Consider the following 56,565-nt stretch of genomic DNA (forward strand, 5'->3'; position numbering starts at 1 on the left):
ATGGTGCATCATCGCGCTCCGAGTGGAAGAAGCGGCACCTCTGTCGATGACGACACCGCGTAAGTCTACGTGTCATCCCTTCTTTGGAGCCAATTCCCTCACATTGCTCTCCGGTACGATCCCAAGCTTCGGAAAGGCCGCCCGGATGGTGTCGGCAACGTAGGACGGCGCGAGGTGGGCATAGTGCTTCTCGGTGATCCGCGTATCCGCGTGTCCGAGCTGTGCGGCGATGACCGCCATTGGCACCCCTGCCATCGCAAGGGTGCTGGCATGGGTGTGGCGGAGGACATGGAAGCCGATGGCCGGCGTGATCTTCGCCACCGTGCACGCCTCCGCCAGTGGCCGGGTCTGCTGCGCGGGTTTCCAGGGGCCGCCGTCGTCGCGCTCGAACACCAAAGCGCTCCCCTCCTTGCCGTGAACCAGGCTGCGGAAAAGCGCCGTGGCCTCCTCCGTCAGAACGACATGTCGAGGCTTGCCGCCCTTTGCTTCGCGAACCGCGACCGTGCCGGAGTCGAGGTTGATGTCTGCGATCTTCAGCCGAGCCAACTCACTGTAGCGAGCACCCGTCAGCAGCGCGCCGCGTACCAATGAACGAAGCGCCCCTGGGCACGCGTTCACCAGTCGTGCGCATTCGGCGGCAGTGAGGTAGCGGATCACGGGCGCGTCCACCGCCGCGAAGGGCTTGACCACCCGCCACGCCTCGTCGCTGCTGATGTGCCGCTCGTGCCAAGCGTGGTTCAGAGCCGCCTTGAGCACGGTGAGGATGCGGTTAGCTGTGGCGCGGCGCGAGCGCACCGCGTCCGTATCGTCCTGGTCCACCATCCGGGTAGCCCGCTCCTTGGCGGTGCTCTTGGTACGGACCATCTTGGGTGCGGTGGCGACGCCGCGATGCCAATCCCGGATGCGGCGCGTGCTCAGCTTCGCCAGCTCAACGCCCCCGAGGGACGGGCGGATATGGATCTCAATCACCCGGCGGGTGGCGTATTCGGACCGGCCGCCCTTCCCCACATAATGGGCGAGGTAGTCATCGCACGCATCGGCCACCGTGTAGGGGCCCGACGCAACGGCGAGGCCCAGCGCCCGGCGCTCCTCTTCCTGGAACCAGATGCGGGCCGCCGCCTGCGCATGGCTGAAGGACAGGTGAACCGCACCATCAGCATCCTGTACGTCGTCCGCCGAGCCGAGCGCGTGTTCCGTGTAGCGCTTGCGCTCCCCATCCCACCGCCGGGCAAGCCAGCTTCCGCCACTTTTCTTACGCCGATAGCCGAGGGCGAGCCCGCCGTCGATCTGCTTCCAATAGGGCTCCCCGCGCACGGCGAGGCGGGCTCGGGCGGTACGAGTTTCGAGGGCAGTGTCTCGGACAGTGCGGGCCATGGGAAGAATGGGAAGATTTTGGGGAGTATCTGAGGGCGAATGCGAGCGGATTTCCGCGAACGCTCTCAATCTAACATATTGGTCTAAAATGGACTAGCCTGATCCGCGCGGGTCCGCGAGCGTCCCAGATTTCCCTCTCTCACGGCGAAAACAGGGGTTCGAGTCCCCTTGGGAGCGCCAATCGCCTAACGGCGTGATTTTCCTGCATATCTATCTGCCGCCAAATGGGCTTGTACACGGAATTGTACACCCATGCCGACCCATCTTTGGCGCAGGCCATCCGGCTGGACGTTCCAACGTCGCGTCCCGTCTCACCTGGTTGACAGATTCGGCAAGCTGGTCCGACGCTCTTTAGGCTCAGGACCCATTGATTGCCAGGCGTCGCTGTGATTCAGGCTCCATAAGGAGACTGAGCATGAGCGACCTGTATTGGCTGACGGACGAGCAGATGGCGCGGCTTGCACCGTATTTTCCCAAGAGCCACGGCAAACCACGGGTCGATGACCGGCGGGTGCTGAGCGGGATCATCTTCGTCAACCGGAACGGGCTGCGCTGGCGGGATGCGCCCAGGGAATACGGGCCGCACAAGACATTGTATAATCGCTGGAAACGGTGGAGTGAGATGGGCGTGTTCGCGCGGATAATGGAAGGCCTGACCGCCCAGAGGGCCGAGCCGCAGACCGTCATGATCGATGCGACCTGTCTCAAGGCCCACCGCACAGCTTCCAGCCTTGGGGTAAAAAAGGGGGGCCCGGACGGCTGATCGGACGGACCAAGGGCGGCATGAACACCAAGCTGCACGCCGTGACGGACGCCAATGGCCGCCCCTTGAGCTTCTTCATCACGGCCGGTCAGATCAGCGATTATACCGGCGCAGCGGCCTTGCTCGACGATCTGCCCAAGGCGCAGTGGATGCTGGCCGATCAGGGTTATGACGCCGAGTGGTTTAGAGACGCGTTGGAGCAGAAGGGCATCAAGCCCTGCATTCCAGGCCGCAAATCCCGCTCCATGCCCGTCCAATACGATAAGCGCCGGTACAAGCGCCGCAACCGGATCGAGATCATGTTCGGCCGCCTCAAGGATTGGCGCCGCGTGGCAACCCGCTACGACCGATGCCCAACCGTCTTCTTCTCCGTGCTCGCCCTCGCTGCAACGGTGCTCTTCTGGCTGTGATCAACGAGTCCTGAGCCTAGCCGCGCTCCACTGTGCCCCACAGATCCAGATGGCGCACAGACTCGACATCCGCCGCACCCTTTGGCGTGACCGCATAAGCTTGCGCATGGGGCCGAAAATCACGCGAACCGCGCGCTTATCTCGACAGTATTTCTATTTACGCGCTGCGATGCCGCACGATTTCACGACCGCGACGCGGACATGACATATTATTATTTCACCACGCCATCGCTGAAACGGACTGAAACACTGTCATCGGGACAATAGAGTCGTTTGCTAGATCAGCGCCTTAGGGGGCCGCGTGCCGCGGCCCTGCAAGGAAAGGCGGGGTCAGGGCAATGAACTCGTCGGATGTCACAGTTCGCAATGTGGCGGCGCGCGCGGGATGCTCCGCCGCCACCGTCAGCAGGGTCATCACCGGCAACGGGCCGGTCAGCGAGGATATGCGCGGCCGCGTGGTGCGGGCGGCTCTGGAACTTGGTTTTCCTATCGCCCGGGCGTTTCCGGAAACCCGGCCCATCATCAGCATCCTCATTCCCAGCCTCACCAATCCGGTGTTCGCCGCAGCCGTGGATGGCATCGAGCGCCGGGCGCGCGCCCATGGGCTCTCCACCATCCTGGGCCAGTCCAAGTACGACCCCGCCCAGGAAGAGGCGGTGGTCGCCGCGCTGATCGGCGAGAGGCCCATCGGCATGGTGATGACGGTGTGCGACCCCGTCACCAGCGTGGCGCTGCGGCGCGCCAGCAGCGCCGGGCTGCCGGTGGTCACCATCTATAATGAAGGCACGCCCAGGGGCATCGCCGCCGTCTGCGTGGACAATCGCGCGGCCGTGCATCGCATGGCTGATGAGCTGATCGCCATGGGGCACCGGCGCATCGTGTTCGTCGGCGGCAACTTCTTCTCATCCGACCGGTCGGCCCGTCGCTATGAGGGGTATCGCGACGCCCTGAACCTTGCGGGGCTCACGCCCCTGCCCCCGATCGAGGTGGATTTCATCGATGCGGCCAAGGATATCGACCTGACCGACGTGGTCGCGACTGTCCGCCCCACCGCCATCATCGCCTCCAACGACCTGTTGGCGGTCACCGTCATCGGCTCGCTCCGCCGCGCCGGCCTTTCGGTGCCGGAGGATATTTCCGTGGTGGGCTTCGATGGAATCGATTTCGCCCGCCACATCGCGCCGCGCCTGTCCACCATCATGCAGCCCTCGCAGGCCATGGGGGTGATGGCCGCGGCGCTGCTGCTCGACATGGCCGCCGGCCACAAGCCGCCCCAGCAGCTCCAGCCCGACGTGGTGATGCTACCGGGGGAGACCATCGCTCCTCCGCGCTCCCGCGCCGTTCTTTCCCCCTCCCCCCGTCCGTCAGCCAGAAAGATTTCCCCATGAAAGCCAAACTCGTAGCCCTCGGCTTCGCCGCCGCCATCGGGCTCATGTCCGCCACCGTGCCCCAGGCGCGCGCGGCCGATGCCATCTGCTACAATTGCCCGCCGGAATGGGCCAATTGGGGTGAGATGCTGAAGAAGATCCATGCCAAGCTCGGCATCGAGATTCCCGGCGACAACAAGAATTCCGGCCAGGCCGTCGCCCAGATCATCGCGGAACGGCAGAGCCCGGTGGCCGATATCGCCTATCTGGGCATCAATGCCGGCATTTCCGCCGCCAAGCAGGATCTGGTGGAGGCCTGGAAGCCGGCGCGCTTCGCCGAGATCCCCGCCGGCCTGAAGGATCCCGAGGGGCGTTGGTGGGCGGTCCATCAGGGCACGCTCGGCTTCTTCGTGAATGTGGACGCGCTGAACGGCGCCCCGGTGCCCGCCTGCTGGGCGGACCTGAAGAAGCCGGAATATCGCGGCCTCGTGGGCTATCTGGACCCCACTTCCGCAGCCGTGGGCTATGTCTCCGCCGTGGCCATCAACACCGCGCTCGGCGGCAGCTTCGAGAACTTCACGCCGGCGGTGGAGTATCTCAAGGCCCTCTCGGCCAATGATGCGATCACCACCAAGCAGACTTCTTATGCCCGCGTGGTCTCCGGCGAGATCCCGATCCTGCTGGATTACGACTTCAACGCCTATCGCGCCAAATATACGGAAAAGGGCAAGTTCGCGTTCGTGCTGCCGTGCGAGGGCTCCGTCTCCTTTCCTTATGTGATGACCCTGGTGAAGGGCGCGCCGCACGCGGAAAACGCGAAGAAGGTGCTGGATTATCTGCTTTCCGACGAAGGGCAGCTGTTCTGGAGCACCGCTTATCTGCGCCCGGCTCTGCCGGTGGCGATGCCGGAGCAGATCGCCGAGAAGTTCCTGCCGGCGAGCGAGTATGAGCGCGCCAAGGCCGTGGACTGGGCCGCCGCGCAGGCCGCGCAGGCCGACTTCTCCAAGCGCTACCTCAACGAAGTGCGCTGAGCCCCACCTGCATCCGCCTGCGGGGTGATGAACCACCCCGCAGGCCGCTTCCCCCAAACGCAGGAGCTATCGGTGCGCAGCAGATCCTTCGATGTCCTGCTCATCCTGCCCGCGGCCATCTTCACTTTGGCCTTCCTCATTCTCCCCCTGGCACGGCTGACCGTGGAGGCGGGCACGGGACCAAGCGGCTTTGCCGGCTTCTTCGCCATTCTCACCGAGGCGCGTTATCGCAACAGCCTTCTGGTGACCCTGGCGCTGTCCATCGTCACCACCCTCGCCACCCTCACGCTTGCCACCATCGCGGCGCAGACCCTGGCCCACCGGAAGTTCCCCGGGCGCGGCCTGCTGCTCTCGCTCATGACCTTTCCGCTGGCCTTTCCCGGCGTGGTGGTGGGCTTCATGATCATCCTGTTCGGCGGGCGGCTGGGCCTCGTGAACAGTCTCAGCATGGCGGCCTTCGGCACCCGCGTCATCTTCGCTTATTCTTTGTTCGGCCTGTTCCTGGGCTATGTCTACTTCTCGGTGCCGCGTGTGCTGCTGACGCTGTTAGCTGCGGCCGAAAAGCTCGACCCCTCGCTGGTGGAAGCCGCCCGGTCCCTGGGCGCGGGGCCGCTCGCCATTCAGCGTGATGTGGTGCTGCCCGCTTTGTTTCCGGCCATGTACACGGGCGGCGCGCTCTGTTTTGCCACCGCCATGGGCGCCTTCGGCACCGCCTTCACCCTCGCCACATCCATCGATGTGGTGCCCATGCTGATCTACACGGAATTCACCCTGGCCACCAATGCGGGCATGGCGGCTTCCATCTCCATCGCGCTCGGCGCCATCACCTGGGCCGCGCTCGCCTTGGCCCGCAGCCGCGCCATGCGCGACACCAAGGGAGGCTGACATGGGACTGCGTTGGACCACCCTCGCCGGCTTTGCCATCACCGCCCTCATCGCCCTGTTCCTGGTGGTGCCGGTGCTGCTCTCCGTCTATGCGGGCCTGAGCGTGAATTATGCGCGCGGCATCTCTGCCGGCTTCACGCTGGATTGGGTGCGCCAGGTCTGGAGTTTGTATTCGGACACGGTGTGGCGCAGCCTGATCGTCGCGCTCATCACCTTGGCGCTGACGCTGCTGATCGGCGTGCCCGGAGCCTATGCCCTGGTGCGCCGGGGCGGTCGCTTCGCCCGCATCGTCGAGGAACTGGTGACGCTGCCGGTGGCCATTCCGGGGCTGGCGCTGGCGCTGGCGCTGATCCTCACCTATGGCGGCTTCGGTGCCTTCCGCCAATCCACGTTGTTCGTGGTAGTGGGCCATGTGCTGTTCACCCTGCCGTTCATGATGCGAGCCGTGATCGCCATCCTGGAAACCATCGACTGGCGCACGCTGGATGAGGGCGCGGCGAGCCTCGGTTCGCCGGCCTGGCTGCGCTTCTTCGATGTGATCCTGCCCAATGTGCGGCCGGGCATCGTGGCCGGCGCGCTCACGGTCGTCACTCTCTCCATCGGCGAATTCAACCTGACCTGGATGCTGCACACGCCCATGACGAAGACGCTGCCGGTGGGCCTCGCCGATGCCTATGCCTCCATGCGCCTGGAAGTAGCCTCCGCCTACACGCTGGTCTTCCTCATCATGGTCATTCCGCTGCTCATCGGCCTGCAGCTGGCGGCGGACCTCACCGAGAAAAGGACGAAATCATGAATGCCCGCGCCGAGGCCTTCACCCGCTGCGGGTCGGCCATCACCACCAACGCCCTCACCAAGACCTTCCACGGCCATACCGTTCTTCAGCCAACCCATCTGGAGATCGCGTCGGGGGAGATCCTGGTTCTGCTCGGCCCCTCCGGCTGCGGCAAGACCACGCTGCTGCGCCTGATCGCCGGGCTGGAGCAGCCCGATGGCCCCAACATGATCCGCTTCGATGGCGAGGATGTCAGCGCCCTGCCCATCGAGAAGCGCAATGTGGGCATGGTGTTCCAGTCTTACGCCCTGTTTCCCAACATGACCGTGGCCGAGAATGTGGGTTATGGGCTGAAGGTAAAGGGCATCCGCCGCAAGCAACGGGAAAGTGAAACCAAGCGCCTTCTCGCCTTGGTGGGGCTTGAGGACTATGCCGATCGTCGCATCACCGCGGTTAGCGGCGGCCAACGCCAGCGCACCGCGCTCGCACGCGCGCTCGCCATCAAGCCCCGCGTGCTGCTCTTGGATGAGCCCCTCGCGGCGCTCGATGCGGTGCTGCGCGAACGGCTGCGGGTGGAAATCGGCCTGCTGTTGCGCGAATTCGGCATCACCGCCGTCTATGTCACCCACGATCAGGCGGAAGCGATGGCCATTGGCGATCGCATCGCCGTGATGCAGCGCGGGCGGATCGAGCAAATCGGCGCGCCAAAAGCCATTTATCATCGCCCTGCCAATGACTTCGTGGCTGATTTCGTCGGCACCATGAACCGCCTTGAGGGCCGCGTCAGCGACGGCATCCTTGCGGTGGATGCCGAACACACCCAGGCTCGACTGAGGGTCGGCGGCGGCGATCGCTCGGCCGTGGTCCACTTCCGGCCCGAGGTCGCGCGCCTCACCGCCGGCCCCGGCGCCATTCGCGCACGGGTGATCGCGACCACCTTTTTCGGCGCCACGCAGCGGCTGGTGGCCGAGGTGGCCCCTGGCCGCCAGCTGCAGCTGGATCTGGCCTCCAGCCTGCATTTCGCCCCCGGCCAAATCGTTGCCTTCGACGTCGACCCCCAAGCTATTATCGAATTTGAGAAAGACGCCTGAGCTATGCTCATCGCCCAGATTTCCGACCTGCACATCCGCCCCCGGGGTCAACTGGCTTATGGGGTCTCCGAGACCAACCTCTTCGCGGAACACGCCATTCACGCGTTGCTGCGGCTCGATCCCCAGCCCGATTGCGTGCTCGTGACCGGCGATGTCACCGATTGCGGGCTGGAAGAGGAATATGCCATCGCCGCTGAGCTGTTCTCGCGGCTGCCCTTTCCCGCCTATGCCGTGCCCGGCAACCACGATCTGCGCGAGCCGTTCCGGCGCGCCTTCGCGCGCGGCGATTACCTGCCTGCGAGAGGCCCACTGAACTATGCCGTGTGGTGCGGCCCCATGCGCATTATCGGCCTAGACAGCGTGGTGGCCGGCGCCAGCCATGGGGAGCTGCCGCCCGAGACCCTCGCCTGGCTCGACGCGACCCTCGCAGCGGATCGCCATGCCCCGACCCTGGTGATGCTGCACCACCCGCCGTTCGACACTGGCATCGGCCACATGGACGCCGCGCGGCTGTTCAAGGGCGCCGAGGGGCTGGAACGCGTGGTGGCCGCCCACCCGCAGATTCAGCGCGTGCTCTGCGGCCACGTCCACCGCTCCATCCAGCAATTGTTCGGCAACACGTTGTGCCAGATCGCCCCCTCGGTCGGCCATCAGGTGGCGCTCGATCTGCATGCGGACGCCGCCTCCTGCTTCGTGTTGGAAGCGCCGGAATTCCTGCTGCACCACATCAATCAGGGCCGGGTCGTCACCCATGTGGCGAAGGTGGATCGGGCTCCGGGCCCCTTCCCCTTTATCCTGCCGAAAGAATATCCCGGACGCGCCGGCGCCTCTGCCCGCGCGGCGACCGGCGAGCAGCTCGCCGTCCATTCCTGACTCCGCCGACAGACCTTTCCGCGCGCCCCTGCGGAAAGGTCGTTCCCGGAGCACTTTTCTGAAGCTCAAAAGTAATAACGTGACTGAAACACGTTTCAGCTGGCGTCGTTCGGCCGGCATCGAGACCAGAAATGATGGTTCCGCCACACCATGGCACACCCATTTCGGGGAGGATGCGCGTCATGTCCAATGAACCAACGTCCATGGCCCGCCCTCAGCGGCTCTCATCGACTGAAAAAACAGCCTATGATCGGTCATTGAAAGATGTCAGCGCACTTGAACATGTCGTCGTGATCATGTTCGAGAACCGCTCTTTCGACAATATATTCGGATACCTGCATCCCTCCGGCAACCTGCCGGAGGGACAGACATTTGAAGGCCTCACCGGCGGCACATACTGGAACCTGGGACCAGATGGCGAGAAAATCTATGCCCACATCTACCAGGGCGACTATAAGCAAGCGCTAGCAAGCCCCGACCCGGATCCGGGTGAGGAATATCAGCATGTCAATACACAGCTGTTCGGCACCATCAACCCCACTGAAAACGCCGAATTGACAGCCCAGAAGATGCATCCCCCCTACAATGTGCCGCCCCACGGCAGCATCAATATGGGCGGCTTCGTTCTTGATTATTTCCACAACATCAAGCTTACCCTCAAAGATGAGGATGCAGCGCGCGCCAAGTGCGGTCAGATCATGGGGTCATTTGACCCTGAGATGCTTCCGGTGCTCTCCACCCTTGCCCGCAATTTTGCGGTCTATGATCACTGGTTCAGCGCTGTGCCGTCGCAGACCTTCTGCAACCGCGCCTTTTTCCATGCCTCCACCTCATCCGGCTTTGTCACCAATGCCGGTGCCCCCGGCTACAAGAAGTGGTCCACCCTGAATCCAGCCCCCACGATTTTCAACCAGCTGGAAGAGGCAGGTCTGCCATGGGCCGTCTATTTTGATGAGAGCCAGCTTGTCTCCATCACCGGCCTCATCAATCACCATGCCCTCGCGCCCTTCCGGCACACGCATTTTCGGTCCATGACCGACTTCTACAACGATGTGAAAGCCGGCACGCTTCCCGCATATTCTTTCATCGAACCTCGCCAATTGTTTTGCCACAACGACATGCACCCGCCCCTCACCTTCACCATAGCAGGCACCACCATCGATCCGATTTATGACACTCGGGCTGGCGAAGTGCTGTTGCATGAGGTCTATTCAGCCATTCGCGACAGCGAGAGCCCGACAGGTTCGAATGCCATGAACACCACGCTGCTGGTGACCTTCGACGAGCATGGCGGCACTTACGATCACGTGCCCCCGCCGGCCGCCGTGCCGCCTGAGAACCTTGGCGACACCGAATGCGGCTTCGCCTTTGATCGCCTGGGTGTGCGGGTGCCGACCATCGCCATTTCGGCCTATACGCGCGCCGGAACGGTCATCAATGAAGAAATGCACCACGGGGCCGTCATCGCCACCTTGTGCCGCAAGCACGGGCTGGCGCCGCTGACGGCCCGCGATGAAGGCGCCCGGGATATCGCCAACGCCTTCAATCTCAAAGAGCCACGGCCCGCGTCCCAATGGCCGCAGACCCAGCCGGCGCCGGTGCCTGCCGAACCGCAGGCCGGCCCGTTCACCGGCGCGCTCGCCCAAACTCCGCTGACACCCCCCGGGCGCTCGATGATGGGCCTGTTGGTGGAGGCCTATGGCGCCCCCGGTGAGCAACCGCCCGAGACCTATGGCGCCGCCTATGAAACGGTTCAACGCCTGGCCAAGGGGCTGTTCGGATAGCCCGCAGCGGCAGTAGCCGGCACAATACGCGGGAAGAAGGGGAGAAAACAGCTTTTCTTCCCGCACAAAATGCCGATACATCTTGCGACGGACGCCTCTTTATACCATTTCAGGGAAAGCCGTCAGCTCAGATCGTCTTTCCATAGAAGGCGATTTTCGATCACGCAGGATGAATGAGCCTGAGAGCGGGGGCGTTCACGGGGAACGTATCATATCCCCACATCAAGAACACGATGCCCAGCATTTCCGGAGGCCATGTACAGATGGCTGTCGCTTCCCGTTCCAACGCTTCGACGAGCAACGGCAGCGCATTAACCACCAGGGCCAGCCCAATCTTCATAAAGCTCACCTTCCGCGACGAAGAGCGACAGGGTGAGGCCGAGGGGCGAGTGCTCCTGGATGACATCATGGGGGCTACCGAGGATTACTGTCTTCCACGTTTCTGCAGTTCGGTTCGCTTGCGATCAGCGCTGAGGTCTCAGGAGGCTCCATATTCAGCTCAGACGCGGATATGGAGCCTCTGTTTCGTTTTTATGTTGCGAACTGTCCAAGAAGTGAACGCTTACCAGTGCCTTGTGTGGTATCGCAGTGGCTTAAGCGCGATTTTTGGGGTGAGCGGTCTTGCCGAGGGCCAATAGGCGCGCCAACAGGGTGGGAAGGCCGCGATCTGACTCGGCGGCGGGGGCCGCCATCCCGGATGGTCGTGCCCCGGCCAGGATAGAAATTCCATTCGTCGATCTTGAGTTGGTAGGCGGTCTTGCGCTCGAAGCAGATGCAGCGGGCATTCAGGCGATTGATGGCATGCACCATCCGGGGCGGGCCATTAGGCCGCGGGCCGTCGCTGGGAAAAGCTTCTGCTCAACTTGGTTTTCTCCTCCCGCGGCCGCCGAGGTGGTGGCAGAGAGCACCAGCGCATGGGCGATCTGGGGGAGAGGAAGAAGACGGCAGGGGGATTGTCATCACAGGGGTGTATCGCGGTGAGACCGCGTGTGAATATCGATGACCAGCGTTTCGTGTGCTTCAGACCTACCCCGCCTTCCGCGATTTCTATCGCGGCACCAAGGCGGGCAATGGGGAAAGCGAAGGCGCGGGAGTTCGTCCGCCACCTCACCCAGCGCGTCATCCTCATCGAAGGCCAGCAGCTTGGCGATCTGATGATCGAGCACAACGTGGGTGTCCGCCTCGCCCGCGCGGTGGAGTTCAAGCGGCTCGACGAGGACGTCTTCGCCGACGAGGAGTGATGTCCCGCCGGCCGCAGGGTGCGCGCCGTCACGAATGGCTCAAGGGTGGCGCGCTCCATGGCCAACCACGGCCCTTTCGTTTATGGTGCCGCGCTTTCCAGCCGGATCGTCTCCCCGTGACCCCCGCCACCCGCCTGCAAGACACCCTCGATCTGTTGAATGAAATCGATAGCCTTCCGCGCCCCGCGGATGCTGTCGTTTCCGCGTGGTTTCGGGCGCACCGCTATATCGGCGATGCGGATCGCGGCGCCATTTCCGATCTGCTCTATGCGCTCCTGCGCCACCATGCGCGCCTGGGCTGGTGGCTCGCGCGGCATGGCCGGCCCGATGTGGCGCGCAACCGGCTTCTGGCCTGGCTCGCACTCGACGGCGGCATGACGGTGAAGCAGGTGCAGGGCCTGTTCACGGGCGAAAAGTTCGCGCCGGCGGTGCTGACGGATCACGAGCGCGCGCTGCTCATCAAATTGCAGGGCAGCCCCCTCACCCATTCCGCCATGCCGGACGAAGTGCGCTTTGAATGCCCGCCTTGGGCGCTGGAGCCGTTGCGGCGCCGGTTCCAGGACACTTTGGCGCACGAGATGGCGGCGCTGCTGACGCCGGCCCCGCTCGACCTGCGCGTCAATCCCATCAAGTCCACCCGCGAGGACATGCTGCGCGCCTTGCAGGACCTCGGCCTGCGGGCCGAAGCCTCGGCCATGGCGCCCCATGGCATCCGCGTGCATGAGCGCCCCTCATTGGCCGGCCTGCCCATGCTGAAAAGCGGCGAGGTGGAGATTCAGGACGAAGGCTCCCAGCTGGTCGCCATGCTGGTGGACGCCCGGCCGGGCGAGCGCGTGGTGGACTTCTGCGCCGGCGCCGGCGGCAAGACATTGGCCATCGCCGCCCAGATGGCCAATAAGGGCCACGTCATCGCCTGCGATGTTCTGGAAGGGCGGCTGAAGCGCGCCGCCGAGCGTTTCCGGCGGGCGGGCCTGCACAATATCGAAACCCGCGCCCTCGCCAGCGAAACGGATCGCTGGGTGAAACGCCACAAGGGCATGTTCGATCGGGTGCTGGTGGATGCGCCCTGCAGCGGCACCGGCACATGGCGGCGCAATCCCGATGCCCGCTGGCGCGAGCTGGGGGCGGGCCTTGAAAACCTCCTGCCCCTCCAAGCCCGCATTCTCGCGAGCGCCGCGCGGCTGGTGAAGCCGGGCGGGCGGCTGGTCTATGCCACCTGCTCCATGCTGCCCGAGGAGAACGAGGCCCAGGTGGCCGCGTTCCTGGCGGCTTCTCCCGCCTTTCATGTGGTGCCGCTGTGCGAGGCCGCGCCGCTGCTGACCTGTTCGGCCCACCCCGACTATCTTTCGCTGACGCCCGCGCGCCACGATACCGACGGCTTTTTCGCCGCGGTCATGCAGCGCGAAGCCGCGCCCGCTGCCCCGCCGCCCGTGGCAGAGGCATAGAGCGCTGGCGAGCGAGGCGGATAACGGTTCGCGCGAACGACACGCTTGAGAACAAGACAGTCCAGGATCGATCGACATTCAAGCGAGACGATCCGCAAGTGACAGGATTTGCGAGGGCTCGCTCCCTCGCCCGCTTGCTGGGGAAGTGAGGGAGGGGCCCGGACCGCCTTCGCCTGGACCGCCGCAGTGGCGCGGAAGGTGGAGATTCAAGACACTTTTGGGATTTTGGAGGTGTTGCCCTTCGCCCCACTGCCTTGGCTCCCGCTTCCAACGTTTGCCCCCGCTCCGGCAAGCGGGACAGGGCGGAGCGCCATGTGGAACAGGTTGGCGATGGAACATAAGCCCCGCCGCGTGCGCTGAATACGATTGATCCCAGCGGAGCGCGGGCGGGCCCTCACTTGCTCGGCAGGCGAACGCCCTTGGTGGTGAAGCGCTGTGTGCCGCTGGGGCGGCGCACCGGGCGCGGCGTGCCGGCAGCCTTGCCGGTGCCGGGCGGCTGGTGGGCCGGCACCAGCTGGTCGGGCCGCGAGCCGATGAGATCGGCGCGACCCATCCGCTTCAACGCTTCCCGCAACAGCGGCCAGTTGTCCGGATCGTGGTAGCGCAGGAAGGCCTTATGCAGGCGGCGCTGCCGAAGGCCCGTCACCGTCGCCACCTGCTCGCTTCCCCCATGCCGCACGGCCCGCAACGGATTGACGCCGGTATGGTACATGGCGGTCGCCGTGGCCATGGGCGAGGGCAGGAAGGTCTGCACCTGATCGGCGCGATAGCGGTTCTTCTTGAGCCAGAGCGCGAGGTTCATCATGTCCTCGTCGGTCGTGCCCGGATGCGCGGCGATGAAATAGGGGATGAGATAGTATTTCTTGCCGGCCTTCTTCACCGCCGCGTCGAACATCTCCTTGAAGCGGTCATAGGTGCCGATGCCCGGCTTCATCATCTTGTCGAGCGGGCCGCGCTCGGTGTGCTCGGGCGCGATCTTCAGGTAGCCGCCCACGTGGTGGGTCACCAGCTCCTTGATATATTCCGGGCTCTTCACCGCCAGGTCATAGCGCACGCCTGAGGCCACCATCACCTTCTTGACGCCCTCCACCTCGCGCACCTTGCGATAGAGGCGGATCAGGTCGTCGTGGGAGGTGTTCAGGTTCGGGCAGATGTCGGGGAAGACGCAGGAGGGCCGCCGGCAGGCCGCCTCGATCTTCGGATCCTTGCAGGCCATGCGGTACATGTTGGCGGTGGGCCCGCCGATGTCCGAGATCACGCCGGTGAAACCCGGCGTCTTGTCCCGGATCAGCTCGATCTCGCGCAGGATCGAGCCTTCCGAACGGTTCTGGATGATGCGCCCCTCATGTTCCGTGATGGAACAGAAGGTGCAGCCACCGAAGCAGCCGCGCATGATGGTCACCGAGAACTTGATCATGTCCCAGGCGGGGATCTTCGCATCGCCATAGGCGGGATGCGGCGCGCGGGCGTAGGGCAGATCGTAGACGGAATCCATCTCCGCGCTGGTCAGCGGAATAGGTGGCGGGTTCAGCCACAGGTCGCGGTCGCCGTGGCGCTGCACCAGCGGGCGCGCATTGCCGGGATTGCTCTCCCGGTGCAGCACCCGCGAGGCGCGGGCATAGGCCTCCCGGTCGTTCTCCACCTGCTCAAAGGAAGGCAGGCGGATCACGGTGTCGCCGGGGCGGCGCGCGGCGCCCTCATCGGCGCTGTCGAGGTCGTCGGCGTGCAGCTCCGTATAGGTGTCCGGCACCCGGCGGAACAGGGCCACGCCCCGGATGGAGTCGAGATCGCGCGGCGCCTCGCCGGCGGCCATGCGGTTGGCCACCTCGATGATGGCGCGCTCCGCATTGCCGTAGACGAGCAGATCCGCCTTGGAGTCCGCCAGGATGGAGCGGCGCACCTTGTCGGACCAGTAGTCATAATGGGCGATGCGGCGCAGCGAGGATTCGATGCCGCCGAGCACGATCGGCACATCCTTGAACGCCTCGCGGCAACGCTGGGTGTAGACGATGACCGAGCGATCCGGCCGCCGGCCGCCCTCGCCGTTGGGGGTATAGGCATCGTCGTGACGCAGCCGGCGGTCCGCCGTGTAGCGGTTGACCATGGAGTCCAGGTTGCCGCCGGTGACACCGAAGAACAGCCGGGGCTTGCCCAGCACCTTGAACGGCTCGGCCGATTGCCAATCGGGCTGCGAGATGATGCCGACCCGGAAGCCCTGGGCCTCCATCAGCCGGCCGATAATGGCCATGCCGAAGCTGGGATGGTCCACATAGGCGTCGCCCGTCACCAGCACGATGTCGCAGGCGTCCCAGCCCAGCGCTTCCATCTCGGCGCGGCTCATGGGCAGGAACGGTGCCGCCTTGCCGTCATGCGGACGGAGGCACGGCAAGGACTTCGCGGGATTTTCGGGGGCTTGGGGATCCATGCGCCCACGCATAAGGCCCCACAGCGGCGAATTCAACTCACGCTATCGCGGCTCACGGCCAAGCTCCCGCAAGCGGCCGGGGGCTTGGCCGCGATCACCCCGCCGCGCGCGCCCTGTCCGCATCGTTCGCGAACAAAGCGATCAGCGTCGCCACATCCACCGCGTCCTGCTGCTCGTCCTTCAGGTAGCGCGCGGCGTATTCGGCCCACAGGCGGCTTTCCAGGAAATAACGGAAGGCCTCCGGGTCGAGGTGCCCCTCCTTGCACATGAAGGCCATGATGCGCAGGGACTGGGACAGCGTCTTGGCGGGCTTGTAGGGGCGATCCGATGCGGTGAGCGCCTCGAAGATATCCGCCAGCGCCATCACCCGCTCTTCCGTCGAAAGGTCGGCCGCCGACAGGTGCCGTGGATAGCCCTTGCCATCCATGCGCTCATGGTGGGTGGCGGCAATCTCCGGCACCCGGGACAGGTGCGCCGGCCAGGGCAGGCTTTTCAGCATCACATAGGTCTGCACCACATGGTCGTTGATGGCGAAGCGGTCCTCCGCGGTCAGCGTGCCGCGGCCGATGGAGAGGTTGTAGAGCTCGCCCTTATTGGCGCGATGCTCGGGACAGGCCATGTCGAAGCCATAGGCGTTGGCCGGGTCGCCCTTCCCCACCGGCGGGCGACGGCGGCCCCAGGGCACCACATGCTCGGGGCGGTCCGCCAACAGCGTTTCCTGCGCCGGCAGCGGGCGCGCCGCAGCGCCATCGAGCTGCCGCAGCTCTTCCACCGAGAGGCCCAAGCGATCATCGAAATGGCGCAGCCAGGTGCGCCCCGCAATGGTCCGGATGCGCGCGATCGCCTCCTCGCTCATGAACTCGCCGCCCACATTGCTGGCGGCGACGAAGGCGAAGTCCTCCCGCAACACGGCCTGGGCCGCATCCCGCACGGCTTTCGAGCCCTCAGGCGCGGCACCGTCCAGGAGGCGCTGGAGGTGGGCGATCTCCTCATCCCGCCAGAGCACCTCGAACCGGGTGCGGACCTCATGAATGCGGTTGTGGATGGCTTCGAGCTTGGTGGCCTTGTCGATGATGTGCTCTGGGCTCGTCACCTTTCCGCAATCGTGCAGCCACGCGCCGAGATGGAACTCGTAGCGCTGCGCCTCATTGAAATGAAAATCCCTGTAGGGCCCTTCCGTCTCGCCGGACATGCGGTCGACGATCATGGTCGCAAGTTCCGGCACGCGCCGGCAATGGCCGCCCGTATAGGGGCTCTTGGCGTCGATGGCGTCGGCGATGAGGAGCACGAACCCGTCCAGCAGGTTCTTCTGTGCCTCAAAAAGCTGCCGCGTCTCGATCGCCGACGACAACGCCCCCGAAAGCCGCTCCGCGAAAGCGCGAAAATCCTCGCCAACCTGCACGTCCGCCGCCGGATGCTCAAGCAGCAGCAGGCCGACGGGCTCGTTCTGCCGGCTGCGCAGAGGCTGCGCATATGGGCGCTGCTCGGCCGACATCATGGGAGCTTCATCCCCCGCCTGATCCGCGAGAATCGCCAGCGGCAGCTCCCGCGAAAAATGCCCTTTGGTCATTTCCCTGCCGGGCCCCACGGCGACGGCAGCCCGCGCCAAGCCGTTGCCCGCCGCATTGACGAGATACACGGCGCCGGCGGTGGAGCCGGTCGCGGCGACCGTCTGCTCAAGCACCTTTTCGAGCATGCGATCAAGGCCCGGCTCGCTGCCCATCGTCTCCGCCGTGGCCAGGAACGTCTCGATGGTCCGGCAGACCCTGGCCAGAGCCGCGTCCAGCTGCCGGACTTCCGAAATCCTGCTGTCGGAAGGGGGCGATGCGCTGAAGTCGAAGCGCGTCAACCGCTCCGCCTGGTGCGTCAGGCCAGTCAGCGAGCGGCCGAGCCATCGCCCCACCAGCCAGCCGATCACCAGCAAGGCGACCATCAGGCCGAGCGCCACCCAAAGCTGGCGCGCGAGGGCGGAGCGGGCTCCGGCGAGCAAGTCGGTGTCCGGCACCGCCACGAGAAGGGCCAGGCCCCGCCCCTCGAACAGCACGAGGGGCACACGCACCCCGAACCACGATGCGCCGTCAGCCTCGAAGCTCACCGTTTGCCGGGGCGCGGCACCGCTCGCGGCCAGCGCCACCAGCGCCGTGGCATCGAGATCCGCGACCGACGTGGGGGCCGCCCCCTCCCCCGCCGGGCCAGGACTTCGGCCGGAATCCATATAGCCGTAGAGGCTGCCATCATCGCCCACCACAGCGAGTTCGGTGCGCGGGGTCAGGCGCAGGCTGGCGAGGGTGAGGGCCAGGTCCGAAAGATTCTGCTCCAGCGCCACCACGGCATCGTGCCCTGGCGTCGCGAGGCTCTGCGTGAGGCCGATTTCCCGGGTGGTGAAGAAACGGTAGGGGCTGGTGAGATATTGCCCGCTGCTCTCCATCGCTCCCTTGTACCACGGGCGCGTGCGCGGATCGTAGCCGGACGGCGCCTGCGCGCGCGTCTCCACCAAGCGCAAATCCCCGTCGAAGAAGAGCCAGCTTTCCGTCGCCTCGCCCCCGGCCTCCCGCGTGATGCTCTGGACCAGATAGGCCGCGTTGGCGGGAGCTGCGAACACCGACGCCTCCTGCGGCGAGCGAAAGGGCCGCACCAGCAAGAAATCGCCATCCGCATAACCGATGAGAACGGCGGCGGCAGCGGGCAAATTCGTCACCAGCTCCGCGAGCACCGGCAATCGCGCCAGCCGCTCCTCAAGGGAGGTGGCCGCCACGAGCGGCCCGCGCGCCAGGTGGCGCAGGCTGATGCGCCCCGGGGTGAGGCGGCGCTCGAACCTCTCTTCAATGCGTTCGCCGATGGCCAGTGTCCTGTCGTGGGCGGCGTCAACCAGCGCCGTGCGGGCGGCGGACCACCCCTGCCACATGAGGGCACCCCCCAGCGTGCTCATGGAAACAACGACGACCGCCGCAACAAGAACCGGCAGGGAGAAGCTCACTCGCATCGGAAAAACCCTGGGAGGTTAAACGGCCTGCGCACACCCAACATATCGCCGACCGGCGAATTTCCGATCCGCCGTGCTGGTGCGACGCGCGCACCCGCCACGGGAGATATAAACACGCCCCGCCCGGCGCCAAAAGTACCTTCGTTCAGCTGCCGCCCGGGGGCCGAGCCATCGCCGGCGATGGGAGGGCTGGCGCAGCATCAAAAATCAGATTACTTCCAATGGGGCGTCAATTTACTTTGGCTCCGAGGGGATAGCCATGGGTCTCGTTCTGGCGATTGCCGAGGTCAGCGTGGTGGCCTTCGGGCTTATCCTCCTCGTGGCCCAGATCATCGCCCACGGTATCGGCTTCTGGATCGGCAAGCGGGACTTGGCCCGACAGACGAACCCGGAGACGGTGGGTGTCGTGGTGGGCGGCATGCTTGGCCTGCTGGCGTTCGTGCTGGCCCTTACCCTGTCCTTCGCCAACAACCGCTTCAGCGAGCACCGGCAGGGGAGCCTCGCGGAGGCCAACGCCATCGGCACGGCCTGGCTCCGGGCCGCGGCCATCGGAGGCCCGCGCGGAGAGGCGATTGCCCGCCTGATCGAAGACTATGCGCAGGTCCGCGCCGACTTCGTCCGCGCCGGCCGCGATCAGGCGACCATAGACACTCTCAACCAGCGCACCGGCATGCTTCAGTCCCAGATATGGGGGCATGTCTCCGCCATTGTCCGCGAGCAGCCGAGCCCGGTGTCCAGCGCCGTGATGGTGGCAATGAACGAGATGTTCGATGCCGGAACAAAGGAGCGCTTCGCCTATCACATCACGTTGCCGGCACAGTTGTTCTGGCTCCTCATCGGCATGACGCTGCTGAGCATGGGCTGCCTTGGCTACCAGTTCGGCCTCAAGAAGCGCTCATCGCCTGTCCTTGTCCTCCTTCTCACCTTCATGTGGACGTGGGTGATCGTGGAAATCCTGGATCTCGCCTCCGCACGGCTCGGCACCATCCGCACCGACACCGCCGTCTATGAATGGACCATCCAGAGCTTCAAGAGCGGCGTCACGATCCCTGAGCTGCCGCAGTGATTGATGCTCCGCTCGGCCTCCGAAAGGGGACGCGCCCATGAGCTTGGCCTATCGTCCCATGGCGAGCGGGAAGGTCACGGTGGCAAATCCCGACGTTCCCTGCAGGCGATTGACCACATCAATCTCGCGATAACCCCTGACGCGGGCGTTCCCGCGAGCTGGAAATTATAGGCCAGCACCCCACCCAAAGCTGTGACACGCCCCTCGAGATCACCCAGCCGCGCGCCGCTACCCCCGTGATCTGATCGTAGTAATAGCCCACGACCCCCGGCAAGAACTCATTGGTGATTGCCTTCATTACTGCCCACACCACATGACACTCGGTGCCAGTGGTGTAATCGGTCACGTCATTGGTGCCGTTGAAGGTGGCGCCCGCGGCCGCGACTGCCACCCGCTGGCAGGATCGAGCCCGGTCACCGCCGTCGAGAGGTCCGTCGCCACGCGATGAAACGCAAGATTTGCGATCTCGCCCTCGTAGTAGTCGCCCAACGGAACCTTGAGAAGCGCGGTGACGTTCTAGGGTCGAGACCCACAAAGCGGTTGGCGTTGGGGTTGGGTTGTGATTCACGGCCTCCGAGAGGAAGTGACGATGAATCGGGACCTGTTCTGGCTGACGGATGCGCCGTTTGCGCGGATCGCGCCCCATTTGCCGACGGACACGCGCGGCAAGCCGCGTGTCGATGACCGCCGGGTGATCAGTGGGATCATCCATGTCCTGAAATCCGGCGGACGCTGGGTTGATGCACCGGCCGACTATGGCCCGCGCAAGACGCTCTATAATCGCTATGTCCGCTGGGCCGCCAAGGGTGTGTGGAGCGGGCTCTTCCAGGCGCTTGCCGGAGCCGGCGGTCCACCCGCGCAGGTGCTGATCGACAGTTCCGCCGTCAAGGCCCACCGCTCGGCCTCGGGCCGGAAAGGGGGAACGACGCCAAGCCATCGGCCGTTCCCGCGGCGGGCGCACGACCAAGATCCACGCGCTGACCGACCGCAATTGTCGGCCCATCGCCTTCCTGCTCACGGGCGGCCAGGTGGCCGACTGCACGGCCGCCGCAGCCTTGCTCCAGCAGATGCCGAAAGCCCGCATCCTGCATGGGGACAAAGGCTATGACCGCAACGCGGTCCGCCGTCAGGCGGAAAAGGCCGGCACCATGCCCAACATCCCACCCAAGGCCAACCGGCGCTGGCAACCCTGCTTCTCTCCAGTGCTGTACCGCGACCGCAACTCCATCGAGCGCATGTTCTGCCGGCTGAAGGACTTCCGTCAGGTCGCAACACGATACGACAGGCTCGCAGTCAACTTCCTCGCTGCCGTCTGCATCGCCGTGGCTGTCAGTTATTGGTTATGAGTCTGGACCCGAGATGGACACACGATGAACCTTCCATCAGTGCGAGAAGCTAAGCCGATATACTGATGACCACGCATTTTATTGCCGACGCGTGAAGATCGAGAATACGCCAGCCTACGCATCCCGCAGGGGCTCGGCCTCTTCAGCGGCGGACATGATGGCCGTGGCACATCACAGAAACATACCAGATAGACGGTATGTTTTTGGTCTGCTATGAGGGCACGCCATGTCACAGCTCCAGCATCTGAAGGTGATGAAGGTGCCCTTCCTTCCCTCCGCGGTCCGCCTGCCCCTGGCCGCCTCCGTTTTCGCCATGCTCGGGATCGCCGGCTGCGGCGAAAGCAATGACGCCACCGCCACGGCGGCTCCGCCGCCGGCGTCCGTCGCGGTGGTGACCGTCGTGCCGGAGACGCTGCCCATCACCAACGAGTTGCCCGGCCGCATCGCGCCGACGCGGATTGCCGAGGTGCGACCGCGCGTCTCCGGTATCCTCGTCGCGCGGGTGTTCGAGCAGGGCAGCGTGGTGAAGGAGGGGGACGTGCTCTACCGGATCGATCCGGCCCCGTTCCGGGTGAAGGTGGACAGTGCCAAGGCCACGCTGGCGCGGGCGGAAGCCACGCGCACCCTTGCCAAGCAGAAAGAGGACCGGCAGGCCCAATTGAAGAGCCGGCAGATCACCTCAGATCAGAGCTATGACATCGCCGTGGCGGAGCTTGCCCAAGCCGACGCCGACGTCGCCGCGGCGAAGGCCGGGCTCGACGCCGCCGAGCTGGACCTGCAATACACCGAGGTGCGCGCACCCATCGGCGGGCGGATCGGGCGGGCGCTGGTGACGGAGGGCGCACTTGTTGGCACCACCGATGCGCAGAGCCTGGCCACCATCCAGCAGCTCGACCCCATCTATGCCGACTTCACCCAGTCGGCGAACCAGTTGCTTGCGCTGAGGCGCACCGCGGAGGCGGAGGCCCGCGCCGCCGGCTCCGACGCGAGCCGCGCGCACGTCGTCCTGAATTTCGACGACGGCACGCCCTACGCCCACATGGGCCGCTTCCTGTTCTCGGAGGCGGCGGTGGATGCCAGCACCGGGCAGATCATCCTGCGCGGCGAGTTTCCCAACCCGGCTGGGGACCTCCTGCCGGGCATGTATGTGCGCGTGCAGATCGTTCAGGGCGAGCAGGCCGATGCGCTTGCCGTGCCCGAGCGCGCAGTGCAGCGCGACGCCGGCGGGGCGGCCCAGGTCTTCGTCGTCGGTCCGGACAATAAGACGGAGCTGCGCAAGGTCACGGCGGGGCGGATTGTCAACAACCGCTGGGTCATCGATCGCGGGCTGAAGCCCGGCGACAAGGTGGTGGTGGAAGGCTTCCAGACCCTCGCCCCCGGCGCGCCCGTCGATCCGCAGCCCTGGCAGCCCGGCGCTTCCGGCGCCGGCCCCGCCACCGAACGCTGAGGCGAGCCGATGCCTAATTTCTTCATCGACCGGCCGATCTTCGCCTGGGTGGTCGCCATCTTCATCATGATCGGCGGCGCCATCGCCATTCCGCTGCTGCCGGTCTCCCAATATCCCAACATCGCCCCGCCGCAGATCGCGGTCTCCACCTCCTATCCCGGCGCCTCGCCGGAGGAGCTCTATCAGGGCGTGACCCGGCTGATCGAGGAGGAACTGAACGGCGTCAACGGGCTCATGTATTTCGAGTCCACATCGGATACCTCCGGCGCGGTGCAGATCACCGCCACCTTCGCGCCCGGCACCTCGGTGGAGCAGGCCTCGGTGGATGTGCAGAACCGCATCCGGCGGGTGGAAGCGCGCCTGCCGCGGCCGGTGGTGCAGCAGGGCATCACCGTGGAGGAGGCGGCCAGCTCGTTCCTGCTTGTGGTCGCCCTCACCTCCACCGACGGCAGGACCGACGAGCTCGCGCTCGGTGACTACGCGACGCGCAACGTGCTGAGCGAGCTGCGGCGCATCGGGGGCGTCGGCAAGGCCCAGCTCTTCTCCACCCAGCGGGCGATGCGAGTGTGGGTGGACCCCGACAGGATGCTCGGCCTCAGGCTCACCGCCGACGACATCACTCAGGCGATCCAGGCGCAGAACGCCCAGGTGGCCGCCGGCCGCATCGGCGCGCTGCCCAACCCCGTCAGCCAGGAGACCTCGGCGCCGGTGCTGGTGAAGGGCCAGCTCGGCACGCCGGAGGAATTTGGCGCCATCGTGCTGCGCGCCAATCCGGATGGCTCCATGGTGCGCCTGCGCGACGTAGCGCGCATCGAAGTGGGCGGGGAGGACTACAACTTCACCAGCCGCCTGAACGGCCAGCCCAGCGCGTCGGTGGGCATCCAGCTCTCGGCCACCGGCAATGCGCTCGCCACCTCCCAGGCCGTCAAGGCGAAGATGGCGGAGCTGGAGCGCTTCTTCCCGCCGGGCATCCGGCAGTCCATCCCCTACAACACGACGCCCTTCGTCGAGATCTCCATCAAGAAGGTGCTCCAGACCCTCGCCGAAGCGGTGGCGCTGGTGTTTGTCGTGATGTTCGTGTTCCTGCAGAACGTGCGCTACACCCTCATCCCCACGGTGGTGGTGCCGGTGGCGCTGCTCGGCACCTGCGCGGTGATGCTGGCGGCGGGTTTCTCCATCAACGTGCTCACCATGTTCGCCATGGTGCTGGCCATCGGCATCCTGGTGGACGACGCCATCGTGGTGGTGGAGAATGTCGAGCGCCTGATGGCGGATGAAGGCCTTTCCCCGCGCGAGGCGACCCGAAAGGCCATGGGGCAGATCGGCGGCGCCATCGTCGGGATCACCCTGGTGCTCACCGCGGTGTTCGTTCCCATGGCGTTCTTTCCCGGCGCCACCGGCATCATCTATCGCCAGTTCAGCCTGACAATGGTGGTCTCCATCCTGTTCTCGGGCTTCCTGGCGCTCTCCCTCACGCCGGCCATGTGCGCCACCTTCCTGAAGCCCGTCCCGCAGGGCCATCACGAGAAGCGCGGCCTGTTCGGGGCGTTCAACCGCGGCTTTGCGCGCACCGCGCGCGGCTATCGCGGGCTCGTCGGCTGGGCCGTCGACCGCGCCGGGCGGATGATGCTGGTCTATCTCGCGCTGCTGATCGGCCTTGGCTGGGCGTTCATGCGCCTGCCTGCGGCCTTCCTGCCCACCGAGGACCAGGGCTACCTGATCGTCGACATCCAGACCCCGCCAGAAGCCACCGGCACCCGCACGCTGGAGACGGTGAAGAAGGTGGAGGCCATCTTCATGAAGGAGAAGGCGGTTGCCGACGTCTTTGCGATCCAGGGCTTCAGCTTTTCCGGCAACGGCCAGAACGCGGCCATCGCCTTCGTGGTGCTGAAGGACTGGAGCCAGCGCGGCCCCGAGGACAGCGCGGAGGCCATCGCCGGGCGCGCGAACATGGAGTTGTCCGGCATCCGCGATGCCATGACCTTCGCCCTTTCGCCGCCGCCCATCGAGGGGCTTGGCACCTCCGCCGGCTTCACCTTCCGGCTTCAGGACCGCTCCGGGCGCGGCCATGCCGCCCTTGACGCGGCCGGCGGCCAGCTGCTCGCCGCCGCCGGCGCGAGCCCGGTGCTGGCGGGACCGCGCATCGAGGGCCTCGCCAATGCGGCGCAGCTGCAACTCGTCATCGACCGGGAGAAGGCCAACGCCTTTGGCGTCGCGTTCGCCGACATCAACTCGACCATCTCGGCCAATCTGGGCTCATCATATGTCAACGATTTCCCCAATGCCGGGCGCATGCAGCGGGTGACCGTGCAGGCCGACGCGCCGCGCCGGATGCAGGCGGCGGACCTCCTGAAGCTCAACGTCCGCAATGCCTCCGGCGGCATGGTGCCGCTCTCGGCGGTGGCGTATCTGGAATGGTCGAAGGGGCCGACCCAGATCGTCGGCTTCAACGGCTACCCGGCGATCCGCTTGGCGGGCGAAGCCGCACCCGGCAGGTCCTCGGGCGAAGCCATCTCGCAGATGGAGCGCCTCGCGGGCCGGTTGCCGGCCGGCTTCGGCTTCGAGTGGTCCGGCCAATCGCTGCAGGAAATCCAGTCCGGCACCCAGGCGCCGTTCCTGCTCGCTCTCAGCGTGCTGTTCGTGTTCCTGCTGCTGGCCGCGCTCTACGAGAGCTGGTCCATCCCGCTTTCGGTGATGCTGGTGGTGCCGCTCGGCGTCATCGGCTCGGTGGTCGCGGTGATGCTGCGTGACATGCCCAACGACATCTATTTCAAGGTCGGGCTCATCGCCATCATCGGCCTCTCGGCGAAGAACGCCATTCTGATCGTGGAGTTCGCCAAGGATCTGCACGCGGAAGGACGATCGATCCGCGAGGCGGCGCTGGAGGCGGCATTCCTGCGTTTCCGGCCCATCGTCATGACCTCGCTTGCCTTCATCCTCGGCGTCACCCCGCTGGCGATCGCGGTGGGTGCAAGCGCTGGCAGCCAGAATGCCATCGGCACCGGCGTGCTCGGCGGCATGCTCTCGGCCACCCTGCTCGCGGTGGTGTTCGTGCCGGTGTTCTACGTGGTCGTGTCGCGCCTGTTCGCGCGGCGCCGGCCGACGCAGGACGCCGGTGCAGCGGATGCAGAGAAAGGTCCGGTATGAGTGAAGCCCATCGCCGCAAGAAACAGCCCCAGGTGGTGCGCAGCCAGCTTCTGGAAGTGGCCGCCCGGCTGTGCCTGGAAAACGGCTTGCACACGCTGACACTGGATGCGGTGGCGCGCGCGGCAGACGTCAGCAAAGGGGGGTTGCTGCATCATTTCCCAACCAAGCGGGACCTGCTGGAAGCCTTGCACGAAGAGCTTCTCGGCAGTTTCGAAAAAAGGCTGGAAGAGCTGATGGCGCAGGACGTGGACCCGTACGGCCGCTTTACCAGAGCCTACCTTCTCGCCAATCTCGACGGCCCGGACCATGAAAATGCGGAGCGCTGGAACGGCCTTGCCGTACTGCTGCTGGCTGAAGCCACCATGCGAGAGCGTTGGGCGGAGTGGATGAGCTGCCGGCTCTCAGCCCTTGGCCCGGAGGAGAAGACTGTCGCCATGCAGATCGTGCGCGCGGCCGCGGATGGCGTGTGGCTCGCCGATCTGACACATGTCGGCACCTCCTCCGAACACGATCGCGAGGAGATGATCGAAGCGCTTCTGGCCATGACACGGATCCCGCGATCCGGCGCCAACTGATGGGGCCGATCTGGCGTCCTTCAGCTGAATGGCAAAGGGGCCCAGCCGTCGAAGGCGCAGGCCTACGGATGTTGCGCGAAAGCATGGGCATTGACGGGTGAGACGTGTGACGAGCGCACAGCGCCGATCACACGTCGTCATGTCCGCAGCCAAGCCGGTTTGGTGTTTTCGGACAAGGCTGTCAGGCGGGCGCGTCAGGCGCGGTCGGGGATCGCCGCGGTAATGATGACTTCGACCTTGTAGTCCGGAGTGGCAAGTTTCACTTCGCCCGTGGCGCGGGCGGGGGCCCCGTGGCCTGCGACCCATGCGTCCCAAACGGCGTTCATTTCCGCGAAGTCCGACATGTCCGCGAGCCAGATGGTGGCGGTGAGCAGGTGGTCGCGATCGCTGCCGGCCTCCGCAAGCAGGGCATCCACCTGTGCGAGGACGGTCTGGGTCTGCGTGGTCACGCTCTCTCCCGGCGCGCCGACCTGCCCGGCGAGATAGGCGGTCTTGCCGTGCACCACGGCCTGACTCATGCGGGGACCCTGGTGAAGACGGGTGATGGTCACTATTCAGCTCCTCTACTGATAACGGAACATGTTGAGATCATCGGCGCGGATCGTCGGGCTCCTGCCGCTGACGAGATCCGCGAGCAGCGCCGCCGAGCCGCAGGCCATGTTCCAGCCCAGCGTGCCGTGGCCTGCATTGAGATAGAGATTCGAATAGCGGGTTGCACCAATAATCGGCGTGCCATCCGGCGTCCTGGGGCGCAGGCCGGTCCACAAAGAGGCCAGTGCCTCGTCGCCCGCGCCGCCGAACACATCCTCCACCGAATGACGCAGCGTGCGATAGCGCGCGTCGGGAAGGTCATGGTTGAAGCCCGCGATCTCGGCCACGCCGCCGACCCGGATCCGTGTGCCGAGACCGGTAATGGCAACCTTGTAGGTCTCGTCCATGACGGTGGATACCGGAGCGCGCGTCTTGTTCACGATAGGAAGAGTGATGGAGCAGCCTTTGACGGGCGAGATGGGCTGCCTGAGCCGAGGGGGCGAAGCCGCGCCGACGTAAAGCTGCCCAGCGCGGCGACGAACAGATCGCCCGCGATGTCGCCGCTAGAGGTCTTTATGGCGGTCACACGCCCGCGATCTTCGGCAAGGCCGGAGATGTTCACACCGTGGCGGAAGGACACGCCAAGGCGCTCGCACTGTTGTGACAGCGCGTTGGTGAATTTGTAGCGATCGCCGGTTTCGTCTCCAGGCAGGCGAAGCCCGCCGATGATCTTCTCCTGTGCAGGCGCCAGCCCCGGCTCAGCAGCAACGCAGCCTTTCCGGTCGAGCACCTCGAAGGGCATGCCGTCATCCCGGAGCACTTCGATATCCTGTGCGATGCTGTCGAGCTGCTTCTGGTGACGAAAGACCTGGAGCGTGCCCGGTGTGCGCGCGTCATAAGCTATTCACGTATCGGCGCGCAGAGCGAGGAGGCAGTCGCGGCTGTACTCGGCCACGCGCACCATTCGTCCCTTATTTTCCATAAATCGCTCGGGCGTGCAGTTGCGCAGCATGGCGAGGAGGCGGCGCGAGTCCGCGAGGGCTGCCATCGGTCGGATGACAAGCGCGGCGTTCTTCATGAACATCCACTTGAGTGCCTTCATGGGAATGCCGGGTGCAGCCCAAGGACAGGCATATCCTGATGAGATTTCTCCGGCATTGGCGAAGCTGGTGTCCAGGCAGGCGACTGCTGGCGCTCGACGACTGCGACCTGACGGCCGCTCTTGGCAAGCCACGGGTTGATGATCGCCACATGCTCAGCGGAATTATCTTCGTCAATCGTAAGGGGCTGCGCCGGCGGGATGCACCAAGGGAATATCGGCCGCCAAAAACGTTATATGGCCGCTGGTAGCGGTCGAGCGAGATGGGCGCGGGCGGTCGGACTCGAACCGACATATCCGTAAGGACGGCGGATTTTGAATGCGTTGAAGGGTGGTGCGGATGGTCGGACTCGAACCGACAAGCCCTTTCGGGCGCGGCATTTTGAGTGCCGTGCGTCTACCAATTTCGCCACATCCGCATGTGGCCGACGCTGCGAGCGACAGGCGCCGAGCGTCAGGTGCGGGCTCCTATACGACACCTGTGCGTGAACCGCCAGAGCCTTTTCGAGCGGCTCTCCCCCGGCCCGCGAGGCGAAAAGGCGGCCGCACGAGAGATGAAGGACCGGCCGGGGGAGAGCCGCGCACGGGCCCCGTCCAGCCGCTCCATCGACAGCAAGCGGGCTGAACAGCGCCAGCCCATCATCGTTCGCATCCCGCCGGAGGGCGACGCCCGAGCCTATTCGGACAGGCGATGGATGTCGTGGACCACGATCCCGATATCGTCGGGCTTCTTCAGCCATTCGCCGCGCTGCAAGGTCTTCACAGTGTCCTCGTAGCCGGTCTGCCAATGGTCGTTCATGGACGCGTACGAAAACTCGTAGTCCTTCGACTCCCGCTCATAGCTCTTTTCCTGATAGATCAGGTGACAGATATTGACGGGACCCGACGATGCGTAATCGTCAATAAGCGCCTGATCCTCGTCCGAGCGCAGCTGCTCGGGAATACGCTGCAGCGTTTCGTAGAGCTTCTGTCGCAGCTCCTGCACCCGGCGGAACACATCGGTGGTGTAGCGCGTGCGGCTGGAATAGCCGATATCCTTCTGGCGCTCGCTGACATCATACATGTCGCGCGGCAGCGGGCCGCGCGCGCTGAAGAGGTCCACCTGGAACACGAGGGCGCTGGGATGGTCCGGCTGGTCGAGCAGGAATTGCAGCGGCGTGTTGGAGACGACACCGCCGTCCCAATAGTATTCGCCATCGATCTTCACGGCCGGAAAACCGGGGGGCAGCGCGCCCGAGGCCATGATGTGCTCGGGAGCGATCACCGTTTCCTTGTTGTCGAAATAGATGAAGTTGCCGGTGCGCACGTTCACCGCGCCCACGGAGAAGCGCTTGGCGCCGGAATTGATGAGGTCGAAGTCCACCAGCCTCAGCAGCGTGTCGCGCAGGGGCGAGGTGTCATAGAAGGAGGTGGCGCCAGTGGCCCCCGCCGGCAGCAGCCAGGGATTGGGCACGCGGGGGCGGAAGAAGCCCGGCTGGCCGCGCAGGATGGTGAGCGTGGCGCTCATCTGGTTGCGCATCTGGCGGAAGATGTCGCCCTCAGGCGCCCAATACGGGGCCTTGTGGCCGGAAATGGTCTCCCAGAACTCACGCAGCCGCGGCACCCGGTTTTCCGGCGTGTTGCCGGCGATGATGGCCGAGTTGATGGCGCCGATGGACACGCCCGAAATCCAGTTGGGCTCACAGCCCACCTCGGCCAGCGCCTCATAGACGCCCGCCTGGTAGGCGCCCAGCGCGCCGCCGCCCTGGAACACGAGGGCGATGCGGTCATATTGATTGACGGTGTCACACAGATCGGGCGGCAGAATTTTCTTGGGGCGCGGGCTGTCGGTCATGGCCTTGGGTCCTGGCATCACGATTAAGCCGCGCTCCGGGCGGAGCGGCAAGCGCCGTCCGGCCCGTGCGGCATTGTCACAAAAGGGAATGCGCCGGCCCGCTCTCGAGGTGCCGGCGCCGGTTCACTTCGCCGGTTCGGCGAGATAGTCGTAGATCACCGTGCCCATGCCAAGGGTCAGGTCCGCCTTCAGGTGCACGGCGGAGAGAACCTCCAGCACCGGAAGCTGCGCCACCGTGCACAAAGCGTGCGGATAGAGGCCGAGGGCCGAAGGACCAACCCAGCATTCCTTCAGCGTCACGTCTTCCAGGAAGTAGCGCACCAGCTCGCAGACGCGCGCCGTGCCGTCCACGTGGGGAATGATCTTCAGCATGTAATTGGGCGCGAGGAGGGAGGCGAGCACCTTCTCCTTGTCGGCGGCCACATGCTTGTAGCCCATGGTGGCCTGGGCGCACAGCACGCTGCCGTAATGCAGGGTGCCGACCAGGGTATCCTTCTCCACCTTCAGCTTGGGGTGGGCATATTTCTTGGGGAAGCCCCACAGCTCGCGGCCGCCGGCGATGGGGGATTCATCGTCCAGGTACATGCCGTGGACATAGCCGCCCTCGACGCCGTTGAACTTCACCGGGATGACCTGTCCCGTCTCGGTGTAGTCGCCGAAGCCGGTGGAATCCGGCATGCGGATGAACTCATACTTGACGATGGGCTCGACGATCTCGAGCGGCTCGGGAACCACCTTGGCCAGCGCCGCGGGATCGGTGCGGTAGGTGATGGTCATGAATTCCCGGTCGATGAACCGGTAGGGCCCCTTGGGATAAGAGGGGCTGGTGAGCGGCATCGAATAGGCGGTGCGGCGGACGTCGTCGATCTTCATCGGCGGAAATCTCCGGCTGCGCGGATCTCGCGGATGCGAGAGGAGCATGACACGTTAGCGAATAAAGCTGCGCCGTGACACCCCCGCGACGGTAATTCCGTAATCCGGCCAAATCTTTCCCCAAACCTAGAATGCGAGCAATCCACCATTGCCCGCGGCCGTGCCGAACACCAGGGCACCACCGGCCGGATGCCAGGCCATGGCGCTCACGCCATCGCCGCCGGCGGTATTGGTGGGGGCCCGCAGCAGGATCTCGGCACCGTCGGTGATGCGCGCCATCATCACCATGCCATCCTCATAGCCAAGCGCCAGCACCGGGTCGCTGGGATGCGGGGCCACGACCGTGACGCGCGAGCCGGCGGAAGGGGCGAGCATGGTCGGCTGCTTGCCCATGGGCCCGTCCTTCGCCTGGAACGGCCACAGGATCGCCTCGCCCGAGCCGGAGGTGGCCAGCCACTTGCCATCGGCGGTGAAGGCGAAGGATTTCACCCGCGAGGGATAGCCGGTCATGCGCATATGGGCACCGTCCACCACGCGCCAGCCGTGCAGCGCCGGCTCCTGCATGGTGGTCACCACGAAGCGGCCATCGGGAGAAAAGGCGACGCCCAGGTGCGAGCCCTTCCAGCCCAGAACCTCGGGCTTTGCCCCCGCCGCATTGGGAAACCAAAGCGTGACGCCGCCGTAATGGGCGATGGCCAGCCGCAGCCCCTTGGGCGCGAAGGCGAGCCCGCCCACGGTGGAGGGCGCCTCAAAGGTGCGCACCTCGCCCTTGGCGTTCAGCACATAAGCGGTCTTGCCGGCGGAATAGGCCACCGCGCCGTCGGGCCCCAGGGCCACGCGGTCGATCCAGCGTCCCTTGTGTTCCGCCAGCACGCGGGTGGCGCCACCCGCGGTGGTCTCGACCACACGTCCGTCATCGCCACCGGTGACGAGCCGCGCGCCATCACCCACGGCCGCGAGGACGGCGCCATCATGGGCCTCCACCGTCGCCGGCGCGCTGCCGGCGAGCACGATGCCGCTGGTGGCGGTCACCAGGGCCGGCACCAGGCCGAGGAAGGCGGCGGCGATGACCTCACCCTCCACGCTGAAGGGCTGAACCTTGTCGGTGAGGCTGGAGGGGGCGGAGGACATGAGGCGGGACTCCCGGACGCGGACGCCTCCCTTTAGGCGCACCCCGTCACCGACCGCAAGGAGAGTTCGCATCCCCGCCCCCGCGGCGGCCCCGGCGAAGGCTTTGCCATCGCCCGGCCGTTTGGCCTATGAGCGGGGCGTGATGTTCTCCCCTCCCCTTCCCATTGATGCGGTGCTCGGCGCGCTCGCCGCCACCCTGGCCAAGTCCCCCGGCGCCGTCCTGGTGGCGCCCCCCGGCGCCGGCAAGACCACCCGGGTGCCCCTGGCGCTGCTCGAGGAACCCTGGGTGAAAAGCGGGCGCATCCTGATGCTGGAGCCCCGCCGCCTCGCCGCCCGCGCCGCCGCGGCCCGCATGGCACAGACCCTGGGGGAAAAGGTGGGGGAAACGGTGGGCTATCGCGTCCGCCTGAAGGCGGAGGTGTCCCGCCGCACCCGCATCGAAGTGGTCACCGAGGGCGTGTTCACCCGCATGGTGCTGGACGACCCGGAGCTGGCGGGCGTCGCCGCCGTGCTGTTCGACGAATTCCATGAGCGCAGCCTGGATGCGGACCTGGGGCTCGCCCTCGCCTTGGACAGCCAGCGCTCCCTGCGCGACGACCTGCGTCTTCTCGCCATGTCCGCCACCCTGGACGGCGCCCGCGTGGCAGGGCTGATGGGCGATGGCGACACCCCCGCCCCGGTGATCGAGAGCGAGGGGCGCGCCTTTCCGGTGGACACGCGCTACCTGGGCCGCGGCGCACGCACGCCCATCGACCGCCAGATGGCCGATGCGATCCTTCAGGCTCTCTCCCGCGAGCGTGGCTCGGTGCTGGCCTTCCTGCCCGGCGCCGCCGAGATCCGCCGCACCGAGGGGCTGCTGCGCGAGCGCGTGCGGGATCCGGACACGGACGTTGTCGCCCTGTTCGGCGCCCTCGACGCGGCGGAACAGGACCGCGCCGTGCTGCCGGCTCCGGCGGGCAAGCGCAAGGTGGTGCTGGCCACCTCCATCGCCGAGACGTCGCTCACCATTGAGGGGGTGCGGGTGGTGGTGGATAGCGGGCTGTCCCGCGTGCCCCGCTTCGAGCCCGATGTGGGCCTGACCCGGCTGGAGACGGTGCGCGTCTCGCGCGCCAGCGCCGACCAGAGGCGCGGCCGCGCCGGTCGCACCGAGCCCGGCATCTGCTATCGCCTGTGGGGCGAGGGTGAAACCTCCGCTTTGCCCTCTTTCGCCACGCCGGAAATCCTGGCCGCCGACCTCACGGGGCTGGTGCTCGACCTCGCCCGGGTGGGGGTGCGCGATCCGGCGAGCCTGCCCTTCCTCGATCCGCCGCCCGCCCCCGCCGTGAGCGAGGCGAAGGCCCTGCTCCGCCTGCTCGGCGCCCTCGATGAAACCGACGCGGTGACGGCGCTGGGCCGGCGCATGGCACGGCTGCCTTTGCCACCGCGCCTCGCCCACATGGTGGTGATGGGCGCCGACCGGGGCGCCGGGCAACTCGCGGCCGATATCGCCGCCTTGGTCTCCGAGCGGGGCCTTGGCGGCGACGGCGTGGACCTTCTCCACCGGCTGGAGGATTTTCACCGCGACCGCTCCCGCCGGGCGGAAGACGCCCACCGCCTCGCCGCGCGCTGGTCCGAGCTCGCCATGGCGGGCGCGGAGCGGCAGAAGGCCGAGCCCCCTTCCCCCGCCGCGCTGCTGGCCCTTGCCTATCCCGACCGGGTGGCGAAGGCGCGGGGCGACGGCACGCGCTTCCTTCTCGCCAACGGCCGCGGCGCCGTGATGGACCCCGCGACCAGCCTCGCCCGCGCGCCTTTTCTCGCCGTGGCCGAGGTGGGGGGACGGGCGGAAGCCGCCCGCATCACCCTGGCCGCCGCCCTGAGCGCGGAGGATGTGGAGGCCCAGTTCGCCGACACCATCACCGAGCAGACGGAGGTGGCTTTCGATGCCGGCTCCGGCGCCGTGCGGGCGCGGCGGGTGCGCCGGCTCGGCGCGCTGGTGCTCGCGGATGCGCCACAGCCCGTGCCGGCCGACGGCGTCACCGCCCGCATTCTGGCGGCGGGGTTGGCCGCAGACGACCTTTCACGCCTGCCCATGAGCGCGGCCCTGAAGCAATGGCGCGCCCGCATCGCCTTCCTGCGCGCGGCCGAGGGCGAGGACTGGCCGGATCTCTCCGATGCCGCCCTCGCTGCCACCGCCACCGACTGGCTCGCGCCGTTCCTCGAAGGCCGCACCGGCCGTTCCGATGTGGGGCCCGATCTGGTGTCGAACGCGCTCCACGCCCTGCTGCCTTACGGGCTGACGGCGCGCCTGGAGGCCGAGGCGCCGACCCATTTCACCGCTCCCACCGGCTCGCGCCTACCCATCGATTATGGTGCGGAAAGCGGGCCGCAGGTGGACGTGCGGGTGCAGGAATTGTTCGGCCTGAAGACACACCCGGCCATTGCCGGCGGGCGCGTGCCACTCACGCTGGCGCTGCTTTCGCCCGCCCACCGGCCGATCCAGGTGACGAAAGACCTGCCGCAATTCTGGCGCGGCTCCTGGCGCGATGTGCGCGCCGAGATGCGCGGGCGCTATCCCAAGCATCCCTGGCCCGAGGACCCGGCGGAGGCGCCCCCCACCACCCGCGCCAAGCCACGCGGCACCTGACCCGGGCACCGACGCCGGCGGCGAGGCTCGTTCCCCTCCGGGGCAAGCCCCGGCTTGCCCGGCGGCCGAGGCCGGCCGGGCCGCGATGCTCACTCCTCCGGCGGCAGCGCGCGCGGACGACCGTCCTTGTCGATGGCGACGAAGGTGAACACGGCCTCGGTGACCTTGGTGGTCTCCTCGCTCTCGCGGGCGCGGCGCCAGGCCTCCACCTCGATGCGCATGGAGGTGCGCCCCGCCTTCGCCAGGCGGCCGAACAGGCTCACCTCGTCACCCACCAGCACCGGCGAAAGAAAGCTCATGGCCTCCACCGCCACCGTCGCGGCACGGCCGCGCGAGCGACGGGCCGCCACGTTGCCGGCGGCAAGGTCCATCTGAGACATCAGCCAGCCGCCGAAGATATCCCCGCTCGGATTGGTATCGGCCGGCATGGCGATGGTGCGAATGACCGGAATGCCGTCGGGCATCTTCGACTCTTTATCGTACATCCTCGTTTCTCCAACGGCCCGGGCCGGTCATGCCGCGACCGCCCCGGCGCCCGCCCCCGCTTAGACAAAAACTGCGGTCCACACACCCAAATTTGATCCAGCTCAGAGAATCGATGCGGGATCTGTGGTTCCTTGCACTTGTCCATGTCTTTTCGGGGCAGACAGGGCATGGATCACCGGCTCCGCCCGGCTGTGTGGGCGGAGCCGGTATCTTCTCTTTTCATCATTCTCTCTCAAGCTCGATTATTGCATATCTGCGTACCGTTCCATGCCGGACCGGGGCGCTGCCCGGTCGTGCTTGCCAGGAGAGTCCCGCCATGCGGCCGTCCCCCAAAGCTCTTCATCTCCCTAAAGCTGCGCGCCGCGCTCTGGTCGCGCGCGCCCGGCACGCCACCGCGCGGGTGGCCGCCGGCATCGGCCTTTCCCTGGCGGCGCTCGGCACGCTGGCCCCAGTCGTTGCGCAGGCCTGCACGCGCGCGGTCTATCTGGGCGGCGAAGGGGTCGTGATCACCGGCCGCAACATGGACTGGTCGGAGGACATGCGCTCCAATCTGTGGGCGTTCCCGGCCGGCATTGAGCGCAATGGCGCGGCGGGCGCCAACACGCCCAAATGGGTGTCCAAATACGGCAGCATCACCGCCTCGGGCTATGATGTGGGCACTGCCGACGGCATGAACGAAAAGGGGCTTGCGGCCAATCTGCTGTATCTGGCCGAGTCCGAATACGCCAAGCCCGATGGCCGCCCGGCGCTCTCCATCAGCCTGTGGGCGCAATATGTGCTCGACAATTTCGCCACCGTGAACGAGGCGGTGGAGGCGCTTTCCAAGGAACCGTTCGTGGTGGTCACCGCGGTGCTGCCCAATGGCCGGGCCGCACAGCTCCACCTCGCCATTTCCGACGCCTCCGGCGACAGCGCCATCTTCGAGTATCTGGGCGGCAAGCTGGTGATCCACCACGGGCGCCAGTATCAGGTGATGACCAATTCACCGTCCTACGACCAGCAGCTCGCCCTCAATGCCTATTGGGAAGAGATCGGCGGCACGGTGTTCCTGCCCGGCACCTTCAGGGCCGCCGACCGCTTCGCCCGCGCGAGCTTCCTCATTAAGGCCCTGCCCACCAAGGCGGAGCCGGCCATCATCACCGCCGTGCCGGACCACTCCTATGCCAATCAGGCGGTGGGCAGCGTCGCCAGCGTGATGCGCGCGGTCAGCGTGCCGCTGGGCTTTATCGAGCCCGGCTCGCCCAACATCGCCTCAACCATCTGGCGCACGGTGGCCGATCAGAAGAATCGCGTCTATTTCTTCGATTCCGCGACCAGCCCCAACACCTTCTGGGTGCCCATCGAGGATCTGGACCTGAAGCCCGGAGCGCCCGTCCGCAAGCTGCCGCTGACCGGTGGCAGGTTCTATTCCGGCAATGCCGCCAAAGCCTTCGAGCCGGCCACCTCATTCACCTTCCTGCCGGTGGATGTGAAATAGCAGCGCCAGCGCGCGGCACCTTCAGAAAACGGCGGCGGCGCATTGACTTTCGCGCGCCGCCTCCTTATCGAAACGCCTTCGCGTGGGCGATTGCGCCCGCACTCCGAAACCGACCGAAAGAAGCCCACCCTCCGGGTTCACTGGAGAGGCGCGGCTGAACACGAAAGCGAGACAGAATGTTCGCGGTCATCAAGGCAAACGGCAAGCAGTATCGCGTTGCCGCCGCCGATGAAATCACCATCGATCACCTCGAGGCCGAGGTGGGTGCCGTCTTCACCTTCCCCGTGCTGATGCTGGGTGGCAAGGTCACCGCCGTGGGCAAGCCCCACGTGGATGGCGCCATGGTCACCGGCGAGGTGGTCGAGCACACCCGCGGTGACAAGGTCATCGCCTTCAAGAAGCGCCGCCGGCAGAACTCCCGTCGCAAGCGCGGCTTCCGCGCCGACCTGACCGTGGTGCGCATCACCGAGATTTCCGGCCTGGGCGAGAGCGTCAAGGCCGAGGCCAAAACCGCAGGCGCGCCGGCCCCCGAGGCCGCCGCTGGCGCCTGATCTGAACGAGGAGAGCAACAATGGCTCATAAAAAGGCAGGCGGCTCGTCCCGTAACGGTCGCGATTCAGAGAGCAAGCGCCTTGGCGTGAAGAAGTTCGGTGGCCAGGCGGTCATTCCGGGCAACATCATCGTGCGCCAGCGCGGCACCAAATGGCATCCCGGCACCAATGTGGGTATCGGCAAGGACCATACCCTGTTCGCCCTTGTGCCCGGCAAGGTCGAGTTCCGCACCAAAGCCAACGACCGAACCTATGTATCGGTCGTTCCCGCCGCCGCCGAGGCGGCTGAGTAAGCCGGCGAGACCGCATAAATGCAGGATCCCGCCGGTCTCGTCGAACCGGTGGGAGTCTCTGTCAGGCCCCTGAAGCGCCAAAGCTGATCGAAAGATCCGGCGCCTCACGGACTGGGCTCCGAACGAACCGGGGAGACGGGACGTCTTCCCGGTTTTCGTTTGTCCAGCCGACAGGAGCCCGTCATGACCATCGTCGAGCCGCCCCACGAGAGACCTCTCGCGGAGTCCAGTATCCCCGTCCTCGAAACCGATCGGCTGGTGCTCCGCGCGCCGCGCATCGAGGACGCATATGCCATCGCGGAGCTCGCCAACAATCGCAAGATCGCGGAAATGACCGCGAACCTGCCCTTTCCCTATCGCGCCTCCGATGCCCACGCCTTCGTCGAGAGCCTCGGCGCCACGCCCCATGCGGCCACCTTCGCACTGCTGCTGAAGCGCGAGGGACATCTGGAATTTGCCGGCATGTGCGGGTTCGGGCGCCGACCCGGCGAGACCCTTCCGGAGCTCGGCTACTGGGTCGGCGAGCCCTTCTGGGGGCTCGGCATCGCCACCGAGGCGGCACGCGCGGTCATTGACTACGTCTTCTCCCAGACTGATATCGAAGCCCTTTCCGGCGCCGCGCGCGTGGTCAACCCCGCTTCGCGGCGGGTGCTGGAGAAGTGCGGCTTTCAGTGGTGCGGGGTCGGCCTGTGCCAGGTGCGCGCGCTCGGCGCCTCCGTGCCCGTGGACCGCTTCCAGCTCGACCGGCGCACCTGGGCCTCTTTGCGGGCCTGGGGTTCCACCCTCCTGCCGCACCTGCGCGCCGCCACCCATTGAGGGCTGGAGCCCGTGAGCTTGCCTCACGGGCTTGCCTCATCGGAGCGCCTCATGGGGCTGCTTCATGGGCGTGCCTCAGGTCCGCGCGGGACTTGGCCGGCCCGGCCGTCCCCGGTCGATGACTAGGACCGCTGCTCCGGATTGAAGTGGCCGCACCGCTCCCGGAACGGCCTGCCGCGATCGTCCCCGCGGGTTCGCTGGATCGCATTCTTCCCCTACGGCAGAGCTTGCCTTGCGGCGCCGCAAGCGCCATCACACGGCGAACCGATCGCAGGGGGCCGCCGCCATGAGCAAGCACCACCATCACGACCTTCCCTATCGCCCATGCGTGGGCCTGTGCGTTTTCAACGGGGCCGGCAAGGTCTTCGTCGGCCGCCGCCTCGGCGGGCCGGAGCATGTGGACGCCACCCACTCCTGGCAGTTGCCCCAAGGTGGCATCGACAAGGGCGAAGACCCCTTCGACGCCGCCTTGCGTGAGCTCTATGAGGAAACCTCCATGCGCTCCGTGCTGAAGCTGGGCGAGGTGGAGGACTGGTTGTCCTATGACCTGCCGGGCCGCATTGCCGGTGAGGCCTGGAAAGGCAAGTATCGCGGGCAGACACAGAAGTGGTTTGCGCTGCGCTTCACGGGTGTCGATGGGGAAATCAACATCTCCACCCCCGGTGGCGGCATCCACAAGCCGGAATTCATGGACTGGCGCTGGGAGGATCTCGACCAGATCACCGATCTCGTCATCCCGTTCAAGCGGCCGGTCTATGAAGAGGTGGTGAAGAACTTCCGCCGCTTCGCGAGCCTCTAAAGCCGCCGCGCGGCGCCCCCGGCGGGGCGGCTCTAGGGCACCCCCGCCGCCTTCAGCTCCGCCACCTTTTGCGCCACGAAGTCGAGCCGGTCCTGGCCGAAATAAAGCTCGCCATCCACCACATAGGACGGCGAGCCGAACACGCCGGCCTCGATGGCGGCGGCAGTGTTGCGCTCCACCTGCTCCGCCGCTTCCACCGTATCGGACAAGGTCGCGAGCCGGGGCCCGTCGAGCCCGACTTCTTGAGCCAAGGCGATGAGATTGTCGCGTTCGGAGATCTGCATGTCACGCGCCCACACGGCCGACAGGCAGGCGCCGATGAAATCCGCCGGATCCATGCCGGCCTTCTGCGCCGCGGCGATGAAGCGGCACGCCGGCAGCGTATCCGTGGGCCAGAAGGCGGGCTCGGTGTTGATGGGAATGGCGGCGCGCTTGGCCCAGCGCACGATATCCAGCTTGCGATAGGCGTTGCGCTGGGGTGACTGCTTGGCCGGTGCGGTCGAGCCGCCGGCCGCGAACACCTTCAAAATGTCCACCGGCCGCCAGAGGATGCTGGCGCCCGCCGTCCGCGCGATGTCCCTCAGCCGCGCGTGCCCCAGATAGGCATAGCCGGATTGCGGGCTGAAATAGCAGATGATCTCGGGCACGAGCGGATTCCTTTTTGCAGCATCGGGCGCGGGCGTTCGAGCGGGCCCGAATGGACCCCGCCAGCCTCGCGCGAAATGCCGCCGCGCTCAAGAATCAGCTTCGCCCAAGACCTCTTCGGCGGCAAAGCCATAGGTGCGGCCGCAGAATTCGCAGGTCACGGTGACCCGGCCATCATCCTGCACCATGCCGCGCCGCTCCTCATCGGTGAAGGAGGCGAGCACCCCGGCCACGCGCTCGCGCGAGCAGGAGCAATGGGCGCCGATGGCCAGGGGCTCGAACACCCGCACCCCGCGCTCGTGGAACAGACGGTAGAGCAGACGCTCGGTGGAGAGCTCCTTATCGAGCAGCTCCACGTCCTCCAAGGTCCCCATCAGCGAGCGCGCCTCGACCCAGGCGTCGTCCTCGTCGAGGGTGTGTGGCGCAGTGCCCTCGGGCGCGTCACCGGGCGGCATGTCGGCCATGCGGGCGCGCGAGGCATCGTCGGGCAGGAACTGAGCCAGGAGCCCGCCCGCCCGCCAGGACGAGGCCTGGCCGCCGGGGCGCAACTCCTCGCCCACGGCCAGGCGCACCTGCGTGGGGATCTGCTCCGACTGCCGGAAATATTCGTGGGCCGCCGCCTCCAGCCCCTCGCCGTCCAGCGCCACCACGCCCTGATAGCGGTTGGCGGAGATGCCCTGATCGATGGTCATGGCCAGATGGCCGCGCCCCAGAAGGGCAGCCGGAGAGGTGTCGTTGCGCTTTTCCGCCTCGGCCAGGGCATCCTTGTCGTAGCGGGCGTAGGCGCGGATCTTATCGGGGCTGACGAAGTCGGCCACCACCATGTCCACCGGGCCGTCGGTCTGGGTCTGGAGGATGAAGCGGCCCTCGAACTTCAGGGACGAGCCCAGCAGCACCGCCAGCGCCACCGCCTCACCCACCACGCGCTTCACCGCGGCGGGGTAATCGTGGTGCACCAGCAGCGCATCAAGGGTGGAGCCCAGCCGCACGGCACGGCCGCGCAGGTCCAGCGCATCCACCTGAAAGGCGGTGACGATGTCATCCTGCGCCTCCTGGCGGGCGCTGCGCGAGCGCTCGGAACTCATGCGCTCCTCCTCATCGTGGTTCGGCGTCTTCCAGCGATACGCGATACCGGGTCGCACGAAGGCTGCATCGACGCAAGGAGCCGGCAAGCCGGGGAGCCCGGCGAGCCTTGTCGAAGACCGACGGCTTCGATACCGGCCGCGCGCACCCTATCACGGGCGCCCGACGGCCGGCCACCGGGCCGCCGAAGGCATCATCCGGCGGTGTGGAAGCACCAGGCCAGAATGCCCTTCTGGGCGTGCAGGCGATTTTCCGCCTCGTCGAACACCACGGACTGCGGGCCGTCCATCACCTCGCTGGTCACCTCCTCCCCGCGATGAGCGGGCAGGCAGTGCATGAAGATGGCGTCCTTGTGGGCGCGAGCCATCAGCGAGCCATTGACCTGGTATGGCTTCAGCAGATTGTGGCGGCGCTCAGCCTCCTTATCGCCCATGGAAACCCAGGTGTCGGTGAGCACGCAATCCGCGCCCTCCACCGCCTCTTCCGGGTCACGCATGAAGGTGACCTTGGCCTTGGTGCGCTTCACGAAGTCCTTCAGCGCCTGGCGCGGGCCCAGCTCCTTCGGCGTCGCCACCTTCATGGTGAAGTCGAAGCGCTCGGCCGCGTGGACCCAGGACGCCAGCACATTGTTGGCGTCACCGGTCCAGGCCACCTGGCTGCCCTGGATGGAGCCGCGATGCTCCTCGAAGGTCATCACGTCCGCCATCACCTGGCAGGGATGGGAAATGCGCGTGAGGCCATTGATGACCGGCACGGTGGCATAATCGGCCAGCTCCATGAGGTCATCATGATCCAGGATCCGGATCATGATGGCGTCCACGAAGCGGGAGAGCACACGCGCCGTGTCGGCGATGGTCTCGCCACGCCCGAGCTGCATCTCGTGGCCGGTGAGCATGATGGTCTCGCCGCCGAGCTGGCGCATGGCCAGGTCGAACGAGACGCGGGTGCGGGTGGAGGGCTTGTCGAACACCATGGCCAGCGACTTGCCGACGAGGGGACGATCTTCCGCCCCCGCCTTGCGCTTGGCCTTCAGGTCCTTGGACAATTCCAGCACCTTGCGCAGCTCGTCCGCCGGGATTTCCGACAAATCGAGGAAATGGCGCACACCGTTCTCCGTCATTCCGCTGCCCCCTTGGCCGGAGCGGGCGCGAGAGCCTGCTCCAGCCGCACACATGCGGCCTCGATCTTTTCCACTGCCAGGTCCGCCTCTTCCGCCGAAACGATGAGAGGCGGCAGGAGCCGCACCACATTGTCGGAGGCGCCGGGGGCCAGAAGTCCCTCTTCCCGCAGCGCCACCACCAGATCGCCGGCCGGCACCTGGGCCTTCACGCCCAGGAGCAGCCCCTTGCCACGCACCTCCGCGAGCACGCGCGGATGACGCGCCACCAACTGCCCCAGCTTCTCCTTGAGCCGGGCGGAGATGGTGTTCACATGGTCGAAGAACCCTTCGGCCAGAACAAGATCGAGCACCGCATTGCCCACCGCCATGGCGAGCGGGTTGCCGCCATAGGTGGACCCGTGGGTGCCCAGCGTCATGCCCTTGGCGGCCGCCTCGGTGGCCAGGCACGCACCCATGGGGAAGCCGCCGCCGATGCCCTTCGCCACCGCCATGATGTCCGGCGTGATGCCTTCCCACTCATGGGCGAAGAGCTTGCCGGTGCGGCCCACGCCGCACTGCACCTCATCGAGGACCAGCAGCAGGCCCTTTTCATCGCACAAGGCGCGCAGGCCCTTCAGGAAGCCTTCGGGCGGAACGCGCACGCCGCCCTCGCCCTGCACCGGTTCCAGCAGCACGGCACCGGTATAGGGGGTCACGGCCGCGCGCACGGCATCGAGGTCCCCGAACGGCACCTGATCGAAGCCCGGCAGAGCCGGCTCGAAACCTTCCAGATACTTGGCGTTGCCGCCCGCGGCGATGGTCGCCAGGGTGCGGCCATGGAACGCGCCCTGGAAGGTGATGATCCGGTTCTTCTCCGGATCGCCGTTCGCGAACTGGTATTTGCGCGCCATCTTAATGGCGCACTCCAGCGCTTCCGCACCCGAATTGGTGAAGAACATGGTGTCCGCGAAGGTCGCGGCGGAAAGGCGCGAAGCCAGCTTCTCGCCGCCGGGAATGCGGAACAGGTTCGAGGTGTGCCAGAGCTTCTTCGCCTGCCCGGCCAATGCCTCGACCAGATAGGGATGGGCGTGGCCCAGCACGTTCACCGCGATGCCGGCGGTAAAATCGAGAAAACGTCGCCCGTCCGTCGTGACGAGCCAGCAGCCCTCTCCCCGTTCGAAATCGAGGTCGATGCGCGCATAGGTCGGCAGAACGGCGGTGATCACGTGATCCTCCTGAGAACGAGCCTTGATCCGGCAACATTACCGGCCAAAGACGACGTCTCCGTTGCTGGTTGTGAGCCAAAATCCAACGCGAATGCACTTTTCGCGCGGGAGATCAGCCGGTGAATGCTCCGGAAGATGGAGCGAACGCGCGCTTGAGCCGTGGAAGCGCCGCAATGACGGACCAGAAGAACCGCCATCGCCTTCGCGGCGCAGGCCCCGGACAAGCGAGAATTAAAAAGGGCCGCCCCAGCGGGGGAGCGGCCCGACACCCGTGAATACTAATGATCGCGCGCGCGAGGTCAACATTTCTCCACGCATCTTCCGCCGGGCAGGCGCTCACGGCGCGCAGCGGCGGGCGGACGCCAAGGAACTGGGGAAAACGGCGTCAGAACGTTAACCGACTCTGTCGCTCGCGCAGGGCATATTGTAGCGTGCTGACCGTCGCCTACGAGATCTCGTGCGACTGAGCTTCCTGGGACCCATAGGTTGTTAACCTTCTGCATGCGGAGCGCATGTGGGGCCGAGGAGGGAGTCCGAGTCGTCTCTGGCAGCATGGCGGTGCTGCCGCCACGGCGGAAATACGGTGCCGCATATCCGGCGCCGAGAAGATGCGGCAGATGGAGAAGAGCGATGAGCTGGAATGACGAGCGCGTCGAACTCTTGAAGAAGCTCTGGAGCGAAGGCCTCTCCGCGAGCCAGATTGCCAATGAGCTGGGTGACATCACGCGCAATGCCGTGATCGGCAAGGTGCATCGCCTCGGCCTGTCCGGCCGCGCCAAGACGGCGACGCCGGCGGTGCGCCCGCAGCGCCCGGCGGCGCGGCCCGAGGGCCAGCGCGAGCAGCCCCGGCCCCAGCGCCCGATCACCCAGGGCAACACGGCCCTTGCGGCAGATATCGACGACATGCCGGAGGAGGCACCCGCCCCCGCGCCGGCGCCTGAAACCAACAGCAACGTCGTCCCCATGGGCCAGCGCTGCACCATCATGAACCTGACCGAGAGCACCTGCCGCTGGCCGGTGGGAGAGCCAGGCACCGACAGCTTCTATTTCTGCGGTGCCAAGAGCAATCCGGGCATGCCCTATTGCACCCATCACGCCCGCATCGCCTACCAGCCGGTGCAGGATCGTCGGCGCGATCGCCGGCTTGCCTATCTGTGAGCCTCCCATACGGCGCCTGCCCTTCGGGCGGGCGCCGCTGGTTTCGGGATCTTGAAGGCTTGGCTGCGTCCGGACTTCGCCGGGCCTAAATCCAGCAAAGCGCGGCGCCTGCCGAGGCGGCCGGCCACCAGCACCACTTTTGACGGCCAGTGAAAAGCGCAGTGTTTGTTGCCGCATGAGGCGCCGGCATTCACATCAAAGCGCCAGCGCAGCCGGCAACATCTCCGGACTTTTGCGCATTTTGGTCTTTCGACGCGCCGGATACAGTCTCGCGGGCGGAATACACTCCCGAGCGTTTCTCGGACTTGCGACACAGCTCTAAATCAATGATTTAAAGCGCACCCTCGCGCGGCGCGCACGTTTCGTCGCGCGAAACACCTCTGACGCCGTCCCCTGCCAAAGCAGGGAAGACGTGTCGCAGCGCTCAGTGGGCGCGGGCAAACATCTCGTTGAACGAGTAGCCAGCTCCGCGCACGGTTCGGATGGGGTCGGATTGGCGCCCGCGATTGATCGCCTTGCGCAGCCGCCCCACATGCACATCGACGGTCCGCTCGTCGATATAGACATCCTGTCCCCACACGCCGTCCAGAAGCTGCTCACGCGAGAACACCCGGCCGGGGCTCTGCATGAGAAATTCCAGCAGCCGGAACTCGGTGGGGCCCAGATGCACTTCCCGCCCGGCGCGGTGGACACGATGGGTTTCCCGATCGAGCTCGATGTCGCCGGCACGCAGCAGCGTCGCCACATGTTCCGGCTTCGCCCGCCGCAGCAGCGCGCGCACCCGGGCCAGCAGCTCCGGAACGGAGAAGGGCTTCACCACATAATCGTCCGCGCCGGTGGCGAGGCCACGCACGCGCTCGGTTTCCTCGCCACGGGCGGTGAGCATGATGACCGGCAGACGCTCCGTCTCCGGCCGGGTCCGCAGCCGGCGGCAGAGCTCGATGCCAGACAGGCCCGGCAGCATCCAATCCAGGATGACGAGATCGGGCACGCTTTCGCGCAGCCGCGTTTCGGCATCATCGCCGCGGCCGACATTTTCGACCGCATAGCCCTCCGACTCCAGATTATACCGGAGCAGAAGGGTGAGCGGCTCCTCATCCTCGACGATCAGAATACGCGCCGGCACAGTCTCTCACCCATGTCGAACATTCGGTCGCCGGGCGCCATTCCCGCGACACCGGACCGACGGCGGAGCCAGGGCCCCGCCGCCGAGCTCAAACTCACGCCGTGCGGCCAGGAAAGGCCACGGTGGTGTCGCTGGAGGCGTCCGCCTTCGGGCGGCTCTCCGGCAACACCTGACCGGTCACCATGTAGTAGACGACCTCGGCGATATTGGTCGCATGGTCACCCATGCGCTCGATATTCTTCGCGCAGAACAGGAGATGCGTGCACACGGAGATGTTGCGCGGATCTTCCATCATGTACGTCAGAAGCTCGCGGAACAGCGACGTGTACATGGTGTCGATGGCGTCGTCGCGGCCCCACACGTCGAGCGCCTTGCTCTCGTTGCGGCCCGCATAGGCGTCCAGCACCTCCTTGAGCTGCTCCAGCACCAGGTCAGACATGTGCTCCACGCCACGCACCAGCTTCTGGGGGTGATATTCCCCCTCGATGGCGATGACGCGCTTGCCCACGTTCTTGGCCAGGTCGCCGATGCGCTCCAGGTCGTTGGCGATGCGGATTGCGGCGACGATCTCGCGCAGGTCGCTGGCCACCGGCTGGCGCTTGGCGATGACGAGCACCGCCTTGTCCTCGATGTCGCGCTGCACCTGGTCGATGCCGGCGTCGAGGGAGACCACCTTCTGGGCGACGCTGATGTCGCGCTTGATGAGGGCGGTGACGGCGTCGGCGACCAGGCGCTCCGCCTGGCCTCCCATCTCCACGACCTTGCGGCCGATGTCCTTGAGTTCGACGTCGAACGAGGTGACGGTATGATCGGGCATCTGTACCATTCCCCTGGCCTCAGCCGAAGCGGCCGGTGATGTAGTCACGCGTCTTGATTTCCTTCGGGTTCGTGAAGATCACGTCCGAAGGCGCCACCTCGATCAGCTCGCCCAGATAGAAGAAGGCGGTGATGTCGGCGCAGCGCGCGGCCTGCTGCATGTTGTGGGTCACGATGACGATGGTGAAGTCGCGCTTCAGCTCGTCGATGAGGTCCTCGATCTTCGAGGTGGAAATGGGGTCCAGCGCCGAGGTGGGCTCGTCCAGCAGGATCACCTCGGGCCGCACCGCGATGGTGCGGGCGATGCACAGGCGCTGCTGCTGGCCGCCGGACATGCCGAGCGCGGAGGTGTTGAGGCGATCCTTCGTCTCGTCCCAGATGGCCGCCTTACGCAGGCACCATTCCACACGCTCGTCCATCTGCGACTTGTTCAGCCTCTCATGCAGGCGCACGCCGAAGGCGATGTTGTCATAGATGGACATGGGGAAGGGCGTGGGCTTCTGGAACACCATGCCGATGCGGCTGCGCACCACCGTGGAATCCAGCTCCTTGCCGACGATGTTCACGCCGTCGAACAGCACCTGGCCTTCCGCGCGCTGGCCCGGATAAAGGTCATACATCCGGTTGAACACGCGCAGCAGCGTGGACTTGCCGCAACCGGAAGGCCCGATCATGGCGGTGACGCGCTTTTCGGGAATTTCGAAGTTGATGTTCTTCAGCGCATGGCTCTGGCCATAGTAGAACTGAAGACCTTCCACCTTCAATTTCACCGGCGCGGGCGGCGCATCGGGCCGGGCCGCGACCGAGGTGGCGATGCTGATGGACGGATCGACCGCAGACGTCATCTGAGCCTCACTAGATTTGGGTCGCCCGGGGGCAGCCGGGCTTGGGTCCTGTGCGGCCCGGCACCAAGGGCGCCGGGCGGAAGAGCGGGGCGCATCGCGCAGGTGACGCGCCCGTGTTCGTTCAATGGCCGCGCGACAGCACGAGGCGCGAGACGACGTTCAGCACCAGCACGCCCACGGTGATGATGAGCGCACCCGCCCAGGCGAGAGCCACCCAATCATCGAAGGGGCTGCCGGCATATTGATAGATCGCGACCGGCAGGCTCGCCATGGGGCTGTTGAGGTCCAGCGACCAGGCATTGTTGCCGAGCGAGGTGAACAGCAGCGGCGCCGTCTCGCCGGCCGCGCGGGCGATGGCGAGCAGCAGGCCGGTGACGATGCCGGCGCGCGCCGCGCGCCAGGTGATGAACATCACCACCTTCCACTGCGGGGCACCGAGGGCGAATGCCGCCTCGCGCAGGCCAACGGGGACCAGGTTCAGCATGTCCTCGGTCGTGCGCACCACCACCGGGATCACCAGGATGGCGAGGGCAAGCGAGCCGGCCCAGCCGGAGAAGCCACCCAACGGCACCACCAGCAGGGTGTAGATGAACAGGCCGACTAGGATGGACGGCGCCGACAGCAGGATGTCGTTCACGAACCGGGCGGCCGCGGCGATCTTCGTGCCCTTGCCGTTCTCGGCGAGGAAGGTACCGGCAAAGATGCCGATGGGCGCGCCGATCAGCATGGCGATGCCCACCTGGATCAGCGACCCGACGATGGCATTGGCGAGGCCGCCATTCTGCCCGGGCGGGGCGGTGACATTGGTGAACACCGAGAAGCTGAGCGCCGGCAGACCGCGGGCGAGCAGCGTCCAGAGAATCCAGCCGAGCAGGAACAGCGCGAGAAACGCGAAGCCGGTCGAGAGCGCCTTCACGACGGCGTCCTTGGAGCGGCGAGCGGCGAGCGATGCCATGGGTGACGACTCCCGGATCAATCCATCCGGGAGCGCACGAGCGCCCGGGACAGTGCCAGCACGATGAAGGAGATGACGAACAGGATGAAGCCGAGCTGCAGCAGCGAGGTCAGCTTCAGCGAGCCGAGCTGGGCTTCCGGAAACTCGTTGGCGATGGCGGACGCAATGGTCGCGCCCGGCGCAAACAGGGAGGCCGACAGTCGCGTGGCATTGCCGATGACGAAGGTCACCGCCATGGTCTCGCCCAAGGCGCGGCCGAGGCCGAGCATGATCGCGCCCACCATGGCCGTGCGGCCGTAGGGCACCGACACGTTCTTGTAGACCTCATAGGTCGTCGCGCCGACGCCGTAGGCGGATTCCTTCAGCATGGGCGGAACCGATTCCAGCGTCTCGACGAACATGGCCGTGATGAAGGGCAGGATCATCACCGCCAGGATCAGCCCAGCCGTGAGCATGCCCGAGCCGAGGGGCGGACCCTGGAACAGCAGGCCGAGGAGCGGCAGCTGGCCGAGCGTGTCGATGAGCGGCGGCTGCACATAGGCGGCCATGAGCGGGACGATGACGAAGAAGCCCCACATGCCGTAGATGATCGAGGGCACCGCGGCGAGCAGCTGCACAGCCACGCCGATGGGCTGCTTGAGCCTCTGGGGCGCGATCTCGGTGAGGAAGAAGGCAATGCCGAACGACAGCGGCAGCGCGACCACCACGGCGATGACGGCGCTGAACAGCGTGCCATAGATCATCACCAGGGCGCCGTAATTCTCGGTCACCGGATTCCAGCTGGCGGTCCAGATGAATTCGAGGCCGAAGTGCTGCAGCGCGGGAAGGCCACCCTGAAACAGCTCGGCAATGATGAGGCCAAGCAGGATCAGGACGAAAATGCCGCTGCCCCAGAGCAGGGCCACGAAGATGGGATCGGCGATCCTGCCGGTTCCCTTGGCCTTGCTGATGGGTTCGACCGGAGCCGACCCCAAACCGTCCATCGTCGCTTCCATCTGATGCCCATCCCTGCGCCGCCTTGGGCGACCTTGAGTTGCGACCTCGCACGCGCCCGATCGAACCGGGCCGCGGACCTTGCGTGGGGACATGACTGGCACCGGGCACCCCGACGGACAGCCGCCGCGCACCTCGGACTCAACCAACGGACGAGCGCCCATTACCTGGCAGCGTCCGTCATCTGGCGAAGGGCAGCTCCCGCACGGGCCGCCCGCTCACCCGAAACCTTGCCCGCGCCGAAGCGCGAGCAAGGCGTTTTGCTCAAAGCCGGATCAGAGGACCGGCTTGCCTTCGGGGGTGAGGATTTCCTTCTTGAAGGCTTCCTCGACCCGCTTCACCACCGCTTCCGGCAGCGGGATATAGTGGAGCTTCTCCGCCATCTCACGGCCTTCCTTGCCGTAGGCCCAGGAGAAGAACTGCATGGTCACGCGAGAGGTCTCGACGTTCTTGGGGTCCTTCGGCAGCAGCACATAGGTGGGGCTGACGATGGGCCAGGCGGTCTCGGCCGGAGCGTCGATCATGGACGCGGCGAAGTCCTTGGCATTGTCCCAGTCGGCGGCGGCAGCGGCCGCCTCGAAAGCCTTGGTCTCGGGCACGACGAACTTGCCGGCCTTGTTCTGCAGCTGGGTCACCACCAGGTTGTTGGCGGCGGCGTAGATGAACTCCACGTAGCCGACGCCACCCTTGGTGTTCTTCACGTTGCCGGTCACGCCCTCATTGCCCTTGGCGCCCGCGCCAGCCGGCCACTGCACGGAGGTGGCGGAACCAACCTTGGACTTCCACTCCGGGCTCACGGCCGAGAGGTAGGACGTGAAAATGGCGGTGGTGCCGGAGGCATCCGAACGGTACACGGGCACGATGGCCTGCGAGGGCAGCTTCACGCCGGGATTGAGGTCGGCGATCGCCTTGTCGTCCCACTTGGTGATCTTGCCGAGATAGATGTCGGCGAGCACCGGGCCGGTCAGCTTGAGCTGGTTGGTGGCGATGCCCTCGACGTTCACGGTGGCGACCACGGAGCCGATCACGGTCGGGAACTGCAGCAGCTTGTTGGCGGCGAGCTTCTCGGCCGGAACGGTGGCGTCGGAGGCGCCGAAGTCCACAGTGCGGTTGATGATCTGGTTCTGACCGCCGCCGGAGCCGATGGACTGATAGTTCAGGGCGTTGCCGGTCTTCTCCTTATACTTCATGCCCCAGGCCTGGTAGACGGGGGCCGGGAAGGAGGCGCCGGCGCCGGTGAAATCAGCGGCCTGAGCGCTGCCAGCGAACAGCATGCCGGTCACGGCGAATGCGCCGAGAGCAGTGGTGAGCTTCACGATTTCTCTCCTTGCCAATGTCGTTGCTGCCCGACGACCCCGGGACCCCCAAAAACCGCACCGAATACCGCGCATCCACGATGCGCTGGAATGGCACGCTTTGGCCCCGGCCGTGACGCAACACTGGGCTACGAACTTCTAGTCCGTGCGAGGCAAGGTTCTATGACCCCGCCATGACACAGGGATGACATATCAAATTATTGCGATCCCTGCGTTATTTCTATTTCCCCGGCGAAAGATCGAGCCGAACCGCGAAATTCGCCCCCTCTCCGAGGGTGCTGTCGATGTTCAAACGGCCCCGGTGGCGGGCGACAATGTGCTTCACGATGGCCAGCCCGAGGCCGGTTCCACCCTGGTCGCGGCTGGCCGCCACGTCCACCCTGTAAAATCGTTCGGTCAGCCGTGGAAGGTGCTCCGGCGCGATGCCGGGACCGAAGTCCCGCACCGAGATCACGGCCACCGGCCCGCGCGGCCCGGGCTCCCGGCTGAGCGTGACGTTCACCTGCTTGCCGCTGGCGCCGTATTTGAGCGCGTTTTCCACCAGGTTTTCAAACAGGCGGATGAGCTCGTCGCGATCGCCGCGCACCGGCAGGGGCGCCGCATCGTCCTTCAGCTCCAGCTCTATGCCGCGGTCGGCGGCGAGGGGGGTCAGCGTATCGCACACATGAGCCAGGATGCCGGCAAGCTCCACCTCGGTTTCCGGCTGCACATGGGCATTGAGTTCGATGCGAGAGAGGGAGAGCAGGTCATCGATCAGCCGCGACATGCGCCGCGCCTGGGCCGCCATGATGGTGAGGAAGCGCTCCCGCGCCGCCGCATCGTTGCGCGCCGGGCCCTGGAGGGTCTCGATGAAGCCCGACAGCGAGGCCAGGGGCGTGCGCAGCTCGTGGCTCGCATTGGCCACAAAGTCGGCGCGCATCTGCTCCACCCGGCGCTGCTGGGTCAGATCGCGGAAAGTCAGCAACACCGCGTCAGGCGAGGCGCCCGGCCGGTTCCAGCTCTCGGCGTCCAGGTGCAGCGGCACCACATGGGCCTCGAGCCAACGGTCGAGTGGCACACGCTCGGCAAATTCCACACGGCGCGGCAGGCCGTCGGTCGCCGCCGCGCGCACCGCATCCAGCACCTCCGGCACCCGCACCAGGAATGACAGCGGATCGCCCACCCGCGCCGGGCCGATGGCCAGGGCCACCCGCGCATTGGCGGTCATGATCTCGCCTTCCGGCGTCAGCAGCAGGGCCGGCTCCGGCAGCGCGCTCACCACCGCCTCGACCTTCGCATCGTCACGCCTGCTGGCGGACGGCACGGCGGCCGCCACAGGCGCCTCGCGCGCCGGCGCCGGCCAGAAGGCCGCCACCGCCACCAGGCCCCCGAGCGCTAGGCCCAGCAATGGATGGAGCAGGCCGAACACGACCCCCAGCGCGCCCACCACCAGAGCCGCGGCCAGCAGCGCGAGGCGGGGTGCGGCCACCCGGCCCCAGCCCAAGCGGGGACGCGTGCCGACGGGGGCTGCCTGTTCCTCCACCGCGCTCCTGTCCGGCATGCTCATCGGCCCTTTCTCCCAGCCCGTTCTTGCTCTTGCCCACGTAGTCTTGCCCACGTGGTCTTGCCCATCCGGCCACGGGCGCGGCCGCTCTCCTGCCGGGACAAGGGGCAGAGCCCGCAGCCTGTGGCGCGGGCTCGAAGATCGGCGAATCACGCCCGCGAACGTGCGAGCGGCCAGGATCATCGCGCTGCACGAAGGCATTACGACAATTTTTGCTGCTCGGCGAATGCCCTGCAGGCGGGCCTGCGGAACTTCTCCGGGTGCCCTGTGTCAAATGGTGACGTAATGTGAACGCGACATGTCCCGAAGAGACCGGAGGGTCCGGACATGTCTGCTATGACGTCCCTTCGAAAAGGGAGAGATTGATGCTGGCGAAGCGAATCTTTCGGGCTTGCGGCGGTACCGCGCTGGCCGGACTGGGATTGGCCGTGGGCCTCGGCGCGGCCGGCGCAGAGCCCCTGCCCTTCCCCTCCGCCGACTTCAGCCTGAAAGCCAATCTGCCCCGCGGTACGATCATGGACATGGCCTACAGCCAGGGCAAGATGCGGATCGCGGTGAACAACCCGGACACGCCCGGCAGCATGGTGGGCATCATCGACCTCACCGCTCACCGCATGATCATGCAGAGCCCGCAAATGCCGAAGGTGGCGGTGGAAATCGCCCTGCCGCCGGAATATGTGGTGGGCGCGCTGGCCGGCACCGGCACCAAGGGCGAGCGCTCCGAGGTGGCCGGGGAGCCATGCAATCTCTGGCAGGTGGACCCGCCCGCCGACCGCAAGGTGGGCCCCACCCAGGCCTGCATCACCGACGATGGCATCGCGCTACGGACCGAGGCCGAGATCAAGGGCACCAACCGCGTGCTCTACGAAGTCACGAGCCTCACGCGCGGCCCGCAGGATCCCAGGCTGTTCCAGGTGCCGCCGGGCGTGAAGGTGATGAAGATGCCCCAGGGCAAATTCGGCTCCATCCTCGGCAAGGTCGCCCCGGCGCAGTCGCAATAGCCGCGCCATGGCGCCTCATCGCGCCAGCCGGGAGCCTTGTGGCCTGAAAGCGCCTTCGGGCAGCTCGACAGGCCGGAAAGAGGCGGGCGGCAGGTTGTGCCCGTGCACTTGGAAGACAGGCTTTGACAGCGCGTTGGCTCTTTGACGCAGCGGGGTCCGCGGGTCGGAAAGCCGCGCCCCGGCGCCTGCGGCTTCGCCAATGCGCGCAACGCAAGCGGAAGGGCAGACCAGCCCCGAGGGCAACAGCCTCATATGCCCGACGGACGCCCGCGCCCGTTGGAAGGTCAATTCGCCATTTCTGCGCACGCCCGTGGCACAAGCCGGCAGCGGCTTTTCGGGAACACGTCGAGAGTGCTTTCCGCTCGTCCAAGCTCGCGGAAAGCACTTTAACATGTTGCTTTATATGGAGTTCCTAGACCCCCGCTAGCGCGCGGCGCGGCGGGGGAGGTCAGCGGGGGTGTCTGAGACGGGCGGGGCCACCTCATCGGCGCGCTCCGCCGCCTCGGCCGCAGCCACGCAATCCTTGCGGCGACCAAAGCTGAAGGTACCCAGGCGGATTTCGCGCGCGCCCAGCAGGGTCAGCGCGAAGGCGAAGGGCACGATGTAATAGAACAGGCGGAAGATGAGCAGGGCGCCCACCATCTCCCCCATCTCGAACTGCGGCAGCGCCACCAGGAGCGCCGCGTCAAACACCCCGAGGCCACCCGGCGCATGGCTCGCGAAGCCCAGCAGCGTGGCGGTCACGAAGATCACCGCGAGCGAGATCGGGTCGATATAAGGATGCGCCGGCATCAGCATGTACATGGCCGCCGCGCACAGGCTGAGATCCAGAATGCCGATGCCCATTTGCAGCAGCGTGGAGCGGCCCGCCGGCAGCGTCACGAACCAGGAGGACCGGCCGATGGTACGCGGAGCGGCCGACACCCAGGCCACATAGCCCGCCAGCAGCAGCAGCGCGGCAATGCCGATGATGCGGTTCACATGGGGAGGCAGGTGGTCCACCGCCGTGGCGGCGTCGGGATGAATGGTGATGCCGAGGCCGAGCACCGAGAGGTTGCCCAGCCAGAAGGTCAGGCCCGCCACGAAGCAGATCTTGGCCACGTCGATGGCGCCAAGGCCCCAGGCCGAATAGATGCGATAGCGCACCGAGCCGCCGGTGAAGACGGTGAAGCCCACATTGTGGCCGACGGAATAAGAGCAGAAGCCTGCCAGCGCCGCCACCCGGTAGGGCACCTCGGTCTTGCCGATGGTTCGCAGGGCGAACCAGTCATAGAAGGTCAGCGTCAGATAGGCGCAGGCCACCAGCACGAATGCCGCCGCCACATGCAGCGGGTCCTTCGCGGACAGGGCCTTCGTGACGTCCGCGAACTTGAGATCGTGCAGCATCCGGTACAGCACCACCGCCGCAAAGGCGATGACGATGAGGCTGGCCACCAGGCCCAGACCGTGCAGACCCACTTTGTCGCGCAGAAAGGCCCAAACCTTGGAGAGACCCGATCTCACACCCATACCGACACCATCCCCCCGCCCCTGGACGACACGAAGCGCGCTCCAGGCCCGCTTCCTCCGCAACATGAACGTTTCCTGCCCCAGGCCGCGACGGCTTTTCGCCGAAGGCACGGCCTTGTGACCGCCTGTCCCGGCCGGACACGATGCGCACAAAGCACCCAAAAGCGTCAGCTTGCGGGCAGGTTCCTCGATGCGCTCATCACATCTTCACGGGGTAGCCGATCTCCACCGTGCGCGCCCGCGGCAAGCCGAAGCGGTCCACCGAGCGTTCCGCGTTGCGGGCAAGGAAGGCGAAGACATGGGCCACGATGTCGCGGACCCGCAGCACCTCGTCCGGCGGGATGATGCGTTCGTGGCCGATCACGTAGACGGCGGCGTCCGGGTCGATCCCCCGAGCGCTCAAGGCGGGGCCGAGCACAGAGGGTACGTCGATCTGCTGCATGTAGCCGAAGCGCAGATCCACCCGCACGAAATTCTCATTGAGCGTGGTGACCCGCACGCGGTCTTCCACCGAGACCCGCGGACGGGCGGCGATCCACACCGAAACGATGATGGCCTTCTCGAACCGCACCTTCAGTAGCTCCGCCATGCGCGAGAGCGCAACGGGCGTCATCGCGCCGGCACGGGACAGGAAGATGGCCGTGCGCGGACTGTCCACGTCACTGGAGCGGTCCTTTCGGCCCATGAAGGCGTCGAGCGGCTCGGTGAAGCGCACCTGCTGCGCCACCACAGCCTCGAGGCCCCGCCGCCAGCTCACCATCACCAGGATGATGATGCCGGCAATGGTCAGCGGCAGCCAGCCGCCTTCCTCAAGCTTGGTGAGATTGGCCGAGGCGAAGGAGAAATCCACCGTCAGCATCAGCACCGCCATCAGCCACACGGCCGGCGCGGGCCAGCCCCAGGAGCGGCGCACCTGGGCGATGAACAGCACCGAGGTGGTCACCATGGCGAACGCCACCGCGATACCGTAGGCCGAGGCCAGCTTCTCGGAGGCGCCGAACCCGATCACCACCGCGATGCAGGCGATCATGAGCAGCCAGTTGAGGCGCCCCACATAAATGTGCTGCTCATTGTGCTCCGAGGTGTAGCGGATGCGCATGGGCGGCAGGTAGCCGAGCTCGATCGCCTGCTTCGCCAGCGAGAACACGCCGGTGATGATGGACTGCGAGGCGATCACCGTCGCCGCCGTGGCGAGGAACAGCAACGGCACGTCGAACAGATCGGGCGAGAGATCGTAGAAGGGGTTGCGGACCGCGTTGGGGTCCACCAGCAGGATCGCGCCCTGGCCGTAATAATTGAGCAGCAGCGCCGGCATGGCCACGAACAGCCAGGCCCGGGCGATGACCTTGCGGCCGAAATGGCCGAGGTCGGCATACAGCGCCTCACCACCGGTCACGGCCAGAAAGCAGGCGCCGAGGATGACGCCCGCAAGCCCCGGATGGTTCAGCATCAGCATCACGCCATGGCGCGGGTCGAGCCCCGCCAGCACCTGCGGCGCCTGCACGATGCCATAGATGCCCATGGCCGCGAGCGCGGTGAACCACAGCAGCATGATGGGCCCGAAGAAGGAGGCGATGCGCTCCGTCCCCAGCCTTTGCGAGAGGAAGATGGCAAGCAGCACCAGCACGGTGAGTATCACCACCCAGTGCTCAAGCTCCGGCGAGATCACCTGCAGCCCCTCGATGGCGGAGAGCACCGAGATGGCCGGCGTCAGCACGCCGTCGCCGATGAGCATGGCCGAGCCGATGAGGCCCGCGGCCAGGAGATACCACCGGATTCCCAGCGCGCTGCGGTGCAGGTCCAGCAGGGTGACCAGAGCGAGGATGCCACCTTCGCCGTCATTGTCGGCCCGCAGCACCAGCATCACGTATTTCACCGTGACGGAAAGGATGATGCTCCAGGTGATGAGGGAGAGGAGGCCGAGCACGTCCTCCCCCATGAAATTTGTGCCGCCCACCGCGAGCACGCCCTGCTTGAGGGTGTAGAGGGGGCTGGTGCCGATATCGCCGAAGACGACGCCCAGGGCGCCAACTTCCGCTGCGAAAGGCATGACGCGCGTGCGGTCACGGGTGAGGCTGGTGGCCATGGGGCAGCGTCCGGCCTTCAGTGAGCACGCGCGTGGGAAAATGGAGCGATGCGGATCAAGATGTCGCCATCACTTTCGCACCAGGTCGCACCCTGTGACCCGAACGGAGCTTCGATCAAGGGAGGCCCCCGCAGCACTTGATCCCGCATCATAGCGGTCCTCTCACACCTATCCCTGTTCGCGCAGGAAGACAATGCGTGGCCGCACGGCACCCCACACGGGATTTGACCCGCGCCCGCAGATCGCCCAAACCCGGGCCGAAAGACGAAGCCGACATGACCTTCCGCGCCAGCATCCTGACCCTTTATCCCGAGATGTTTCCCGGCCCCCTGGGCCACGCCCTCGCGGGCAAGGCCCTCGCCCGCGAGCTGTGGACCCTCGAGGCGCTGCAGATCCGGGACTTCGCCCTCGACCGACACCGGTCCGTGGACGACACGCCCGCCGGCGGCGGTCCCGGCATGGTGATGCGGGCCGACGTGCTCGCTCGCGCCATCGACGCCGCCGCCCCGCCGGACGATCCCCGCCCCCGCCTGCTGATGACCCCCCGCGGCCGTCCGCTCACCCAGGCCCGGGTGCGGGAGCTGGCCGCCGGCCCCGGCGCCGTGATTCTGTGCGGCCGCTTC

General features: G+C 66.3%; 49 protein-coding genes, 1 tRNA gene and 2 pseudogenes (1 of these 52 running past the window's edge). 26 read left to right on the plus strand and 26 right to left on the minus strand.

The features are described from left to right. Positions 1-72 precede the first annotated feature (72 nt). Positions 73-1,374: a tyrosine-type recombinase/integrase gene (locus tag V5F26_RS02015; RefSeq protein ID WP_394946808.1), complete on the minus strand. Its 1,302-nt coding sequence runs from the start codon at positions 1,372-1,374 to the stop codon at positions 73-75. A gap of 252 nt (positions 1,375-1,626) precedes the next feature. On the opposite strand from V5F26_RS02015, the gene V5F26_RS02020 reads away from it, so the two are divergent. From V5F26_RS02020 to V5F26_RS02060, 9 genes are all read left to right on the plus strand, one after another. Further along, positions 1,627-1,764: a DUF6538 domain-containing protein gene (locus V5F26_RS02020; RefSeq protein ID WP_394946809.1), complete on the plus strand. Its 138-nt coding sequence runs from the start codon at positions 1,627-1,629 to the stop codon at positions 1,762-1,764. A 25-nt stretch (positions 1,765-1,789) separates the two neighbouring features. Further along, positions 1,790-2,547, plus strand: a protein-coding gene (locus V5F26_RS02025) for an IS5 family transposase (RefSeq protein WP_509210533.1) whose coding sequence is annotated in 2 segments (ribosomal slippage) — positions 1,790-2,126 and positions 2,126-2,547 — 759 coding nt in all. Because the reading frame shifts where the segments join, the coding sequence is not laid out codon by codon here. 338 nt (positions 2,548-2,885) lie between these two features. After that, positions 2,886-3,935, plus strand: coding sequence for a substrate-binding domain-containing protein (locus V5F26_RS02030; RefSeq protein ID WP_394947598.1), 1,050 nt, complete (start codon positions 2,886-2,888; stop codon positions 3,933-3,935). Continuing rightward, positions 3,932-4,945 carry an extracellular solute-binding protein gene (locus V5F26_RS02035; protein ID WP_394947599.1) on the plus strand — a complete coding sequence of 338 codons (1,014 nt, stop codon included), beginning with the start codon at positions 3,932-3,934 and terminating at the stop codon, positions 4,943-4,945. Before V5F26_RS02030 ends, V5F26_RS02035 begins: the two co-directional genes overlap by 4 nt. Positions 4,946-5,017: 72 nt before the next feature. Next, positions 5,018-5,830: an ABC transporter permease gene (locus V5F26_RS02040; RefSeq protein ID WP_394947600.1), complete on the plus strand. Its 813-nt coding sequence runs from the start codon at positions 5,018-5,020 to the stop codon at positions 5,828-5,830. Between the two features lies 1 nt (position 5,831). After that, the gene (locus V5F26_RS02045; protein ID WP_394947601.1) at positions 5,832-6,626 is read left to right on the plus strand and encodes an ABC transporter permease; all 795 of its coding nucleotides are present in this window, start codon (positions 5,832-5,834) and stop codon (positions 6,624-6,626) included. After that, positions 6,623-7,696 (plus strand): ABC transporter ATP-binding protein, encoded by a 1,074-nt coding sequence (locus V5F26_RS02050; protein ID WP_394947602.1) that lies wholly within the window; start codon positions 6,623-6,625, stop codon positions 7,694-7,696. Before V5F26_RS02045 ends, V5F26_RS02050 begins: the two co-directional genes overlap by 4 nt. Before the next feature lie 3 nt (positions 7,697-7,699). Further along, positions 7,700-8,569 carry a phosphodiesterase gene (locus V5F26_RS02055; protein ID WP_394947603.1) on the plus strand — a complete coding sequence of 290 codons (870 nt, stop codon included), beginning with the start codon at positions 7,700-7,702 and terminating at the stop codon, positions 8,567-8,569. A 182-nt stretch (positions 8,570-8,751) separates the two neighbouring features. Next, the gene (locus V5F26_RS02060; protein WP_394947604.1) at positions 8,752-10,353 is read left to right on the plus strand and encodes an alkaline phosphatase family protein; all 1,602 of its coding nucleotides are present in this window, start codon (positions 8,752-8,754) and stop codon (positions 10,351-10,353) included. Positions 10,354-10,513: 160 nt separating this feature from the next. Here V5F26_RS02060 and V5F26_RS02065 read toward each other — a convergent pair whose 3' ends face one another. Beyond that, the gene (locus tag V5F26_RS02065) at positions 10,514-10,693 is read right to left on the minus strand and encodes a hypothetical protein (protein WP_394947605.1); all 180 of its coding nucleotides are present in this window, start codon (positions 10,691-10,693) and stop codon (positions 10,514-10,516) included. Between the two features lie 730 nt (positions 10,694-11,423). Between V5F26_RS02065 and V5F26_RS02070 the strand changes: the two genes are divergently transcribed. Together V5F26_RS02070 and V5F26_RS02075 are read left to right on the plus strand one after the other, a co-directional pair. Beyond that, a complete protein-coding gene (locus V5F26_RS02070; protein ID WP_394055868.1) occupies positions 11,424-11,594 on the plus strand; it encodes a hypothetical protein in 171 nt (56 codons plus the stop codon). A gap of 116 nt (positions 11,595-11,710) precedes the next feature. Further along, complete coding sequence (locus V5F26_RS02075) at positions 11,711-13,039, plus strand: RsmB/NOP family class I SAM-dependent RNA methyltransferase (RefSeq protein ID WP_394055867.1); 1,329 nt, start codon at positions 11,711-11,713, stop codon at positions 13,037-13,039. A gap of 394 nt (positions 13,040-13,433) precedes the next feature. Here the strand turns inward: V5F26_RS02075 and V5F26_RS02080 are convergent, their stop codons facing one another. Together V5F26_RS02080 and V5F26_RS02085 are read right to left on the minus strand one after the other, a co-directional pair. After that, positions 13,434-15,380: a YgiQ family radical SAM protein gene (locus V5F26_RS02080; RefSeq protein WP_394055866.1), complete on the minus strand. Its 1,947-nt coding sequence runs from the start codon at positions 15,378-15,380 to the stop codon at positions 13,434-13,436. A 178-nt stretch (positions 15,381-15,558) separates the two neighbouring features. Beyond that, positions 15,559-18,447, minus strand: coding sequence for an HD domain-containing phosphohydrolase (locus V5F26_RS02085; protein WP_394947606.1), 2,889 nt, complete (start codon positions 18,445-18,447; stop codon positions 15,559-15,561). Between the two features lie 259 nt (positions 18,448-18,706). Between V5F26_RS02085 and V5F26_RS02090 the strand changes: the two genes are divergently transcribed. Further along, positions 18,707-19,513, plus strand: a complete 807-nt coding sequence (locus V5F26_RS02090) for a bestrophin-like domain (protein WP_394055863.1) — start codon at positions 18,707-18,709, stop codon at positions 19,511-19,513. Between the two features lie 118 nt (positions 19,514-19,631). On the opposite strand, the gene V5F26_RS02095 is transcribed toward V5F26_RS02090, so the two are convergent. Further along, the gene (locus V5F26_RS02095) at positions 19,632-20,159 is read right to left on the minus strand and encodes a transporter (RefSeq protein WP_394947607.1); all 528 of its coding nucleotides are present in this window, start codon (positions 20,157-20,159) and stop codon (positions 19,632-19,634) included. Here V5F26_RS02095 and V5F26_RS02100 point away from each other — a divergent pair. The 4 genes from V5F26_RS02100 (at position 20,103) to V5F26_RS02115 (ending at position 26,028) form a co-directional block, all read left to right on the plus strand. Beyond that, a protein-coding gene (locus tag V5F26_RS02100; protein ID WP_394947608.1) for an IS5 family transposase occupies positions 20,103-20,859 on the plus strand; the annotation gives its coding sequence in 2 pieces (ribosomal slippage) (positions 20,103-20,437 and positions 20,436-20,859; 759 coding nt in all). The two genes, V5F26_RS02095 and V5F26_RS02100, sit on opposite strands and share 57 nt — an antisense overlap. Before the next feature lie 253 nt (positions 20,860-21,112). Continuing rightward, entirely contained in the window at positions 21,113-22,306 is a 1,194-nt protein-coding gene (locus V5F26_RS02105) for an efflux RND transporter periplasmic adaptor subunit (protein WP_394059198.1), read from the plus strand. 9 nt (positions 22,307-22,315) lie between these two features. Next, positions 22,316-25,453, plus strand: coding sequence for a multidrug efflux RND transporter permease subunit (locus V5F26_RS02110; RefSeq protein ID WP_394947609.1), 3,138 nt, complete (start codon positions 22,316-22,318; stop codon positions 25,451-25,453). Next, positions 25,450-26,028, plus strand: a complete 579-nt coding sequence (locus V5F26_RS02115) for a TetR/AcrR family transcriptional regulator (protein ID WP_234051185.1) — start codon at positions 25,450-25,452, stop codon at positions 26,026-26,028. The genes V5F26_RS02110 and V5F26_RS02115 overlap by 4 nt, the downstream gene beginning before the upstream one ends. 194 nt (positions 26,029-26,222) lie before the next feature. On the opposite strand, the gene V5F26_RS02120 is transcribed toward V5F26_RS02115, so the two are convergent. The 3 genes and pseudogenes from V5F26_RS02120 to V5F26_RS02130 all read right to left on the minus strand — a co-directional run bounded on the left by V5F26_RS02120 (position 26,223) and on the right by V5F26_RS02130 (position 27,661). Continuing rightward, positions 26,223-26,546: a RidA family protein gene (locus V5F26_RS02120; protein WP_255684099.1), complete on the minus strand. Its 324-nt coding sequence runs from the start codon at positions 26,544-26,546 to the stop codon at positions 26,223-26,225. A 45-nt stretch (positions 26,547-26,591) separates the two neighbouring features. Then, positions 26,592-27,463, minus strand: a pseudogene (locus V5F26_RS02125) (FAD-dependent oxidoreductase). Then, positions 27,464-27,661, minus strand: coding sequence for a hypothetical protein (locus V5F26_RS02130; protein ID WP_394947610.1), 198 nt, complete (start codon positions 27,659-27,661; stop codon positions 27,464-27,466). A gap of 122 nt (positions 27,662-27,783) precedes the next feature. Here V5F26_RS02130 and V5F26_RS02135 point away from each other — a divergent pair. Further along, positions 27,784-27,906: pseudogene (locus V5F26_RS02135) on the plus strand (transposase); the annotation flags it as partial. Positions 27,907-27,990: 84 nt separating this feature from the next. On the opposite strand, the gene V5F26_RS02140 reads toward V5F26_RS02135, so the two are convergent. The 4 genes from V5F26_RS02140 to V5F26_RS02155 form a co-directional block, all read right to left on the minus strand. After that, a tRNA-Leu gene (locus V5F26_RS02140) sits at positions 27,991-28,077 on the minus strand. 257 nt (positions 28,078-28,334) lie between these two features. After that, positions 28,335-29,492 (minus strand): patatin-like phospholipase family protein, encoded by a 1,158-nt coding sequence (locus V5F26_RS02145; RefSeq protein ID WP_394059191.1) that lies wholly within the window; start codon positions 29,490-29,492, stop codon positions 28,335-28,337. A gap of 123 nt (positions 29,493-29,615) precedes the next feature. Next, on the minus strand, positions 29,616-30,365 hold the full coding sequence (locus V5F26_RS02150) for an acetoacetate decarboxylase (protein WP_234051188.1): 750 nt from the start codon (positions 30,363-30,365) through the stop codon (positions 29,616-29,618). A gap of 126 nt (positions 30,366-30,491) precedes the next feature. Next, positions 30,492-31,496 (minus strand): WD40 repeat domain-containing protein, encoded by a 1,005-nt coding sequence (locus tag V5F26_RS02155; RefSeq protein ID WP_394947611.1) that lies wholly within the window; start codon positions 31,494-31,496, stop codon positions 30,492-30,494. A 142-nt stretch (positions 31,497-31,638) separates the two neighbouring features. On the opposite strand from V5F26_RS02155, the gene hrpB reads away from it, so the two are divergent. After that, positions 31,639-34,119: an ATP-dependent helicase HrpB gene (gene hrpB / locus V5F26_RS02160; protein ID WP_394947612.1), complete on the plus strand. Its 2,481-nt coding sequence runs from the start codon at positions 31,639-31,641 to the stop codon at positions 34,117-34,119. Between the two features lie 89 nt (positions 34,120-34,208). Here hrpB and V5F26_RS02165 read toward each other — a convergent pair whose 3' ends face one another. Continuing rightward, on the minus strand, positions 34,209-34,604 hold the full coding sequence (locus V5F26_RS02165) for an acyl-CoA thioesterase (RefSeq protein ID WP_234051191.1): 396 nt from the start codon (positions 34,602-34,604) through the stop codon (positions 34,209-34,211). A 317-nt stretch (positions 34,605-34,921) separates the two neighbouring features. Between V5F26_RS02165 and V5F26_RS02170 the strand changes: the two genes are divergently transcribed. The 5 genes from V5F26_RS02170 to V5F26_RS02190 all read left to right on the plus strand — a co-directional run bounded on the left by V5F26_RS02170 (position 34,922) and on the right by V5F26_RS02190 (position 38,541). Continuing rightward, entirely contained in the window at positions 34,922-36,082 is a 1,161-nt protein-coding gene (locus V5F26_RS02170) for a linear amide C-N hydrolase (protein WP_394947613.1), read from the plus strand. Positions 36,083-36,258: 176 nt separating this feature from the next. Continuing rightward, on the plus strand, positions 36,259-36,633 hold the full coding sequence (gene rplU, locus V5F26_RS02175) for a 50S ribosomal protein L21 (RefSeq protein ID WP_234051193.1): 375 nt from the start codon (positions 36,259-36,261) through the stop codon (positions 36,631-36,633). Between the two features lie 20 nt (positions 36,634-36,653). Then, positions 36,654-36,926 carry a 50S ribosomal protein L27 gene (rpmA, locus tag V5F26_RS02180; protein ID WP_234051194.1) on the plus strand — a complete coding sequence of 91 codons (273 nt, stop codon included), beginning with the start codon at positions 36,654-36,656 and terminating at the stop codon, positions 36,924-36,926. Between the two features lie 183 nt (positions 36,927-37,109). Next, on the plus strand, positions 37,110-37,742 hold the full coding sequence (locus tag V5F26_RS02185) for a GNAT family N-acetyltransferase (protein WP_394947614.1): 633 nt from the start codon (positions 37,110-37,112) through the stop codon (positions 37,740-37,742). A gap of 286 nt (positions 37,743-38,028) precedes the next feature. Then, complete coding sequence (locus tag V5F26_RS02190; RefSeq protein ID WP_394059182.1) at positions 38,029-38,541, plus strand: RNA pyrophosphohydrolase; 513 nt, start codon at positions 38,029-38,031, stop codon at positions 38,539-38,541. Between the two features lie 32 nt (positions 38,542-38,573). Here V5F26_RS02190 and V5F26_RS02195 read toward each other — a convergent pair whose 3' ends face one another. The 4 genes from V5F26_RS02195 to V5F26_RS02210 all read right to left on the minus strand — a co-directional run bounded on the left by V5F26_RS02195 (position 38,574) and on the right by V5F26_RS02210 (position 42,594). Continuing rightward, entirely contained in the window at positions 38,574-39,188 is a 615-nt protein-coding gene (locus V5F26_RS02195; protein ID WP_394947615.1) for a 2-hydroxychromene-2-carboxylate isomerase, read from the minus strand. Between the two features lie 87 nt (positions 39,189-39,275). Continuing rightward, positions 39,276-40,271, minus strand: coding sequence for an Hsp33 family molecular chaperone (locus V5F26_RS02200; RefSeq protein WP_234051198.1), 996 nt, complete (start codon positions 40,269-40,271; stop codon positions 39,276-39,278). A 191-nt stretch (positions 40,272-40,462) separates the two neighbouring features. Next, on the minus strand, positions 40,463-41,389 hold the full coding sequence (argF, locus tag V5F26_RS02205; protein ID WP_234051199.1) for an ornithine carbamoyltransferase: 927 nt from the start codon (positions 41,387-41,389) through the stop codon (positions 40,463-40,465). Next, the gene (locus tag V5F26_RS02210; protein WP_394947616.1) at positions 41,386-42,594 is read right to left on the minus strand and encodes an aspartate aminotransferase family protein; all 1,209 of its coding nucleotides are present in this window, start codon (positions 42,592-42,594) and stop codon (positions 41,386-41,388) included. The genes argF and V5F26_RS02210 overlap by 4 nt, the downstream gene beginning before the upstream one ends. A 630-nt stretch (positions 42,595-43,224) precedes the next feature. Here V5F26_RS02210 and V5F26_RS02215 point away from each other — a divergent pair. Beyond that, positions 43,225-43,752: a GcrA family cell cycle regulator gene (locus tag V5F26_RS02215; protein WP_234051201.1), complete on the plus strand. Its 528-nt coding sequence runs from the start codon at positions 43,225-43,227 to the stop codon at positions 43,750-43,752. Positions 43,753-44,176: 424 nt separating this feature from the next. On the opposite strand, the gene phoB is transcribed toward V5F26_RS02215, so the two are convergent. From phoB to V5F26_RS02250, 7 genes are all read right to left on the minus strand, one after another. Next, positions 44,177-44,878: a phosphate regulon transcriptional regulator PhoB gene (phoB, locus tag V5F26_RS02220; protein WP_234051202.1), complete on the minus strand. Its 702-nt coding sequence runs from the start codon at positions 44,876-44,878 to the stop codon at positions 44,177-44,179. Between the two features lie 94 nt (positions 44,879-44,972). Further along, a complete protein-coding gene (gene phoU, locus V5F26_RS02225) occupies positions 44,973-45,695 on the minus strand; it encodes a phosphate signaling complex protein PhoU (protein ID WP_234051203.1) in 723 nt (240 codons plus the stop codon). A gap of 19 nt (positions 45,696-45,714) precedes the next feature. Then, a complete protein-coding gene (gene pstB / locus V5F26_RS02230) occupies positions 45,715-46,539 on the minus strand; it encodes a phosphate ABC transporter ATP-binding protein PstB (RefSeq protein WP_234051204.1) in 825 nt (274 codons plus the stop codon). A gap of 121 nt (positions 46,540-46,660) precedes the next feature. After that, positions 46,661-47,494, minus strand: a complete 834-nt coding sequence (pstA, locus tag V5F26_RS02235; RefSeq protein ID WP_234051205.1) for a phosphate ABC transporter permease PstA — start codon at positions 47,492-47,494, stop codon at positions 46,661-46,663. A 17-nt stretch (positions 47,495-47,511) separates the two neighbouring features. Further along, positions 47,512-48,489, minus strand: a complete 978-nt coding sequence (pstC, locus tag V5F26_RS02240; RefSeq protein WP_234055149.1) for a phosphate ABC transporter permease subunit PstC — start codon at positions 48,487-48,489, stop codon at positions 47,512-47,514. Positions 48,490-48,762: 273 nt separating this feature from the next. Beyond that, on the minus strand, positions 48,763-49,803 hold the full coding sequence (gene pstS / locus V5F26_RS02245) for a phosphate ABC transporter substrate-binding protein PstS (protein WP_394059177.1): 1,041 nt from the start codon (positions 49,801-49,803) through the stop codon (positions 48,763-48,765). 220 nt (positions 49,804-50,023) lie between these two features. Then, complete coding sequence (locus V5F26_RS02250) at positions 50,024-51,349, minus strand: ATP-binding protein (RefSeq protein WP_394947617.1); 1,326 nt, start codon at positions 51,347-51,349, stop codon at positions 50,024-50,026. A gap of 362 nt (positions 51,350-51,711) precedes the next feature. On the opposite strand from V5F26_RS02250, the gene V5F26_RS02255 reads away from it, so the two are divergent. Then, the gene (locus tag V5F26_RS02255; RefSeq protein ID WP_394947618.1) at positions 51,712-52,347 is read left to right on the plus strand and encodes a hypothetical protein; all 636 of its coding nucleotides are present in this window, start codon (positions 51,712-51,714) and stop codon (positions 52,345-52,347) included. A 423-nt stretch (positions 52,348-52,770) separates the two neighbouring features. On the opposite strand, the gene V5F26_RS02260 is transcribed toward V5F26_RS02255, so the two are convergent. Continuing rightward, on the minus strand, positions 52,771-53,856 hold the full coding sequence (locus V5F26_RS02260) for a putative bifunctional lysylphosphatidylglycerol flippase/synthetase (protein WP_234051209.1): 1,086 nt from the start codon (positions 53,854-53,856) through the stop codon (positions 52,771-52,773). 199 nt (positions 53,857-54,055) lie between these two features. Continuing rightward, positions 54,056-55,942 (minus strand): potassium transporter Kup, encoded by a 1,887-nt coding sequence (locus tag V5F26_RS02265; RefSeq protein WP_234051210.1) that lies wholly within the window; start codon positions 55,940-55,942, stop codon positions 54,056-54,058. 275 nt (positions 55,943-56,217) lie between these two features. Between V5F26_RS02265 and trmD the strand changes: the two genes are divergently transcribed. Continuing rightward, positions 56,218-56,565 carry the 5' portion of a tRNA (guanosine(37)-N1)-methyltransferase TrmD gene (gene trmD, locus V5F26_RS02270; RefSeq protein ID WP_394947619.1) on the plus strand. 375 nt of this gene lie beyond the right edge of the window, so 348 of the gene's 723 nt are visible here — the first part of the coding sequence; the start codon lies at positions 56,218-56,220; its stop codon lies off the right edge, out of view.

Origin of the sequence: Xanthobacter variabilis (assembly GCF_043831965.2) — a bacterium.
In the GTDB taxonomy this organism is placed as follows: domain Bacteria; phylum Pseudomonadota; class Alphaproteobacteria; order Rhizobiales; family Xanthobacteraceae; genus Xanthobacter.

What these genes read in the sequence shown, in the direction of transcription:
- V5F26_RS02015 (WP_394946808.1), bottom strand. Translation starts at nt 1,374, where the DNA reads ATGGCCCGCACTGTCCGAGACACTGCCCTCGAAACTCGTACCGCCCGA.
- V5F26_RS02020 (WP_394946809.1), top strand. Translation starts at nt 1,627, where the DNA reads ATGCCGACCCATCTTTGGCGCAGGCCATCCGGCTGGACGTTCCAACGT.
- V5F26_RS02030 (WP_394947598.1), top strand. Translation starts at nt 2,886, where the DNA reads ATGAACTCGTCGGATGTCACAGTTCGCAATGTGGCGGCGCGCGCGGGA.
- V5F26_RS02035 (WP_394947599.1), top strand. Translation starts at nt 3,932, where the DNA reads ATGAAAGCCAAACTCGTAGCCCTCGGCTTCGCCGCCGCCATCGGGCTC.
- V5F26_RS02045 (WP_394947601.1), top strand. Translation starts at nt 5,832, where the DNA reads ATGGGACTGCGTTGGACCACCCTCGCCGGCTTTGCCATCACCGCCCTC.
- V5F26_RS02050 (WP_394947602.1), top strand. Translation starts at nt 6,623, where the DNA reads ATGAATGCCCGCGCCGAGGCCTTCACCCGCTGCGGGTCGGCCATCACC.
- V5F26_RS02055 (WP_394947603.1), top strand. Translation starts at nt 7,700, where the DNA reads ATGCTCATCGCCCAGATTTCCGACCTGCACATCCGCCCCCGGGGTCAA.
- V5F26_RS02060 (WP_394947604.1), top strand. Translation starts at nt 8,752, where the DNA reads ATGTCCAATGAACCAACGTCCATGGCCCGCCCTCAGCGGCTCTCATCG.
- V5F26_RS02065 (WP_394947605.1), bottom strand. Translation starts at nt 10,693, where the DNA reads ATGAAGATTGGGCTGGCCCTGGTGGTTAATGCGCTGCCGTTGCTCGTC.
- V5F26_RS02070 (WP_394055868.1), top strand. Translation starts at nt 11,424, where the DNA reads ATGGGGAAAGCGAAGGCGCGGGAGTTCGTCCGCCACCTCACCCAGCGC.
- V5F26_RS02080 (WP_394055866.1), bottom strand. Translation starts at nt 15,380, where the DNA reads ATGAGCCGCGCCGAGATGGAAGCGCTGGGCTGGGACGCCTGCGACATC.
- V5F26_RS02085 (WP_394947606.1), bottom strand. Translation starts at nt 18,447, where the DNA reads ATGCGAGTGAGCTTCTCCCTGCCGGTTCTTGTTGCGGCGGTCGTCGTT.
- V5F26_RS02090 (WP_394055863.1), top strand. Translation starts at nt 18,707, where the DNA reads ATGGGTCTCGTTCTGGCGATTGCCGAGGTCAGCGTGGTGGCCTTCGGG.
- V5F26_RS02095 (WP_394947607.1), bottom strand. Translation starts at nt 20,159, where the DNA reads ATGGGGCGCGATCCGCGCAAACGGCGCATCCGTCAGCCAGAACAGGTC.
- V5F26_RS02105 (WP_394059198.1), top strand. Translation starts at nt 21,113, where the DNA reads ATGAAGGTGCCCTTCCTTCCCTCCGCGGTCCGCCTGCCCCTGGCCGCC.
- V5F26_RS02110 (WP_394947609.1), top strand. Translation starts at nt 22,316, where the DNA reads ATGCCTAATTTCTTCATCGACCGGCCGATCTTCGCCTGGGTGGTCGCC.
- V5F26_RS02115 (WP_234051185.1), top strand. Translation starts at nt 25,450, where the DNA reads ATGAGTGAAGCCCATCGCCGCAAGAAACAGCCCCAGGTGGTGCGCAGC.
- V5F26_RS02120 (WP_255684099.1), bottom strand. Translation starts at nt 26,546, where the DNA reads ATGAGTCAGGCCGTGGTGCACGGCAAGACCGCCTATCTCGCCGGGCAG.
- V5F26_RS02130 (WP_394947610.1), bottom strand. Translation starts at nt 27,661, where the DNA reads ATGAAGGCACTCAAGTGGATGTTCATGAAGAACGCCGCGCTTGTCATC.
- V5F26_RS02145 (WP_394059191.1), bottom strand. Translation starts at nt 29,492, where the DNA reads ATGACCGACAGCCCGCGCCCCAAGAAAATTCTGCCGCCCGATCTGTGT.
- V5F26_RS02150 (WP_234051188.1), bottom strand. Translation starts at nt 30,365, where the DNA reads ATGAAGATCGACGACGTCCGCCGCACCGCCTATTCGATGCCGCTCACC.
- V5F26_RS02155 (WP_394947611.1), bottom strand. Translation starts at nt 31,496, where the DNA reads ATGTCCTCCGCCCCCTCCAGCCTCACCGACAAGGTTCAGCCCTTCAGC.
- hrpB (WP_394947612.1), top strand. Translation starts at nt 31,639, where the DNA reads ATGTTCTCCCCTCCCCTTCCCATTGATGCGGTGCTCGGCGCGCTCGCC.
- V5F26_RS02165 (WP_234051191.1), bottom strand. Translation starts at nt 34,604, where the DNA reads ATGTACGATAAAGAGTCGAAGATGCCCGACGGCATTCCGGTCATTCGC.
- V5F26_RS02170 (WP_394947613.1), top strand. Translation starts at nt 34,922, where the DNA reads ATGCGGCCGTCCCCCAAAGCTCTTCATCTCCCTAAAGCTGCGCGCCGC.
- rplU (WP_234051193.1), top strand. Translation starts at nt 36,259, where the DNA reads ATGTTCGCGGTCATCAAGGCAAACGGCAAGCAGTATCGCGTTGCCGCC.
- rpmA (WP_234051194.1), top strand. Translation starts at nt 36,654, where the DNA reads ATGGCTCATAAAAAGGCAGGCGGCTCGTCCCGTAACGGTCGCGATTCA.
- V5F26_RS02185 (WP_394947614.1), top strand. Translation starts at nt 37,110, where the DNA reads ATGACCATCGTCGAGCCGCCCCACGAGAGACCTCTCGCGGAGTCCAGT.
- V5F26_RS02190 (WP_394059182.1), top strand. Translation starts at nt 38,029, where the DNA reads ATGAGCAAGCACCACCATCACGACCTTCCCTATCGCCCATGCGTGGGC.
- V5F26_RS02200 (WP_234051198.1), bottom strand. Translation starts at nt 40,271, where the DNA reads ATGAGTTCCGAGCGCTCGCGCAGCGCCCGCCAGGAGGCGCAGGATGAC.
- argF (WP_234051199.1), bottom strand. Translation starts at nt 41,389, where the DNA reads ATGACGGAGAACGGTGTGCGCCATTTCCTCGATTTGTCGGAAATCCCG.
- V5F26_RS02215 (WP_234051201.1), top strand. Translation starts at nt 43,225, where the DNA reads ATGAGCTGGAATGACGAGCGCGTCGAACTCTTGAAGAAGCTCTGGAGC.
- phoU (WP_234051203.1), bottom strand. Translation starts at nt 45,695, where the DNA reads ATGCCCGATCATACCGTCACCTCGTTCGACGTCGAACTCAAGGACATC.
- pstB (WP_234051204.1), bottom strand. Translation starts at nt 46,539, where the DNA reads ATGACGTCTGCGGTCGATCCGTCCATCAGCATCGCCACCTCGGTCGCG.
- pstA (WP_234051205.1), bottom strand. Translation starts at nt 47,494, where the DNA reads ATGGCATCGCTCGCCGCTCGCCGCTCCAAGGACGCCGTCGTGAAGGCG.
- pstC (WP_234055149.1), bottom strand. Translation starts at nt 48,489, where the DNA reads ATGGAAGCGACGATGGACGGTTTGGGGTCGGCTCCGGTCGAACCCATC.
- V5F26_RS02250 (WP_394947617.1), bottom strand. Translation starts at nt 51,349, where the DNA reads ATGAGCATGCCGGACAGGAGCGCGGTGGAGGAACAGGCAGCCCCCGTC.
- V5F26_RS02255 (WP_394947618.1), top strand. Translation starts at nt 51,712, where the DNA reads ATGCTGGCGAAGCGAATCTTTCGGGCTTGCGGCGGTACCGCGCTGGCC.
- V5F26_RS02260 (WP_234051209.1), bottom strand. Translation starts at nt 53,856, where the DNA reads ATGGGTGTGAGATCGGGTCTCTCCAAGGTTTGGGCCTTTCTGCGCGAC.
- V5F26_RS02265 (WP_234051210.1), bottom strand. Translation starts at nt 55,942, where the DNA reads ATGGCCACCAGCCTCACCCGTGACCGCACGCGCGTCATGCCTTTCGCA.